The organism is Sphingosinicella sp. CPCC 101087 (genome assembly GCF_004151485.1).
Taxonomy (GTDB): Bacteria; Pseudomonadota; Alphaproteobacteria; order Sphingomonadales; family Sphingomonadaceae; genus Allosphingosinicella.
Map to the genome: position 1 here is coordinate 1 of NZ_SBFF01000015.1, position 57,671 is coordinate 57,671.

At 65.1% G+C, this 57,671-nt stretch carries 44 protein-coding genes and 1 pseudogene (1 of these 45 running past the window's edge); 28 read left to right on the forward strand and 17 right to left on the reverse strand.

The annotated features are described in order from the left end of the window. The 5 genes from groEL to EKM57_RS20315 form a co-directional block, all read right to left on the reverse strand. Positions 1-836: chaperonin GroEL (gene groEL / locus EKM57_RS20300; protein WP_129794365.1), on the reverse strand; the 836-nt coding region annotated here is incomplete at its 3' end. A gap of 86 nt (positions 837-922) precedes the next feature. Further along, positions 923-1,210, reverse strand: coding sequence for a co-chaperone GroES (locus EKM57_RS20305; protein ID WP_129794366.1), 288 nt, complete (start codon positions 1,208-1,210; stop codon positions 923-925). A gap of 425 nt (positions 1,211-1,635) precedes the next feature. Continuing rightward, positions 1,636-1,812: a hypothetical protein gene (locus EKM57_RS22045; protein ID WP_165357578.1), complete on the reverse strand. Its 177-nt coding sequence runs from the start codon at positions 1,810-1,812 to the stop codon at positions 1,636-1,638. A gap of 224 nt (positions 1,813-2,036) precedes the next feature. Beyond that, entirely contained in the window at positions 2,037-3,152 is a 1,116-nt protein-coding gene (locus EKM57_RS20310) for an AI-2E family transporter (protein WP_129794367.1), read from the reverse strand. A gap of 275 nt (positions 3,153-3,427) precedes the next feature. After that, a complete protein-coding gene (locus tag EKM57_RS20315; protein WP_129794368.1) occupies positions 3,428-3,688 on the reverse strand; it encodes a hypothetical protein in 261 nt (86 codons plus the stop codon). 238 nt (positions 3,689-3,926) lie between these two features. On the opposite strand from EKM57_RS20315, the gene EKM57_RS20320 reads away from it, so the two are divergent. After that, positions 3,927-4,214, forward strand: a complete 288-nt coding sequence (locus EKM57_RS20320) for a hypothetical protein (protein ID WP_165357579.1) — start codon at positions 3,927-3,929, stop codon at positions 4,212-4,214. Between the two features lie 164 nt (positions 4,215-4,378). Here EKM57_RS20320 and EKM57_RS22325 read toward each other — a convergent pair whose 3' ends face one another. Beyond that, positions 4,379-4,546 carry a hypothetical protein gene (locus tag EKM57_RS22325; protein WP_206185518.1) on the reverse strand — a complete coding sequence of 56 codons (168 nt, stop codon included), beginning with the start codon at positions 4,544-4,546 and terminating at the stop codon, positions 4,379-4,381. A gap of 522 nt (positions 4,547-5,068) precedes the next feature. Between EKM57_RS22325 and EKM57_RS20325 the strand changes: the two genes are divergently transcribed. The 6 genes from EKM57_RS20325 to EKM57_RS20350 all read left to right on the forward strand — a co-directional run bounded on the left by EKM57_RS20325 (position 5,069) and on the right by EKM57_RS20350 (position 15,710). Next, on the forward strand, positions 5,069-6,907 hold the full coding sequence (locus EKM57_RS20325; protein ID WP_129794370.1) for an assimilatory sulfite reductase (NADPH) flavoprotein subunit: 1,839 nt from the start codon (positions 5,069-5,071) through the stop codon (positions 6,905-6,907). Positions 6,908-6,915: 8 nt separating this feature from the next. Continuing rightward, on the forward strand, positions 6,916-8,619 hold the full coding sequence (cysI, locus tag EKM57_RS20330) for an assimilatory sulfite reductase (NADPH) hemoprotein subunit (RefSeq protein ID WP_129794371.1): 1,704 nt from the start codon (positions 6,916-6,918) through the stop codon (positions 8,617-8,619). A 343-nt stretch (positions 8,620-8,962) separates the two neighbouring features. Further along, the gene (gene treZ / locus EKM57_RS20335) at positions 8,963-10,729 is read left to right on the forward strand and encodes a malto-oligosyltrehalose trehalohydrolase (protein ID WP_129794372.1); all 1,767 of its coding nucleotides are present in this window, start codon (positions 8,963-8,965) and stop codon (positions 10,727-10,729) included. 301 nt (positions 10,730-11,030) lie between these two features. Next, complete coding sequence (locus EKM57_RS20340) at positions 11,031-12,809, forward strand: N-acetylglutaminylglutamine amidotransferase (RefSeq protein ID WP_129794373.1); 1,779 nt, start codon at positions 11,031-11,033, stop codon at positions 12,807-12,809. Then, the gene (gene ngg, locus EKM57_RS20345) at positions 12,809-14,578 is read left to right on the forward strand and encodes an N-acetylglutaminylglutamine synthetase (RefSeq protein ID WP_129794374.1); all 1,770 of its coding nucleotides are present in this window, start codon (positions 12,809-12,811) and stop codon (positions 14,576-14,578) included. Before EKM57_RS20340 ends, ngg begins: the two co-directional genes overlap by 1 nt. Beyond that, complete coding sequence (locus EKM57_RS20350) at positions 14,559-15,710, forward strand: osmoprotectant NAGGN system M42 family peptidase (protein ID WP_129794375.1); 1,152 nt, start codon at positions 14,559-14,561, stop codon at positions 15,708-15,710. Before ngg ends, EKM57_RS20350 begins: the two co-directional genes overlap by 20 nt. A gap of 12 nt (positions 15,711-15,722) precedes the next feature. On the opposite strand, the gene EKM57_RS20355 is transcribed toward EKM57_RS20350, so the two are convergent. The 3 genes from EKM57_RS20355 to EKM57_RS20365 all read right to left on the reverse strand — a co-directional run bounded on the left by EKM57_RS20355 (position 15,723) and on the right by EKM57_RS20365 (position 17,619). Next, entirely contained in the window at positions 15,723-16,184 is a 462-nt protein-coding gene (locus EKM57_RS20355; RefSeq protein ID WP_206185519.1) for a helix-turn-helix domain-containing protein, read from the reverse strand. 298 nt (positions 16,185-16,482) lie between these two features. Further along, positions 16,483-16,728 carry a hypothetical protein gene (locus tag EKM57_RS20360; protein ID WP_129794377.1) on the reverse strand — a complete coding sequence of 82 codons (246 nt, stop codon included), beginning with the start codon at positions 16,726-16,728 and terminating at the stop codon, positions 16,483-16,485. Positions 16,729-16,872: 144 nt separating this feature from the next. Beyond that, complete coding sequence (locus EKM57_RS20365; protein ID WP_129794378.1) at positions 16,873-17,619, reverse strand: Crp/Fnr family transcriptional regulator; 747 nt, start codon at positions 17,617-17,619, stop codon at positions 16,873-16,875. 688 nt (positions 17,620-18,307) lie between these two features. Between EKM57_RS20365 and EKM57_RS20370 the strand changes: the two genes are divergently transcribed. The 4 genes from EKM57_RS20370 (at position 18,308) to EKM57_RS20385 (ending at position 25,122) form a co-directional block, all read left to right on the forward strand. Beyond that, positions 18,308-21,172: a TonB-dependent receptor domain-containing protein gene (locus EKM57_RS20370; protein WP_243451168.1), complete on the forward strand. Its 2,865-nt coding sequence runs from the start codon at positions 18,308-18,310 to the stop codon at positions 21,170-21,172. Between the two features lie 171 nt (positions 21,173-21,343). Beyond that, the gene (locus tag EKM57_RS20375; RefSeq protein ID WP_129794379.1) at positions 21,344-22,333 is read left to right on the forward strand and encodes an amidohydrolase; all 990 of its coding nucleotides are present in this window, start codon (positions 21,344-21,346) and stop codon (positions 22,331-22,333) included. Further along, the gene (locus EKM57_RS20380) at positions 22,330-23,559 is read left to right on the forward strand and encodes an NAD(P)/FAD-dependent oxidoreductase (RefSeq protein ID WP_129794380.1); all 1,230 of its coding nucleotides are present in this window, start codon (positions 22,330-22,332) and stop codon (positions 23,557-23,559) included. Before EKM57_RS20375 ends, EKM57_RS20380 begins: the two co-directional genes overlap by 4 nt. 189 nt (positions 23,560-23,748) lie before the next feature. Continuing rightward, positions 23,749-25,122, forward strand: coding sequence for an MFS transporter (locus EKM57_RS20385; protein WP_165357580.1), 1,374 nt, complete (start codon positions 23,749-23,751; stop codon positions 25,120-25,122). Positions 25,123-25,398: 276 nt separating this feature from the next. On the opposite strand, the gene EKM57_RS20390 is transcribed toward EKM57_RS20385, so the two are convergent. The 3 genes from EKM57_RS20390 to EKM57_RS20400 form a co-directional block, all read right to left on the reverse strand. Further along, positions 25,399-26,130: an SDR family oxidoreductase gene (locus EKM57_RS20390; RefSeq protein ID WP_129794382.1), complete on the reverse strand. Its 732-nt coding sequence runs from the start codon at positions 26,128-26,130 to the stop codon at positions 25,399-25,401. Continuing rightward, positions 26,123-27,127: a Rieske 2Fe-2S domain-containing protein gene (locus tag EKM57_RS20395; RefSeq protein ID WP_165357581.1), complete on the reverse strand. Its 1,005-nt coding sequence runs from the start codon at positions 27,125-27,127 to the stop codon at positions 26,123-26,125. The genes EKM57_RS20390 and EKM57_RS20395 overlap by 8 nt, the downstream gene beginning before the upstream one ends. A gap of 129 nt (positions 27,128-27,256) precedes the next feature. Further along, entirely contained in the window at positions 27,257-28,006 is a 750-nt protein-coding gene (locus EKM57_RS20400; RefSeq protein WP_129794384.1) for a hypothetical protein, read from the reverse strand. A 175-nt stretch (positions 28,007-28,181) separates the two neighbouring features. Between EKM57_RS20400 and EKM57_RS20405 the strand changes: the two genes are divergently transcribed. The 8 genes and pseudogenes from EKM57_RS20405 (at position 28,182) to EKM57_RS20440 (ending at position 36,285) form a co-directional block, all read left to right on the forward strand. Next, complete coding sequence (locus EKM57_RS20405; protein WP_165357582.1) at positions 28,182-28,994, forward strand: amidohydrolase; 813 nt, start codon at positions 28,182-28,184, stop codon at positions 28,992-28,994. Positions 28,995-29,075: 81 nt separating this feature from the next. Then, entirely contained in the window at positions 29,076-30,743 is a 1,668-nt protein-coding gene (locus EKM57_RS20410; RefSeq protein WP_129794386.1) for a CocE/NonD family hydrolase, read from the forward strand. Continuing rightward, positions 30,733-31,419 (forward strand): annotated as a pseudogene (gene ribB, locus EKM57_RS20415) (3,4-dihydroxy-2-butanone-4-phosphate synthase); the annotation flags it as partial. The gene EKM57_RS20410 and the pseudogene ribB, both read left to right, overlap by 11 nt. A 5-nt stretch (positions 31,420-31,424) precedes the next feature. Then, positions 31,425-31,913, forward strand: a complete 489-nt coding sequence (locus EKM57_RS20420) for a flavin reductase family protein (protein ID WP_129794388.1) — start codon at positions 31,425-31,427, stop codon at positions 31,911-31,913. Between the two features lie 6 nt (positions 31,914-31,919). Then, entirely contained in the window at positions 31,920-33,413 is a 1,494-nt protein-coding gene (locus EKM57_RS20425; RefSeq protein ID WP_129794389.1) for an FAD-linked oxidase C-terminal domain-containing protein, read from the forward strand. A gap of 5 nt (positions 33,414-33,418) precedes the next feature. Further along, on the forward strand, positions 33,419-34,552 hold the full coding sequence (gene glcE, locus EKM57_RS20430) for a glycolate oxidase subunit GlcE (RefSeq protein WP_243451169.1): 1,134 nt from the start codon (positions 33,419-33,421) through the stop codon (positions 34,550-34,552). Next, on the forward strand, positions 34,542-35,855 hold the full coding sequence (gene glcF, locus EKM57_RS20435; protein WP_129794391.1) for a glycolate oxidase subunit GlcF: 1,314 nt from the start codon (positions 34,542-34,544) through the stop codon (positions 35,853-35,855). Before glcE ends, glcF begins: the two co-directional genes overlap by 11 nt. Before the next feature lies 1 nt (position 35,856). Continuing rightward, positions 35,857-36,285 (forward strand): heme-binding protein, encoded by a 429-nt coding sequence (locus tag EKM57_RS20440; protein ID WP_129794392.1) that lies wholly within the window; start codon positions 35,857-35,859, stop codon positions 36,283-36,285. 15 nt (positions 36,286-36,300) lie between these two features. Here the strand turns inward: EKM57_RS20440 and EKM57_RS20445 are convergent, their stop codons facing one another. Continuing rightward, positions 36,301-37,437, reverse strand: a complete 1,137-nt coding sequence (locus EKM57_RS20445) for an LLM class flavin-dependent oxidoreductase (protein WP_129794393.1) — start codon at positions 37,435-37,437, stop codon at positions 36,301-36,303. Between the two features lie 516 nt (positions 37,438-37,953). Beyond that, positions 37,954-38,949 (reverse strand): methyltransferase, encoded by a 996-nt coding sequence (locus tag EKM57_RS20450; protein ID WP_206185520.1) that lies wholly within the window; start codon positions 38,947-38,949, stop codon positions 37,954-37,956. A gap of 318 nt (positions 38,950-39,267) precedes the next feature. On the opposite strand from EKM57_RS20450, the gene EKM57_RS20455 reads away from it, so the two are divergent. From EKM57_RS20455 to EKM57_RS20465, 3 genes are all read left to right on the forward strand, one after another. After that, positions 39,268-40,281, forward strand: coding sequence for an ABC transporter substrate-binding protein (locus EKM57_RS20455; protein WP_129794395.1), 1,014 nt, complete (start codon positions 39,268-39,270; stop codon positions 40,279-40,281). Positions 40,282-40,301: 20 nt separating this feature from the next. Continuing rightward, a complete protein-coding gene (locus EKM57_RS20460) occupies positions 40,302-43,343 on the forward strand; it encodes a TonB-dependent receptor domain-containing protein (RefSeq protein WP_165357583.1) in 3,042 nt (1,013 codons plus the stop codon). A gap of 248 nt (positions 43,344-43,591) precedes the next feature. Then, entirely contained in the window at positions 43,592-44,383 is a 792-nt protein-coding gene (locus tag EKM57_RS20465; RefSeq protein WP_165357584.1) for an alpha/beta fold hydrolase, read from the forward strand. 78 nt (positions 44,384-44,461) lie between these two features. On the opposite strand, the gene EKM57_RS20470 is transcribed toward EKM57_RS20465, so the two are convergent. Then, entirely contained in the window at positions 44,462-46,588 is a 2,127-nt protein-coding gene (locus tag EKM57_RS20470; protein WP_129794398.1) for a malate synthase G, read from the reverse strand. A gap of 75 nt (positions 46,589-46,663) precedes the next feature. Between EKM57_RS20470 and EKM57_RS20475 the strand changes: the two genes are divergently transcribed. Continuing rightward, a complete protein-coding gene (locus tag EKM57_RS20475) occupies positions 46,664-47,569 on the forward strand; it encodes a LysR family transcriptional regulator (protein ID WP_129794399.1) in 906 nt (301 codons plus the stop codon). 146 nt (positions 47,570-47,715) lie between these two features. Here EKM57_RS20475 and EKM57_RS20480 read toward each other — a convergent pair whose 3' ends face one another. Together EKM57_RS20480 and EKM57_RS20485 are read right to left on the reverse strand one after the other, a co-directional pair. After that, complete coding sequence (locus tag EKM57_RS20480; protein ID WP_129794400.1) at positions 47,716-48,807, reverse strand: endonuclease/exonuclease/phosphatase family protein; 1,092 nt, start codon at positions 48,805-48,807, stop codon at positions 47,716-47,718. Positions 48,808-49,191: 384 nt separating this feature from the next. Further along, on the reverse strand, positions 49,192-50,574 hold the full coding sequence (locus EKM57_RS20485) for an MFS transporter (RefSeq protein WP_129794401.1): 1,383 nt from the start codon (positions 50,572-50,574) through the stop codon (positions 49,192-49,194). 434 nt (positions 50,575-51,008) lie between these two features. On the opposite strand from EKM57_RS20485, the gene EKM57_RS20490 reads away from it, so the two are divergent. From EKM57_RS20490 to EKM57_RS20510, 5 genes are all read left to right on the forward strand, one after another. Beyond that, positions 51,009-53,867: a TonB-dependent receptor domain-containing protein gene (locus EKM57_RS20490; RefSeq protein WP_206185521.1), complete on the forward strand. Its 2,859-nt coding sequence runs from the start codon at positions 51,009-51,011 to the stop codon at positions 53,865-53,867. 22 nt (positions 53,868-53,889) lie between these two features. Next, the gene (locus tag EKM57_RS20495; protein WP_129794403.1) at positions 53,890-54,894 is read left to right on the forward strand and encodes a TauD/TfdA family dioxygenase; all 1,005 of its coding nucleotides are present in this window, start codon (positions 53,890-53,892) and stop codon (positions 54,892-54,894) included. 81 nt (positions 54,895-54,975) lie between these two features. After that, positions 54,976-56,385, forward strand: coding sequence for an MFS transporter (locus EKM57_RS20500; RefSeq protein ID WP_206185522.1), 1,410 nt, complete (start codon positions 54,976-54,978; stop codon positions 56,383-56,385). After that, positions 56,382-56,948 (forward strand): MarR family winged helix-turn-helix transcriptional regulator, encoded by a 567-nt coding sequence (locus EKM57_RS20505; protein WP_129794405.1) that lies wholly within the window; start codon positions 56,382-56,384, stop codon positions 56,946-56,948. The genes EKM57_RS20500 and EKM57_RS20505 overlap by 4 nt, the downstream gene beginning before the upstream one ends. Before the next feature lie 7 nt (positions 56,949-56,955). Beyond that, on the forward strand, positions 56,956-57,671 hold the 5' portion of the coding sequence (locus tag EKM57_RS20510) for an NAD(P)-dependent oxidoreductase (RefSeq protein ID WP_129794406.1). 247 nt of this gene lie beyond the right edge of the window; 716 of the gene's 963 nt are visible here — the first part of the coding sequence; its start codon is at positions 56,956-56,958; the stop codon falls past the right edge of the window.

The following is a 57,671-nucleotide window of genomic DNA, read 5'->3' on the forward strand; positions in this document are numbered from 1 at the left end:
GGCGCCTTGACGGCCGCGACCTTGAGGCCGCCGCGCAGCTTGTTGACGACGAGCGTGGCGAGCGCCTCGCCCTCGATGTCCTCGGCGATGATGAGCAGCGGCCGGCCCGATTGCGCCACCGCCTCGAGAATCGGGAGCATCTCCTGCAAGTTGGAGAGCTTCTTCTCGTGCAGCAGGATGTACGGATCCGAAAGCTCGACCTGCATCTTCTCGGGGTTGGTGATGAAATAGGGGCTGAGGAAACCGCGATCGAACTGCATGCCCTCGACGACGTCGAGCTCGAACTCGAGGCCCTTGGCCTCTTCGACCGTGATCACGCCTTCCTTGCCGACCTTCTCCATCGCCTCGGCGATCTTCTCGCCGACGACGGTGTCGCCATTGGCCGAGATGATGCCGATCTGGGCGATCTCGTTGTTGCTCGACACGGCCTTCGACTGGCCCTTCAAGGCCTCGACCACCTTCAGGACGGCGAGATCGATGCCGCGCTTGAGGTCCATCGGGTTCGCGCCGGCCGCGACCGACTTCATCCCCTCGCGAACGATCGCCTGGGCGAGGACTGTCGCCGTTGTCGTGCCATCGCCGGCATGATCGTGGGTTCTCGATGCCACCGTGCGGAGCATCTGCGCGCCCATATTCTCGAACTTGTCGTTCAGCTCGATCTCCTTGGCGACGGTGACGCCGTCCTTGGTGATGCGAGGCGCGCCGTAGCTCTTGTCGAGGACGACGTTGCGGCCCTTCGGCCCAAGGGTCACCTTTACGGCATTGGCGAGAATATCGACACCGCGGGTGATGCTTTCACGAGCGTTGCGGGAGAATCTGACGTCTTTGGCGGCCATGGTCGTGAGTCCTTGATCTGGAGTGTTCCGGCGGACGTGCCGGCCGGGAGTGGAGCGTCGGGGGAACGGGTCGGGACCCGTGCGCCTCAGCCGACGACGCCGAGGATGTCGGCTTCCTTCATGATCAGGAGGTCCTCGCCGTCGAGCTTGACCTCCGTGCCCGACCATTTGCCGAACAGAATCTTGTCCCCTGCCTTGACGTCGAGCGGCGTCACTGTGCCGTCTTCGGCGCGGGAGCCCGAGCCGATGGAGACGACTTCGCCTTCCTGCGGCTTTTCCTGCGCCGTGTCCGGGATGATGATGCCGCCGGCGCTCTTCGCTGCAGCTTCGATGCGACGCACGAGGATGCGGTCGTGGAGGGGGCGGAATGTCATGGCGAGGTCCTCACGCTGGATTGCGACCGAGACGTCGCTTCACAAGCGGGAGCCAGCGCTGCCAAATTGCGATTGGCACTCTCACTCGAAGAGTGACAACACGCCTCATGTGGGCGCTCGCCGCTCGCGGGTCAAGCGGCTCACCAAGTCCTTGTTCGTGGCCCGCCCTCGGCTTCCTTCCAAGCGCCCGGGGAAAGCGAGACCCGTTCTGCTCCCGCCTGCGCACAGCAAATCGCCGTGGCGGGGATCGGCTTCACCGAGCGCCGCGAAGCCGAGGCGCGTTTCACGAACTGACGGCACATCACGGTGCGCCGAAGTGGCCTCGCGAAAAACGGGCCGGGCTGACGGAGGATGATCGTGAAGAAGGACGCCGGAGGGGCTCCGGCGTCCTTTCCACACGCGTGGGTAATCTGTAGATGATCCAATCAGTTGGGGAGGTCGAGCAGCCCCAGGATCAGGCCGGTCCTGCGATCGACCTGATAAATCCTACCATTGTCGAAGCCATGGTAGATCTGGTCGTTGTCCCGATATTCGATGACATGTTCCACGGGCAGATTGACCATTCGCGCGGAGCGGCGCTGACCTCCCGATGCTGCACTCATAATTTGATCATTGGCCATACCAAGACTTCATTATTGGTCAGGTTGCACATTATGCTGGGAGGGGAATGGCACATCGGCGAGTGGCCTCGGGGATTTTCCCTCCCAGCGGTCCCATCTGTCGAAACTCGGGAAACATCCTGCCGTGAACGAATAGAGCCGTCGTTCCATTCGCATAGCGGTGGGCCCGTACCTTCTGCGCTCGGCACGAGCTCAGCCTTATCAAGTCACGCCGACGGTGGGGGCGGGGGTGGCGCATTGCCGCTCGCAAGCACTTCGTGCTTGTCCTCCTCAAGATAGAGGCGGCGGACGAGTACCAGGACCACGATCGTCAGCGGCGTCGCAAGCAGCACACCGGCCACTCCAAACAGGATGCCGGCCGCGATGATGCCGAATATCGTCACAGCGGGCGGCAGGTCGACCATCCGATTCTGAAGAAGGGGCATGACGAGGTTGCCCTGGAGCTGTTGCACCGCGATCAGAACGGCTATCGTCCACAAGCCGGTATCGGTACCCTGGCCAAAGCCCAGCACCACGGCTGGTATGGCGGCCACGAAAATGCCCAGATAGGGCACGAACTCTGCCAGCCCTGCGACGAGGCCGATCGCCCAGGCCGCCGGAACGCCCACGAGCCAAAGGCCGAACCCGGTGCCGATGCCGACGAAGACCATGCCCAAGCCCTGGCCCTTCAGCCAGTTGCGAAGCGACACCGAGATGGCGTCGAGCGTCTCGGCCGCGGATGCCCGCGCCCCGGGAGGAATGAGACGGAGCAGACCAACTGCGTAGAGGGTCGGTTGGGCGGCCAGATAAAGGCCGCCGACGAGGACGAGGATGAGCCCCGACAATGCTCCGCCCAGTGCAGCCAGTGCGCCTGTCGCCACGTTCACGATCGTCTGACCGCTCGGAGCCACCGCCTGAGCCCGCTCGAGCACAGCCGCCCCGACGGGGGACGTGCTCATCCTTCCCCTGAGATCAGTCCAGGCGGCCGGAAGACGGGTGGCGAGCTCGGCGAATTCGGTCTGCATCGTGGCGCCGAAAAAGGCGACAGCGCCGCCGATCGCCGCAATCAACCCCAGCACGACGAGGGCAAGCGCTAGACCGAACGGCAGCTTCGTGCGCCTGCGGATCGCGTTGGTGAAGGTCAGGAGAATGAGCGAGACCAACGCGCACGCGAACAGCAGAAGGAGAAGGTCTACGAGCAGCCACAGCACATAAGCGGCGGCGAGCGTGGCGAGCACGACCACCGTCGCGCGGAAGACGCGTCGTTCGAGATTGTCACGCGCCTTCGTCCAAGGCGCTTCCTCCTGCGTGATCATGTCAGATTGTTCGGCGAAGTTCGACATCAGGCCAGCGCCCTCTCATCACGTGGGTTCCGCAACCGCGCTATTCGCGGCGACGGCGAGTCCCATTTCGAGCGACCGGCTATCGCAGATACAGCTCGATCTTGGGCATCGGGTCTCCCGCCCTTGGGCATATCAGCGCCCGGAGATTCGACAAATGGCGGATTTGAGCCGCGCCGACCCGCGGCTGCAGCGAATTGGCAGCGAGTGATGCGGTGCGCCCGACGTGTTTGCGAGGGTCAGGGAGCGCCTGGAACTGCCGCCTGCAGGCGCCGTTCTCAACCCTTATGGTCCTTTCGACCGCCAGTGACCGTGAACGCCTCCCGGAACGTCACCTTTAGGAGAGTTTCTCCGCGGTCATCGGCAATCTCGATATAGTGATCGAGGTTGACGTTGCCTTGCCGCTTGATCGCGTCGCACACCAGATCCCGGGCACCCTCCAGCGCCGCCTCGCGGGCGGCCTCCAGGCCTGGCAATTCCCGGCCTTCGTCATCGTCGGCATGGATATCGTCCCTGATGTGGAAACGGTAACGCGGCATGGCCGCTAGAGCGTCCGATAGGCTCGCGGGTTCCGAGCGCCCGCGAGCACGGCAGTGTCATTGAACGGCTCGACTCGTCATCGCGCTGCGTCGCTGATCACCCCACTGTCTTTCCGTGCCCTCGCTGCGCCGATGGGGCGATCCGCCGATCCTTCTCAATTTGTGGTGCACCGCCACTCAGGCGGAGGCACGGGCGGAGAATCTTGCAAATTTGCCGCCGATGACGGATCCCTCGGCCATGGTCGAGAAGCATCGACAGAAGGCACCGGCAACGCTGGGTGACGTGCTGTATGCGGCGCCGAGAGCCAGGGTGCGCGAGCAGGACTGGGCGACGCTGGTCGGATCGATAGCTGCAGGTGACCAGCTCGCGCTGCAGGCGCTCTTCGAAATGGCACACCGCATGGTTTTCACCTTGGCCATGCGGATCACATCAAGTCGGGAAACGGCTGAAGAGGTTACGATCGACGTCTTCCATGATGTCCGGCGCGGCGCCTCGCGCTACGATGCGGACAATGGATCGGCCTGATGCTGGCGCGGCACCGGATGAGCGCGTGAAGGGCTAACCGGATCAGCGCGCGCGAAATCAGGCGCTGCCGGGGAGTGACGGTGGCTTCAGCCATTTAAAGGCCGGAGGAAAGATTCTGATTCTCGACCGGCACGCCTCCGGACGCAACAGGGCGTGATCGCGGCTCAGGACTTGATCGAAGCGTCCAGCGGCGGCGCCGCAGCCCATTTGCTGCCGGCCGGCTTTATCATCGGCCTGCCGCAGCCTTCGCACAGCGCCGTCAGCCCATAGGGCTTCTTCGCCATCGAAGCGGCGGAGGGGCGGTGAAGTCCGAACAGGCAAGGCAGTGACATGGGACGAATATAGTCCGAACAGACCGTTGCGGCATCTCCCGGATGGGAGATCATGGCGGATTCGGTCCGGGCTGTTGCAGGCGCGCTACGATCGCTCCGACGGGGGACCAGCGCGATGCAGGCGAGCTGACCTGGCCCGAGACGCTGAATGCGAATATGCCGCAGCTGCACGGAAGATGTGTCAGCGCCCGACGCCGAACCAAGTCATGGCGGCCTCCTCGCACGCTGTGCCGGACACCGGATATACGACACAGATTTTGCGCCGACCGACTGGAGTTGGGTCACCGACGGATCAAAATGCATCCGCCGATGCGCATTGGTGGAAGAATATGCTCGCATCCGCGCCTCACCCAAATCGGATTCTGCTATTCGCGTCAGCGCCTTGAACCGCCCTCCGCCGCTGGATATCTGCCCAGCCATCGACCGTTCGAGACACCCTGAAGGGGAAACCGCGCGTGAGCAGGCTGGCGGTTGGGTCGGTGACGCTAGGCCGGTCGCCCGCATCTGGAATGTCGAAGAGCGATGACGATTAGAGAGACTTTTTCCGAGGGCGCGCTGTCGCTCGAACAGTGGCAGCATGTCGAGGACCTCAGCAGGGACCTGACGCCCGCACAGGCGCGCTGGCTTAGCGGCTATTTCGCCGGTCTTCAGGTCGGGATTTCGCGTGCCGGCGCAGTCGCGCTCCCTCCGCCCAGCGAAGCGGCTTCGAGCACTTCGGCGACCCGCACGCTCACCATCCTGTATGGCACGGAGACCGGGAACTGCGCCGAACTGGCCCGCACGCTCGGCGCAGCCGCGCGCGAGCATGGGCTATCGCCCGAGCTGTTCGACATGGCTGAGTACAAGCCGCGCCGGCTGAAGGACGAGCAGGACATCCTCTTCGTCGTCAGCACCTACGGTGAGGGAGACCCGCCCCAGCCGGCAGTCGGCTTCTTCGAATTCATCGAGGGACGCAAGGCGCCCCGGCTCGAGCAGGTTCGCTTTTCCGTTCTGTCGCTGGGAGACTCGACCTACGAGCTCTACTGCGAGGCCGGCAAGCGGCTCGACCGGCGTCTCGAGGCGCTCGGCGCAACCCGAATCCACCAGCGGGTCGACTGCGACATCGACTATGACGAGCCGGCGGCGCAATGGACTGGCGAAGTGGTGGCGCACCTGGCGGCGGAAGCGGCGGCCAGCGCCGCTCCGACGTCGATGTCGGCCATTGCCCCCTTCCCGACAGCGGCGGCGCACTCGCCGGTGCCGGTCCACGACAAGCGCAATCCGTTCCAGGCGACCATCATCGACAATATCCCGATCGTCGGGCGCGGCTCTTCCAAGGAAACGCGGCATATCGAGATCGACCTTGCCGGATCCGGGCTCAGCCACGAACCCGGGGATTCCCTGGGGATCGCTGCGGCCAACGACCCGCAGCTCGTCGAACGGATTCTCGAGGCGGTGGGACTCGCCGCCGACGCGCCGCTTTCAGTGAAGGGCAGGGCGACCACGCTCGGCGAGGCGCTCGAGAGGGATTTCGAGATCACGGCAGCGACGCCCCGCTTCCTGGACCATTGGGCGACGCTCAGCGGCGCTGCCGAGCTGGAGCAGCTCCGCGCGGAAGATCGCAAGGCCGAGCGCATGGCCTTCCTGGGCGGTCATCATGTGCTGGACCTGCTGCGCGCCTACCCGGTACCGGGTCTCGACGGAGAGACGTTCGTGGCCGGGTTGAGGCCGCTGCAGGCCCGGCTCTATTCGATCGCCTCCAGTTTTTCGGCGATTCCGGACGAGGCGCATCTGACGCTCTCTCCCGTCCGCTATACCCTGCACGACGAGCCGCGCGTCGGCGTCGCCTCCGCCCATCTCGCCGACCGGGGCGAGCCGGGATCGACGCTGCCCGTCTATGTCCAGAGCAATCCGCATTTCCGCCTGCCGGCGCCGGACCTGCCGATCATCATGATCGGCCCGGGGACTGGCGTCGCACCGTTTCGCGCCTTCCTGCAGGAGCGAGAGGCGAAGGCCGCGACCGGCCGTTCCTGGCTGTTCTTCGGCGAACGCAATTTCCGAAGCGACTTCCTTTATCAGACCGAATGGCAGGCCTTCCTCAAGGACGGAGTCCTCACCCGGATGGACGTCGCCTTTTCGCGCGACAAGGCCGACAAGGTCTATGTCCAGGATCGGATGCGGGAGCAGGCGGCGGACCTCTTCGCCTGGCTGGAAGAGGGCGCTCACGTGTATGTGTGCGGCGATGCGGCACGCATGGCGCCCGACGTACATGAGGCCCTCGTGGCGATCGTGGCGGAGCAGGGGCGGCTCGAACGGGAAACCGCCGAGGAATATGTCCGCGGTCTTCTGCGCGATCATCGCTACCAACGCGACGTCTATTGAGGATCGACATGGATATCCAGGACCAGAACCCAATCGACCGCAGCGCGGACATCTCGCAGCCGATCGACCGACTCAGCGCGGACGAGCGCCTGAAGGCGGGGAGCGATTACCTGCGGGGTACGATCGCCTCGGGCCTGCTCGACCGGATCAGCGGCGGTGTCACCTTCGAAGACAACAAGCTGATGAAGTTTCACGGCATCTATCAGCAGGACGATCGCGACATACGCGACGAGCGGCGTCGCCAGAAGCTCGAGCCCGCCTTCCGATTCATGATCCGCGTCCGCCTGCCCGGTGGGATCTGCACGACCGAACAGTGGCTCAGGATCGACGAACTGGCCCGAGCCCATGGCGGCGACACCGTGCGCCTCACGACCCGCCAGACCTTCCAGTTCCACTGGGTGGTGAAGGAGGATATCAGGCCAACCATCCAGGGCCTGCACGAGGCGCTACTCGATACGATCGCTGCTTGCGGCGACGATGCGCGGGGAGTCATGTGCACGGCCGATCCGCGGGATTCGGCCGTGCATGCGGAGCTGGCGGCTCTCGCCAAGCAGGTCAGTGACCATGTGATCCCGAAGACGCACGCCTATCACGAAATCTGGTACGGCGAGGAGCGGGTCGCGTCTTCGGAGCCTGAGGAGCCGTTTTACGGCCCCACCTATCTGCCCCGCAAGTTCAAGATCGGCTTCGTGCTGCCGCCATCCAACGACATCGACGTCTACACCCAGGATCTCGGCTTTATCGCGATCACCGGGGAGAATGGGGTCGAAGGTTTCAATGTCGCCATCGGCGGCGGAATGGGCCGGACGGATAACGCCCCCACCACCTATCCGCGACTGGCCGATGTGATCGGCTTCGTTCCGAAAGATCGGCTGTTCGCCGTAACGGACGCGGTGATGTCGGTGCAGCGCGATTTCGGAAACCGCGCCGATCGCTCGCGCGCGCGCTTCAAATATACGATCGACGATAAGGGGCTCAAATGGGTGGTTCGCGAAATCGAGCGGCGCATGGGAAGCAGCTTCGCTCCCGCACGGCCGTTCGAGTTCACCTCGAACGGCGACCGGTTCGGCTGGCACGAAAACGATAACGGGCGTTTCAGCTACACGCTGTTCATTCAGAATGGCCGCGTTTCCAACTTGCCGGATCAGTCGATCATGGACGGGCTGCGGGCGATCGCGAAGGTCCACCGCGGCGTCTTTCGCCTCACGCCCAACCAGAACGTCACCATAGCGGACGTTGCTCCGGAGGACCGGCCGGTCATCGATGCACTGCTCGCCGAGCACAAGCTGGCGGAGAATCACGTGAAGAGCGCGATGCGGCTGAACGCCATCGCCTGCGTTGCGCTGCCGACTTGCGGCCTCGCGATGGCGGAGGCGGAGCGCTATTTGCCTGACCTGCTCACCCGGATCGAAGGCCTCCTCGCGGAACATGGGCTGCTCGACGAGCCCATCACGATCCGGATGAGCGGCTGCCCCAACGGCTGTTCCAGACCCTATGTGGCCGAGATCGCGCTGACCGGTCGAGCGCCGGGCAAGTATAATCTCTATCTTGGAGGCGGCTTTCATGGGGAGCGTCTCAATCAGCTGACCCGCGAGAATATCGGGGAGGCCGCGATCCTGGAGATACTGGACGCGCAACTCGGACGCTATGCGCGCGAGCGGCAGCCGGGCGAGCGGTTCGGCGATTTTGTCGTGCGGACCACAGACCACTGAGCGGGACGGGCGTCGGTATCTTCGTACCGCACCAGCTTCTACTGGTCTCGACGAGCCCGGACGCGGCGACACGCCTCCCGGCCATTGCGGCCCAGCATCGGCACGGTTCCTTCTTCTCCTGGTGAAGCATCCGCTCGGAGCCACGGCCGCGCCCGGGCGTTGAGCTGGAACCTTCTGGAGGTGTCGATTCGCCCATGCGATGCACGAGCACATGGCCCGGCTGGCCACCCTTTCGCCCTGCGCGGACAAACGAGAGCAAGCAGGTCCGCGACCTCCCGCCGACACTGCCGCCTTGCCCGGCCGGGCCGGCGCGCCCGCGTGCGGAATTGCTTCGGGTGGTCGAATGTCGGACGTGACCGGGCCGGCGACTCCGGGCGGAAGGGATGGCGCCGCGTCTGTGGAGTTGAGTGCGGGCACGTGGTGGGGTCCGCAGCGGCTTGGCGACCAGCGCACGCGCTTCCGGCTGTGGGCTCCGGATGCGCCGAACGTCACCCTCGAAATCGAGCACGCCCCGCCCATGGCCATGGCCAGAGACGCCGACGGATGGCACGCCGTCGAGGCGCCAGTGGGAGCGGGATGCCACTATCGCTTCCGTCTTCCCGACGGCCTCGCCGTTCCAGACCCTGCGTCGCGTGCCCAGCCGGGCGGCGTCCATGGCTGGAGTATGGTGTGCGATTCCGACGATCATGTCTGGCGCACCGGCGGCTGGCGCGGCCGGCCGTGGCATGAATCGATCATTCAGGAGTTACACGTCGGGGTTCTCGGCGGGTTCAAGGGAGTTGCGGAGCGGTTGCCGGAACTCGCGGAACTCGGAATCACGTCGATAGAGTTGATGCCGGTGGCCGCCTTTGCGGGGCGGCACAACTGGGGGTATGACGGCGTGCTCCCGTACGCCCTGGCGCCGAGCTACGGTTCGCCCGCCGAACTGAAGGCGCTCGTCGATCGCGCGCATGAGCTGGGCCTCAGCATCCTGCTCGACGTCGTCTACAATCATTTCGGACCCGACGGTAACTATCTCGGCGCCTATGCGCCCGGTTTTTTCCGGACGGATGCGCAGACTCCCTGGGGCGGCGCAGTCGCCGTCGATCGGCCGGAGGTCTTCCGCTTCTTTCTCGAGAATGCGATGATGTGGCTCGAGGAGTATCGGTTCGACGGTCTGCGTTTCGATGCTGTCCATGCCATCGAGAACGACGCATTTCTCGACCGTCTCGCCCGGGAGATCAGGGCGCGCCTCCAGCCTGACCGGCACGTCCATCTGGTCCTCGAGAACGAGCGGAACGATGCCGATCGACTGGCGGACGGTCTCTACGATGCCCAATGGAATGACGATTTCCACAACGCCGTGCACGTCCTGCTCACGGAAGAGACGAGCGGCTATTATGCGAGCTTCGCCGAATCTCCGGCCAAGCATCTGGCGCGCTGCCTCGGCGAAGGCTTCGCCTATCAGGGCGAGACGCCCCCTGGCGACGACGCCGAGGCGCGCGGGACGCCCTCGGCGCACTTGCCGCCAACGGCGTTCGTCGCTTTCCTGCAAAATCACGACCAGGTGGGCAACCGCGCGTTCGGAGAGCGGCTGATACGGCTCACCGATCGGGCGCGGCTGCGCGCCGCAACGGCGCTGCTGCTGCTCGCGCCGCAGATCCCGTTGCTGTTCATGGGGGAGGAATCGGGGAGCGAGTCGCCGTTTCTCTTCTTCACCGACTTTGCGGACGAGCTGGCCGAGGCAGTCCGTGAGGGACGGCGGAACGAGTTCGCCGGCTTTCCCGAATTCGGTTCGGCCGAGGCGCGCAAACGGATTCCGGATCCGAATGCGAGCGTCACGTTCGAACGCTCCTATCCCAAGCCCGGAAGCGACGCCGAGATGTGGCGGGATCTGTACCGACAGCTCTTGGCCTTGAGGCATCAGGAGATCGTTCCCCGTCTTGCCGGCACACGGACGCTGGGCGCTCGGCAGCTGAGCGGTTCCGCCGTCCACGCCCGCTGGCGATTGGGTGACGGATCCACCCTTCACATCGCCGTCGACCTTGGCTCGGAAGCGGTTGGCCTGCCTGCCGGAGACGATCCGATCTACAGCGAACCGGACCGTTTCTGCGCATGGATCGAACGTTAGCGGCGTCGTCGGCGAGTTCAGCAGCGTCCGCGAGGCTCCGCGCCAGCGGACCGCGTATTTGCCAACACAAATCCCCGAGCCGAGCTGGAGCCGTCGTTCGCGCGCGCCCGTGGTCGTCGAGCCATGCTGACCATGCCGAAATGCCGGCGTTCCTCAGGAGATAATCGCGCCGAATGCGTGGGTCCCGAGCCATGCCGGGACAGCGAAGCGGAGCAAAACCGCCTGACGGCGGTTCTATCAACTCCCCCCCAAAAAACGCGTTCAGGGACATGTTCGGAATCATATTCTCAGCCGCGGCCTCATGTGCGGCATAGCAGGCGAGATTCGCTTCGGATCAGGGATCGCAGATGCGGCCGCAGTGTCGACGATGATGCGGAGCCAGGCGCGCCGCGGCCCGGACAGCTGCGGGCAGGTGATGCGCGGCCGCGTCGGCTTGGGGCACCAACGATTGCGGATCGTGGATCTCTCGAGCCGGTCCGAGCAGCCGATGGTGGACCCGGAGCTGGGCCTTGCGCTCGTGTTCAACGGCTGCATCTACAATTATCAGCAGCTGCGGGACGAGCTGAAGGCGCTCGGCTACCGTTTCTTCTCGGCAGGCGACACGGAAGTGATCCTGAAGGCCTATCATGCCTGGGGAACGAAATGCGTCGACCGCTTCAAAGGCATGTTCGCCTTCGCGATTCACGAGCGCGACAGCGGGCGAGTCGTCCTCGCCCGCGACCGCTTCGGGATCAAGCCGCTTTACTATTCGCAGACGCCGCACCGCCTGCGCTTTTCGTCCACCCTGCCCGGGATCGTCGCGGCCGGAGACGTGGACACTTCTGTCGACCGCGAAGCTCTCCATTTCTACATGAGCTGGCACGCCGTCGTCCCGGCACCCTGGACCATCCTGAAAGGCATTCGGAAGCTGCCGCCTGCGACCGTGCGGACTTATGAGGAGGATGGCAGGTTCACCGACCATCTCTATTGGGATCCGCCGTTCGGCGAGACGGCCGAAGATAAGAAGCGCTCCGAACAGGAGTGGCAGGAAATGCTCATGTCGGCCCTGCGAACGGCCGTCGAGCGCAGGATGGTGGCCGATGTGCCGGTAGGCGTTCTGCTATCCGGCGGCGTAGACTCGAGTCTCATCGTCGGGCTCCTTGCCCAGCTCGGCCAACACGGTCTTTCCACCTTCTCGATCGGATTCGAGGAAGCGAACGGCGAAAAAGGCGACGAGTTCGTCTATTCGGACCTGATCGCCCGCCATTATTCGACCGACCACCACAAGCTGTTCGTGCCGTCGGAAGACCTGCTGAGGGAACTGCCCGGCGCGATCGAGGCAATGGCCGAGCCGATGGTCAGCTACGACAATATCGGCTTCTACTTGCTCTCCAGGGAAGTGACGAAACATATCAAGGTCGTCCAGTCCGGCCAGGGTGCCGACGAGGTGTTCGGGGGTTATCACTGGTACCCGCCACTGGCGGGATCCAACGATCCGGTGACGAGCTATGCCCGGGCGTTCTTCGACCGCGACGCCGATAGACTCAACCGCCACCTGGGGCCAGATTGGCGCAATGGCGGGAGCTTGCCGCTCGACTTCGTCCGCGACCATTTCGCCCGCGCAGGTGCGTCCGACCCGGTGGACAAGGCGCTGCGTCTCGATTCCACCGTCATGCTGGTGGACGATCCGGTAAAACGAGTAGACAATATGACGATGGCCTGGGGTCTGGAGGCCCGGGTCCCCTTCCTGGATCACGACCTCGCGGAGCTCGCCGCCCGCATACCCTCCGTTTTCAAGCTGGCTCAAGGGGGCAAGGGAATACTGAAGGACGTGGCGAGAAAGGTGATCCCCGCCGAGGTGATCGATCGACCCAAGGGCTATTTCCCCGTGCCGGCGCTAAAATATATCGCCGAGCCATATCTGACGCTGGTCCGCGACGCGCTTTCGAGCCGCACGGCGCGCGAACGCGCCCTTTTTTCGGCCGACTATCTCGAGGGGCTTTATGCAGATCCCACCGGCCATATCACGCCGTTGCGCGGCTCCGAGCTCTGGCAGGTGGGACTGCTCGAGCTCTGGCTCCAGCAGCATGGGGTCGGCTGATGGTCATTCGAAAGGAATCCGAGCGCCTGGGCGGTAGCCAGCGCCTGGTTCCGCTGGTCCGCCGGCCGAGGAGCGCTCCGCTACGTCCCAACGCCGTCGCGGATTGCGGCTGGGGCCGCATCCTCTTCGCGCAGACGTTCCAGGACGTGGAAGACCTTGTCTCCGAGATCCGCGCCGAGGGCGCCGAGCAGCGGGACATCGCGATGTACGTCACGGACCCTCACGTCCTGCTTGCCGCGTCTCCCGCCGAACTCTTCCTCGATCCCTCCCATACGTTCCGGCTGAATCTCGCAACCTATCGTTCATCGGACCGCCGACCTTCGGGCTTCCTCGTTCGCCGGATGGTGCCGGACACCGATGCCGGCGCAGTGAACCGCCTCTATGCGCTGCACCGGATGGTGGAGGTTCGGCCGGATTTCTTCGAGCAGCAAGAGCGGGAAGCGCGGCTGCTAACCTACTTCGTCGCAGAGGATGAAGAGACCGGCGCTCTGATCGGCACCGTGACGGGGATCGACCACAAAGTCGCGTTCGGCGACCCGGAGAGCGGCTCCTCCCTCTGGACGCTGGCGGTGGACCCGCAGACGCCTCATCCCGGGGTCGGAGAGGCCCTGATCCGGTGGCTGGCGGAACATTATATCGCCCGTGGAGCGGGCTACATGGACCTCTCCGTGCTGCACGATAATCACGGGGCCATAGCGCTATACGAGAAGCTCGGTTTCCATCGGCTTCCGGTGTTCGCCGTGAAGCGCCGCAACGTCATCAATGAACGGCTGTTCGCCGGTCACGATCCAGCGAAGGCGATGAACCCCTATGCGCGCATCATCATCAACGAGGCCCGCCGCCGTGGCATCGGCGTTCGTGTGATCGACGCCGAAGGCGGATTGTTCGAGCTGACCTCCGGCGGACGCACCATCCGGTGTCGAGAATCCCTGTCGGATCTCACGACGGCCGTGTCGCTCTCAATCTGCGACGACAAGGCCATGACCCGCCGGATCGTCCAGGCGGCCGGCGTGAACGTCCCCGGCGAAATAGAGGCGGACGACATGGACGCGGTTCGAGCCATGCTGGACGAGCACGGGTCGCTGGTGGTGAAGCCCGCCCGGGGGGAGCAGGGCCGAGGCGTCGCCGTGGATCTGGACACGATGGAGGCCGTCGAACGGGCGATCGAACTGGCACGCCAGCAATCCGACAAGGTGCTCGTGGAGACCTTCCACACGGGCTACGACCTCCGCCTCGTCGTCATCGGCTTCAAGCTCGTCGCGGCCGCGATCCGCCGGCCCGCCGAGGTCGTCGGCAACGGCCGCGACACGGTTCGCCGGTTGATCGAACGTCAGTCGCGCCGCCGCGCCGCCGCCACGGGTGGAGAATCGAGGATACCGCTGGATGCCGAGACCGAGCGGTGCGTGGCCAAGGCGGGCTACGGGCTCGACGACGTCCCTCCGGAACAGGCCAGTTTCCCGGTGCGCAAGGCCGCAAACCTGCACACAGGAGGCACGATCCACGACGTGACCGAGATCGTCCATCCGAAACTGGTCGATGCGGCGATACGGGTCGCCCGCGCCATCGACATCCCGGTTGTCGGCGTCGATTTCATCGTCAAGGATCCGGCCGAGCCCGATTACGTCTTTATAGAAGCGAACGAGAGACCCGGCCTCGCCAACCACGAGCCGCAACCTACCGCCGAGCGATTCATGGACCTGCTCTTCCCCCTCAGTATGCCGGCCGCGGCACGCAATGTGAGGACCGTCGATGCCGCTGCCCAGCATTGACGTCGACTACCTCCGCGCGCAGCTCGCGCGTCTGCTTTCGATCCCCAGCCCGACCGGCTACACCGACACCGTCGTTCGGTACGTGTGCGAGGAGCTGGGGCGGCTCGGCGTTCCTTTCTCCGTCACCCGCCGCGGAGCGATCCTGGCCCTCTACCGCGGGAGGGACATGGAAGGCGCACGAGCCATCGTCTCCCATCTCGATACGCTTGGCGCGACCGTGAAGATGATCAAGGACAATGGCCGCCTCGAGCTGGTTCCCATCGGCAGCTGGTCGGCTCGCTCCGCCGAGACGACTCGCTGTACGATCCTTTCGGAGCAGGGTGCCTATCAAGGCACCATTCTGCCGCTGAAAGCCTCGGGTCATACGTTCAACGAGGAGATAGACACGCAACCCGTCGGCTGGCCGTACGTGGAAGTCAGGATCGATGCCGACTGCCATGATCGAGCCAGCACCGAGGCTCTCGGGATCCATATCGGAGACTTCGTGTCGATCGACCCGGGCACGGAGATTCTCGACAACGGCTACATCGTCTCGCGCCATCTCGACGACAAAGCGGGCTGCGCTGCTGCGCTCGCTGCGCTCAAGGCCATGGTCGAGGGCAAAGTCCAGGTGCCGGTCGATATCCACTTCATCTTCACGATCACCGAGGAGGTCGGCTCAGGGGCATCTGCAGTACTGCTCGACAACGTCGTCGCCATGGTGTCGATCGACAACGGCACCACGGCACCGGGCCAGAACAGCGCAGAATTCGGTGTCACGATAGGCATGGCAGACCAGGTCGGGCCCTTCGACTATCACCTCACTCGCAAATTGATCCGGCTGTGCGACGAGAACGGGATCAGATATCAGCGCGACGTCTTTCGCTACTATCGCTCCGACAGCGCTTCGGCCCTGGAGGGCGGGGCCGACGTTCGGACCGCCCTGATCACCTTCGGAATCGACGCCAGCCACAGCTACGAGCGCATTCACATCCACGCCCTGAAGTCGATCGCGGAGCTGGTCGTGTGCTATTCCGAAAGTCCGATCGAGATCGCGCGCGACGCGGAGGAGTTGGCCGGCCTCGAAGGCTTCACGGAGCAACCCACCGGAGCCGCCCCGCACGGGGCGGACGACCCTTCGGCACACGAGTGAACCCCTCTCGCGCTAGACGAAGCAGGCCGGGTCGCCCGCGGCCGTCAATGCCGTTTGCGGCTCCTCCTTCTCACGAACGGCCGCGCCATCATCCTCATCCACAAGGCTGACACCCAGCCGCTCCGGATGGTAGCCGGCAGCGGCGCTGAGGCGCCGCCAGTCAACAATCCGAATGGCTTCCTCGTCGAGCGTGATGACCTGGGAGAGCGAGAGAAGTGCCAGTATTCGCTTGATCCGGGCCAGACCCAGACCCATGGCCCGTGCCAGTTCGGCTCGACCGAGCGGAAGTGGAGCGGAATAGTCGCCGGTCCGCCTGCCAAATTGCGAGCCAAGTTCGCAAAGAAGAAAGCAAACGCGGCCAAGCGTGTTCCGCCGTTCGGGGTCCGCCTGCTCTGCGGCCGCTGCCGCGGCGAAGGCGGCAAGAAAATCCCATTCCCGGTCGATTGACGCAGGCGACATGAACAGAAACGGCAACGGGGCGACCGAGGGCGGTAGTGGTGGGAGCTCAACTCGGATCGTCATGACAAGGGGTCCAAATAATTCTTCCTAATCAACTGTTTGTGCCGAGATTCCGTTCCTGACGATCTCATTAACGAAGATCAGTCCGAGCGAGAGCAAGCGGATCGTTCCTCCGATCCGCGCCGGGGACGAGCATTCGATCTCACACCTTCCCCTGCCCATGGGCCTACACCCGCGCGCGTCTCGGTGCCGAAGCCATGAGCACGGGGCCAGGCTTGCTGGGGCCACGCACGCCTGAGCCTGGCCGAACGCGTCAGTCGGCAATGCAAAGAGGCTGCGTTTTGCGTCCTCCGCCGCGCATCTCGATCACCTTCTTCATGTGCAAGGAGGAAAGCTGGAGATGCGATCTGGCAACGGCCATCGAGGGCGAGGTGAGCCCCAGCCGGAGTTCGCACAGCGCTCGCTCGGAATGATAATCCAGATCCTCTTCGATGAACATTTTCTTATCCCCCCATAGGCTTAGCTCTTTCTTGCAGAGCGTGGGGGCTTCGACATTCATCCCTGTTAAGTTGCACCCGGGAATGTTGCTGATCTGGTTAAGCGAGCCTTGTTTCGGTGCCTGCGCGAGTGCCGGTCATGCGATCAGGATGAAGGCCTGCCTCGCAGCGTCAACGGGCGCCGCCTCTTGCCTCGCGCCGAGTTCTCAGTTTCGAATGTCGCCTTCGTGGAGATAGGTCGGGTCAAAGCCCGCGGCGTCGCGCAGGACGGCGCCGTTCAGGATGCGAAGCGTCTTCCCGCCCAGTTCGATCAGCCCCTCGCGCCGAAGGCGCATCAAGGTACGATTGATGTGCACGGCACTTAGGCCAAGCGTATCGGCGAGCTGCTCCTGCGTAAGCGGGAGATCGAAGGTTTCGTCCACGGCGAGGCCGATCATTCTCATTCGGGAATGAAGCTCGCAAAGCAGGTGCGCAAGCCGTTCATAGGCATCTCGCCTGCCGATACTGACGATCCATTCTCGGAGCACGCCCTCGTTTACGAGCGTCGCCCACCACAAGGCCCGCGTGAGGGCCGGGCGCTGCTCGGTCAATTCGCGAATGTGCTCACGGGAGATATAAGCCACCGTCGCAGGCGTCAGCGCGGTGATGCCATGATCCATTTTCCGAAGGATCGTGACGTGCAAGTCGCAGAAGTCGCCGGGAATAAGGTACGCCGTGATCTGCCGGGCGCCACCGGGCAGCATCTTGTAGCGTGCTGCCCAGCCGCGCAGCATGAGGTGTACGTTGTCGGGTTGATCCCCTTCCGAGATGATGTCGCGGTGGGCTCCGACGTCTCGGGTGGCGCGGCTGACGTCGATGATCGCGTTCCTGTCGTCCTCGGAAAGTTTCGTGATCCTCTCCAGCCTCCTGATGAGCGGGTTCCGGGCAGCGAGGTCGGGATCGGGAGCGGCCATTCGATGAAAACTAGGATAGCCGGCAAGGCTCGTCCAGCACCGACCCGCCCCTGCAAATCCGGCGGGTAATCGACGTGGTCGCCTCGGCCGCATCGTTCGACAGCCTTGAAAACCGTTGCCTTCGAACGGACGCCGCGCCGATCATGGCTGTGCCCGCCCCAAGCCCCATCCCGCGGTCTAAGCGGCGGACCGCGCCGGGGTCGCCCCAGAACATTCCACCTGCCGGTTCTGCCCCAAAAATTGTCGCGCACATCTTCGAATCGGCGGGGGAATGCGCTGAGGGTGGCGTGGCGCGGCGTCCGGCGCAGGCGATGGACAGGGCGCGGATACGGAGGACGGACGCGAGCTTCGCGCTGCTTCGGCGCGGCTCGCGAGCGCGGACATACGCTGCCATAATCGTCAGTCCAATATTTATACCACACTTGAATATGTCTGGAATTCTGCTCCAAAGCTGCTATCAGTGCGACCGGCTCCGGAGAAGGGGGCTGCATGTCCGGGTATTCCCCCTCGGCAGCCGCTGAGGAGATCGAATTCAATCAAGTGGTGAAATCCAGGACCTGCTGTATTGAAAGAGAAAGGCGGCTGACGGCGAGATGACGCGGTCACGCGGCTTCGAAAGCGCAGATAAGCGCCCGGGGGAGAGGTCAATTCAATGCCATATGCCAATCGCGGAACTGTGCGCGTTCACGTGAAAGCCCTGCGACTCGCGCTCATGCTGACGGCGGCTTCGTTCACGGGGGGACTGGCGGTCGCCTCGCCGGCGGCGGCGCAGGTCGCCCCGGGGGATCAGGGGCCGGAGAACGAAGCGGCGGAAATGGCGGTGCCGATCGGGGGTTCGTCCGACGCCGTGCAGGCGGGCCGGCAAATCGAAGGCGATATCATCATCACCGGCTCGCGCGCAGCGGTCAACGGCTTCTCGGCTCCGTCGCCCACGGTCGTCGTGGGCAGCGATCTGGTGGATCGCCAGTCGGCGGCCACGATCGCCCAGGTACTCTATCAGGTGCCCGCCTTCCGCGCGACCCGCTCGCCGGGAGCCAATGCCGTCAACTTCTCGAATCCGGGGCAGGCTGCGGCCGACCTGAGGGGTCTTGGCCCGCAACGCACGCTCGTCCTCGTCAATGGATCGCGCGTCGTTCCGTCGGCGCCGTCGGTCAATGCCAGCGCACCGGTCACGACCGACCTCAACGTCATTCCTACGCTGATGATCGATCGGGTGGAGATCGTCACCGGCGGCGCGTCGGCGCAATATGGCTCCGACGCCGTCTCGGGCGTCGTGAACGTGCTGCTGCGTCGGCGAATGGACGGCATTCGCCTGACGGCCCAGGCGGGGATTGCGGAGGCCGGCGACAATTTCAACTACCGGATCGGCGCGATCGGCGGCTTCAGCTTCGCCGGCGATCGCGCCCACTTCGTGGCCAGCCTCGAGTATAACGACTCCGACGGGGTCGACGACATTTACGCTCGCGACTGGGGTCGCGAAGAGTGGATGATCGTATCGAACGGTGCCTTCGCGACGAACGGACTGCCGGCGAACATCCTCGCTCCGAACGTTCACAACAATGTCGGCGCCGGCGGCGTGATCCTCGGGCCGGCGAACTTCTCATTGCGAGGATTCACCTTCAATGACGATGGCTCGGTACGGCCGTTCGACGCCGGGTCCCTCAACAATGGCACCTACCAGATCGGCGGCGAGGGGCGGACTTCGACCGTCGGCGTGAGCCTCGTGCCGCCGGTCCGGCGCTTCACCTCCTATGCGCGGCTCGAATATGAGGCCTCCGAAGCCCTGACCGCGATCGTCGAAGGCGGCTATGCGGAGACGCGGGGCGTTCTCAGCGGCGGCATCGCCCGCTTCAATTCGGTGGCCATCGCTCGCGACAACGCCTTTCTTCCGGCCGCGGCGGGGGCGGCGATGGACGCGCAGGGCCTGACCAGCTTCATGATGGCAAAAACCTTCTACGACATGGGCAACGCCCGATTCGAAGCCTCGAACAGCACACCCCATTTCATGCTGGGTGTCGAAGGCGCACTCGGCGGTTCATGGCATTATGACGGGCATTATTCGTGGGGCGAGAACCGTTTCCGCAATGAGGTCTCGAACAACCTGGTCGGTACCAACATCGCCTTCGCCGTGGACTCGGTCGTCGACCCGTCTACCGGGCAGATCGTCTGTCGGGCCACGCTGCCCGGACCGGCGTTCAACGCTAATGCCGCGGGATGCGTGCCGATCAATCCTTTCGGTCCGAATTCGGCCAGCCCCGACGCGCAGGCCTATGTCAACGGCTCCGGCTGGAGCACCTCGCTTTATACTCAGGACACGGCGGCGCTGAACGTCCGGGGGGAGCCGTTCGCCACCTGGGCGGGGCCGGTTTCGATCGCGTTCGGCGGCGAATATCGCCGTGAGACGCAGCGCGTCGTGGCCGATCCGATTTCTGCCAATGGCGGCTTCGCGCTGGTCGGCAATGTCGGCACGTTCCGCGGCGCCTTCGACGTGACCGAAGGCTATTTCGAAGCGATCGTCCCGCTGGCCCGGGACCTCCCTTTCGCCCACGCGCTCGATGTCAACGGTGCGATACGCTACGCCGAATACAGCACGGTCGGGGGTCAGACGAACTGGAAAGTCGGCGCCGTCTATGAGCCCGTCGAGGGACTTCGCCTGCGGGTCACCCGCTCGCGCGACATACGCGCACCCGCCATTTACGAGCTCTACGGTCCCGGATCCGTGCTAGTGAACCTCATAACTGTCAATGGAGTCTCGGCGCGGGTTCCGCAGAATGTCACGGTCGGCAATCCCGATCTCAATCCCGAGAAGGGCGACACCTTCACTGCCGGACTGGTCATCGAGCCGGTCGGCATCCCCAATCTGCGGGCGTCGATCGATTATTACGATATCGATCTCAGCGATGCGATCACCAGCATCTCGGCCGGCACCATCGGTTCCTTGTGCACGCTCGGCCAGACGCAGTTCTGCAACTATATCACGTTCAACGCGGCGGGCGCTCCGATACGTGTCACTGCGCCCCAGCTCAATATCGGCTCGCTCCGCACGGACGGCATCGACGCCGTCCTGAACTACACGCTTCGGCTCGACAGCGGCGCCTCGATCAACGCGGCGCTGAGCGGCACCTATGTGTTCCACTCCTACGTGAACAGCGGCGCACCGGGCAGCGTCGACATCGATCGGGCGGGCGAGAATGGCCAGGCCAATGCCGGCGCGATGCCGCGCTTCCGCGGTAATGCGTCGCTCACCTACATGAACGATCTTTTCTCGGTGACCGGTCAGGTCATTTTCATCAGCGCCGGCACGATCGACAATAGCTACAACACGGCGCCCGCCTTGACGATCAACGACAACGACGTGCCCGCGATCGCTTATGCGAACCTCTATTCCACCCTCAACATCACGCCGGACGTCCAGCTTACCTTCTCCGTGAACAATCTGTTCGATACCGACCCGCCTGTCGTGCCGTATCCGGTCTTCATCGCGCCGACGAATGGCGTCTACTATGACAAGATTGGGCGTGCCTTCCAGGTGGGCGTCAATCTGCAGTTCTAGGTCGGCGACCGTGTCGGGGCGCGAGCTTAGCCATCCGCCATCGCCCGGAGCTTCGTCGCCGAGGCTCCGGACCGCGCGCCTGCGCGGCAGCCATGGCGATCGCGCCACCGATCGGAGGCGCGTCGCTCGGCTCCCGAGCGGAAACCCGGTTAGCCAGATTGCAGGTGGAATATGAATCGTCGCCACTTCGTCGCCGCACTGACTGCAGGCGGACTGATTTCGCACGGCGCGGCTTTCGCAGCGCCGCTGCACCCGGCGCGCCGGGCACCTAATGACGCTCGTCCCAGGCTGTTCGACGCGCACATCCACTTCTTCACCAACGACCAAGCGCGCTATCCGATGGACATGCGGAATTCGCGGGAGCCGGAGGAGATCATGCGCCGCCGGGTCATGCGCGATCCCGGCACACCGGAGCGGGTATTTCCGCTATGGCGTGAGAACGGCGTGCAGGCCGGCGCCGGCGTCCAGTATAACGGCGCCTATAAGGCCGATAACCGATACGTGCTCGACCTCGCCGACAGCTACCCCGACCTGATCGCAGCGGAGATCATCGTCAATGCGCGCGATCCGGACGCGCCGGCCGTCGTCGAGGCCGCGGTGCGGGAGCGAAGGGTCAGCGCGTTGCGGCTGACCGGCTTCGCCGATGAAGCGGGAGCCTATCCGTGGCTGGACTCGGGCCATGCGCTTCGCATCTGGAGGCTGGCCGAACGGACCGGATTGCCCGTCGGGATCACCTATCTTCCGCCGCGTCCGGCGGCGGCCGCCTTCCGAAGCATTGCCGGGTTGGCCACCCGCTTTCCCGGCGCGACGATCATCTTCGAACATCTCGGCTGGACCGATCCCGATGGCCAGGACGGGCTTTCCTCGCTGCATGCCGCGCTTCGGCCGTTTGCGAACGTCCTGTTCAAGTGGACGTCGATCAATATCGGCCAGCTGGTGGAGACGGGGTTTTCGACCAGCGCCTTCCTGCGCCGAGCGGTCGACCTCTTCGGTGCGGATCGCCTGATGTGGGGCTCCGACTTCGGCAACACGCTGCGTCCTTACGAAGGGATGGTGGCGGATGCGATCGGGGCCACGGCCGGCCTCAGCGCGGCCGAGAGGAACCAGGTCCTCTACGAAACCGGCGCACTTGTCTTCTCACGCGCGCGAGTGGACGCATGAGGCGCGACGGGGTGGACATCGCGATCGTCGGCGCAGGACATGGCGGGGCGCAGGCGGCGATCATGCTGCGGCAACAGAAGTTCGAGGGATCGATCGCCCTGATCAGCGACGAGCGGGAATTCCCGTACGAGCGCCCGCCATTGTCCAAAGAATATCTCGCCGGCGAGAAGCCTTTCGAGCGCATCATGATGCGGCCGGAGACATTCTGGCCCGATCGCGCCATCGGGCTGATGCTCGGCCGGCGGGTAACGGCCGTGGATCCGGGAGCCCGCGCGGTTGCGTTCGAGGACGGCGCCACCCTCGGATACGGCAAGCTTCTCTGGGCCACGGGAGGGCGTCCGCGTCGCCTTGCCTGTCCCGGCCACGATCTCGAGGGCGTCCATTTCGTCCGCACGCGCAGAGACGTCGACGCGATGATGGCGAAGCTCGACTCGGTGGATCAGGTCGTGATCGTCGGCGGCGGCTATATCGGTCTGGAAGCGGCCGCCGTGCTGATCAAGCTCGGCAAGCGCGTCCTCCTCCTCGAGGCTCTCGACAGGGTACTCGCGCGGGTCGCCGGCGAGACACTGTCACGATTCTACGAAGCGGAGCACCGCGCGCACGGCGTAGACCTGAGGACCGGCGTCACCGTCGCCTGCATCGACGGCAGGGATGGCCGGGTGACGGGGGTGCGCACCGCCGACGGTGCGCAGCTGCCGGCGGACATGGTGATTGTCGGCATCGGCGTCATTCCGGCGGTCGAGCCTCTGGTCGAGGCGGGCGCCGCCAACGGAAACGGCGTCGCGGTCGACGAATATTGCCGTACGACTCTGTCCGACGTCTACGCGATCGGCGACTGTGCCGCTCATGTCAGCCGCTTCGCCGACGGCGCGACGGTTCGCCTCGAGTCGGTCCAGAATGCCAACGACATGGCGGCCACCGCTGCGCGACACATTGTCGGGCACGATTCCCCCTATCGGGCCGTGCCCTGGTTCTGGTCGAACCAGTACGACCTACGGCTACAGACGGTGGGCCTGTCGGCCGGCCACGACGGAACCGTCCTGCGCGGCGAGCCCGCTTCTCGCAGCTTCTCGATCGTCTACCTGAAGCAGAACCGAGTGATAGCGCTCGACTGCGTCAACGCGACCCGCGACTATGTCCAGGGACGGAAGCTCGTGGAGGTACGTGCTACGGTCGATCCGGCGAGGCTCGCCGACCCCGCCGTCGCTTTAAAGGCGATGGTGTGATCGAGAGTCCGATCGGCGCAGATCTGCTGCTTCGGCTCGAGGAAAGCGATCGCGAGCTCAATGCGAAGCGCGTCGCGGCGAACGGCTGGATCTAATTAAAGCGGCGTAGAATAATATTGTCGCGCGGTCAGGGCCATGCTAGCGGAAGGCAAGCCACCATCGAAGTGGACTGTCAGCAGGAGGGGCGATGTGAGCGCGGAGCAGCAGTCGATCGATCCGGTACTCGATCGGCCGGCCATGGGTGCCTATCGCTGGAGCCTCTACACGGTGTGCGGCTTGCTGATGGCGCTCGAAGGCTATGACGCCTACGTTGTCGCCAATCTGGCGCCGGTGATCGCGCGGGGCCTAGACATTCCGATCCCCTCCATGGCCTTCGTCTTTACCGCTCAGGCGGCCGGGATGGCGGTCGGCTTCTACACCATTCCCCTCGTCGCCGACCGCGTCGGCCGCCGGAACCTCATCATCGCCGGTTCGGCCATGTTCGGCATATTGACGCTGCTGTCGACGCTGGCCACGGACCTCAATTCCTTTGTGATCGTCCGATTCTTCGCCTTCATGTCGCTCGGCGGCACGATGCCGAACATCATCGCACTGGTCGCCGAGTTCATGCCGGAATCGCGGCGTGGGCGGCTCCTCACCTGGATGTTCATCGCGCATGGCCTAGGCGCGTCCGCAGCCGGCCTGTTCGGCCCGACCTTCGTCGCATGGCACAGCTGGCAACTGGCCTTCTGGGTAGGCGGCGTACTGCTTCTCGCGTTCATTCCCTTTCTCTGGCTGCATCTGCCGGAATCCTGCCGCTTCCTGCTGGTCCGCAATCCCGAGGATCCCAGGATCGGCGAGATCCTGCGCCGGGTCGATCCGAACTTCACCTTCGCGCCGGGGACGCGCTTCACGACGGCTGAGGTGAAGGGCGCAGGACTGCCGCTCCCGGGTCTGTTTCGCGACGGCCGCGCGCCCATGACGCTGCTGCTCTGGATGGCGATGGGCTCCGCCCTCTGCGCCGTCGCCACCTTGTCCGCGTGGAAGCCTACCTTCCTCCATGTGCTGGGCGGGATCGAAACCTCGACCGCAACCCGCATGTCCGCCGTCTCGGCCTTCGGCGCGATGGTGGGACCCGTGATGCTGACCTGGATGATGAAGCGGCTCGGGATGCCCTTCTCACTGATGCTCACCTTGTTGGCCGGCTTCGTCGCCATGACGATGCTGGCTCTGGTCGCGCAGTTCAACTGGCTCGGGTGGGTGCTCGGCTTCTCGTTCGGGCTGCTGGTGATCGGCGCACAGGCCGGGCTCAATTCGTTGGTCGCCTCTTCCTATCCGACGTCGATGCGCTCGACCGGAATCGGCTGGGCCGGCGGAATCGGCCGGGTCACGTCTATGATCGGGCCGGGCCTGGGTGGTGCGATGCTGGCGGCGGGCTGGGGCGCTTGGGAAATCTATACGGCAATCGCGGCTCCCCTGCTTCTGGCGGCGCTCGCGATGCTGATCTTCCATCGCTTGAAGGCGGGAGAGGCGGCCGTCGCGGCCCCGGTCTCGAGGCAACCGGCGCCCGCCGCGGCCGAATAGGGCATCGGGCCACGCCAATGGAGCTCGTCGTGCTGGGAGGACCCTTGAGCGTCTTCGCGATGGCGACGGAACGGCCGGTGTGCCGTATCGGCGCTCGACCCGATTCCCACAACGATACGGTGCACCCGACCCGATCGACCGTTTCGCGGAGGGATGGCATAGCGCCCCGTGCCCGGGCCGTCGACGCGCGCCGATGCCGGAGAGGATCTTCGAACTTGGGGGCGGGTGGGGGAGGGCTTGGGCGCCCTCCGATGGGCTAGTGCCGCCGCGACCGAGCTACCAAGGAACCTGCCCTGAATCTCCGTAGAGGCCTCCGGTCGGGCCGTCTTCGCCAAGGAGAGCCAGGCCGACGGCAACGGCCGCGCCCTCGCTGGGCGGCCGCCCCTTGCCGTTGGAAAGGTCGGTCGCGCACAGGCCAGGATTGGCGGCGTTGACCTTGATCGGCGTGTCGAGCAGTTCGTTGGCGAACTGGACGGTGACGGCGTTCACCGCCGTCTTCGACGAATTGTAGGCCAGCAGCCGGCTGAAGGCGAAAGGGGCGTCGCGCCCGCTGGTGAGCTTCAGCGAGGCGAGCCCCGTCGACATGTTGACGATCCGCCCCGCTGCTGCGGCGCGCAGCAATGGCAGCATCGCCTGGGTTGTCGCGACCAGGCCAAACACGTTGGTCTCGTACGTCAGACGCAGCAGGTCGGGATCGGCCGCGCTCGGGGGTACGCCATGCTCGGGCGAGACCGCCGCATTGTTGATCAGGATGTCGAGCCTACCCCAGTCCTCGGCGATCCGGTCGGCGGCGGCCTCGATGCTCTTGCGGTCGGTCACGTCGATCGGCAGGAAATGGACATCCAGTCCCGCGCTTGCGAGCTTCGCTGCCGCGGTCATGCCGGCTTGCGCATTGCGCGCGCCGAGCAGGACGGTGGCGCCTGCCCGGGCGAGGCTCTCGGCAGTCGCGTAGCCGATGCCCTTGTTGGCACCGGTGACGAGGGCGACCTTGCCCGCGGCCTCAGACATCGAATGGAGCCGATCGCGGGTAGCGCTCGATGTAACGCAGGAACTGGCCGAAATATTTGTCGGTGCGGATCAGCGCGCTCTTGCCGTAGCCGCGAAAGCGCAGCGAGAAGAGGATCGGCTCGTCCTCCGCATAGAGCTTGTGCACATAGTCGACGCGCTTCTGCAGCTCGGCCGCAGCCCCCTCCGGCCCGAGCTCCTCGGCCTGCGACCGGCGCATCGCGACCACGAAATAGGCATCCGACCAGCCTGGTGCGACCTGTGAGCTGCCCGCCATGAAGAATCGCTCCGTTCCGTCGGCCAGCTCGGTGCGGGCCGTCAGCCAGGTGCCGCCATAAAGCTGGGTATCGGCGATGCGGGCATCCGATTCCTGCCGGACGACGATGAGATAATCGCCGAAATCGACCTTCGTGGGGTGGGGGTCGGGAATGTTGTGCACCGTCTTGAGATGCTGGAAATCGACGAGGTTAGACGATCCGATCCAGCCTTCGATCGGACGAACTCCGCGATGGAACGTGCGGTAGTAGACGTCCTCCTCGGCAATGTTGGGGAATTCGGGCAGGCCGAAGAGCGGCTCCTCGCCGTTGAACGCCCAGATGAGGCCCCAGCGCTCGGCGGCGGGATAGGAATAGATGCGGACCGCGCGGGGAATGTGAGTTTCGCCCGGAATGTCGACGCATCGGCCGTCGGGCGCGAACCGCCAATGATGATAGGCGCAGCGCACTGCGCCGTCGACCAGGCAGCCCTCGGAAAGGTCGGCGCCGACATGGGGACAATAAGCGCTCTGCACGACCGGGCTGCCGTCGGCACCCCGGTAGACGATCACCCGCGTGCCGAGGAAATCCCGGCCGACGATCTTTCCTTCCGGAAGCTCCTCCGCCAGCATCAGCGGATTCCAGTTCTTCAGATAGGTACCGTCATGGTCCTTGCCATATTCGCGGCCGGCATAAGGCGGGCGTGGCAGCACCGCGCCAGTCACCCGAGTTTCAGCTTCAGACATGCGACTCTCCCGTTGCGCCGGCCTGCGTAGCATGATCCAAGCACTTCGGAAATAATTTTATATCCACCTATAATTCATGGGTGAGCGGATGTCGGCGGGCACTGCGGCTGCCGCGCTTCCGCTCAGGCCTCAGACGTTGACAACCCGTCTGGCCCTGCGGGCCGTGGCCTCGGGAGATGCACCGACGCCTTCGAGGATCATGTCGATGACGAACCCCTTGTAGCGGGCCGCCGCCTGCTCGGGCGTCTCGCCCGAAGGGGCCTGCCCCCTGTCGATCAGCTTCGACGCGTGCTGAAATTTCTCGCACAGGCCCATGATGGCGAGGAACGTGAAATAGGGGTCGACGGGCTTGAGCGACCCCTCTGCGACGCCTGCATCGATGATCGAGCGGTAGATATCGAGCGTCTTCGACATCCACACGCTGATCAGCTCGCTGGCGAGGGGATCGGTCTCGTCGCCAATGATCTCGACCATCAATCGGTGATAGAAGGGATTGATCAGGAAGAAATCGACCATCGCATCGATGCGGATTGCGAGACGTTCGGGCGCGGACTTCGTATCGCTCTCGATCGCGGCGACGCGTTCGCCAATCTCCTTCGAGAGGGTGCGCGCGACATCGACCAGAAGGCGCGTGCGATCCTGGAAATAATATTTGAACAAGGTGAGGTGCACGCGTGCGTGCCGCGCCGCCAGGGACAGGGACAGTTTCTCCGGCGGAACTGTGCGCAGAAGCTCGGCGGTCTTCTCGATCAGCAGCTCCTTGCCGATCCGCCGCTTTCCGGTCGGCCGGCCGATCGCGCGCGCCGCCTTTCCCGATCGCGTCGGCGGCTTGCGCGCCGCGGTCGCCTTCTGCTCGGTCGAATCCTTGTCCTGCGTCACCTGCTCTTCATCCCAGTTTCATGGCGGACTGAATTACTGCCGCCGTCCGGCCATGGACGCCCGGATGTGCGTCGCACACTAGCTTTTCGCCGGTAGCTCGGCAATGCGCGGTGGCCTTCGGCCGGGCCTATTATTCACCCTTGCTATAAATGTTGACCAGCGCGAAAGCATGGTCGTGGCTGACTCGGACATTCCTGTTCCGCGCATCGACACCCATGCGCATATCTTTCATGCGGGGATGCCCCTTGCAGCGGATGCCTGGCACCGTCCAACCCGCGAGGCGCCGCTGGAGGATTATCTCTCCTGCCTCGGCCGGGCCGGCATAGGCCGCGCCGTCCTCGCCGCTGCCAGCCTGTTCGGCGATTATAACGACTATGCGCTCGCGGCTACGGCCGCTCGGCCGAACTTGCGGACGACCGTGATCGTCGATCCGGCGACCGACGTTTCGCGCCTTCGCGAAATGGCCGCCGCCGGGGCTGTCGGCCTGCGCCTGCAGTGGCGCAGTACTCCGGCGCCGCCCGATCTCGACTCTCCCCCCTGGCGCAAGTTGCTCCGCACCGTCGCTGACCTGGGCTGGCACGTGCAGCTTCATGACAACGGAGCGCGCCTCCCGGCAGCGATCGAGAAGATCGAGCGGAGCGGCGCGTCGCTCGTCATCGATCATTTCGGCAGGCCCGACGCCGCGCTCGGAGTGAACTGCCCGGGCTTCCAGGCCGTGCTGCGCGCCGTGGAACGAGGCCGGACGTGGGTCAAGCTGTCAGCGGATTTCCGGGTCGGGCCGGACGCCTTGGTGCGCGATCTCACGGCCGCCCTGCTTCGCCATGCTGGTCCCGAGCGGCTGTTCTGGGGCAGCGATTGGCCGTTCGCCGCCTTCGAGGGCGAAGTCACCTATGAGCAGACGCTTGCACGCTTCGAGGCGCTGGTGCCCGACGCCGGCCTGCGCGGTCGCATTCATAAGGCCGCCGCACGATTTTATTTCATGCAGTAATAATTATAACAGCATTGAATTAAGGTGTGACCTCGGCTAGAAGATCGGGCAGATTGGCCGCACGGGCCGAAGGGACAGAGTATGGGCGAAGGGTTTCTAGAAAGGTTGCGGGCGCCGCTGAACACGCCGGAATTCCGCGGCGCGCGGGCGCGGCGCTACGAGCGGATCGTGGACGGCGACATGGTGATCGAGCGTGACCTGCGCGTTCCGACCCGCTTCGGCTTCGATATATGGATCGATCTCTTCCGGCCGGCCAATGACAGGCTCGAGACGCCGGTACTCGTCGCCTGGACGCCTTACGGCAAGCACGACCCGGCCCCGCTCGCCACGCTGTATCCCGCCTCGGGCGTCCAGCAAGGCTGGATGTCCGATCATACGATCTTCGAGGCGCCCGATCCGGTCTACTGGACGGCGCGCGGCTATTCGGTGATTACCGCCGACACCCCAGGCACCTGGCACGCGGAGACCGACGCCGGCTATTTCAGCCCGCGCGAAGCCGAGGCGCATTACGACCTGATCGAGTGGGCGGGCACGCAGCCGTGGAGTAACGGCAAGGTGGGCCTTTCCGGAGTCTCCTATTTGTCGAGCGCGCAATGGCGCGTGGCGGCGCTGAGGCCGCCGCACCTCGCCGCGATCAACATCTGGGAAGGCTGGTCCGACACCTATACCGAGATCGTGCGCCACGGCGGCATTCCTGAGACCTATTTCTGGCCCCACATCCAGGTGCGCTGGGGCGTCTCGGACAAACGGGTCGAGGATCTTTGGGCGCTGACCGCCGAGCATCCTCATTTCGATGAATATTGGCGCTCCAAGGTCGCCGACTTCGCGGCTATCGAGGTGCCTGCTTATGTGGTCGCGAGCTGGACCGATCACGGCGTCCACACCCGCGGCACGCTGGAGGGCTTCAAGGGGATTTCCTCGGCGCACAAGTGGCTGGAGATTCACGGCAGCAAGAAGTGGGCTTATTATTACGAGCCGCCCTCGGTCGAGCGGCAGGCGGCCTTCTTTGATCATTTCCTGAAGGGTGAGGACACGGACCTCGCCAACTGGCCGCCGGTGAGGCTGCACGTCCGCGACCGCTATGCCGTGGCGACCCAGAAGCCCGCCCGGCAGTGGCCGATCGAGGGAACACGGTACGAGCGTCTCTACCTCGACGCGCCGAGTGCCGGCCTCACTCGCGAGGCGCCGGTGGAGGCGGGTGAGGCCGCTTACGATCCGCTCGATCAGAACGGAGAGGCCGTTTTCGACCTGCCGATCGAAGCAGAAGTCGAACTGGTCGGCCATATGAAGCTGAAGCTCTGGGTCTCGACCGATCAGGGCGACGACCTCGACCTTCACGTGGCCGTCGAGAAGCTGAGGGCTGACGGCAGCAAGGAGGGCTTCGCGCATTGGGCCGTGTTCGAGGACGGACCCGTCGCACTCGGCTGGCTGCGCGTCTCCCGCAGAGCGCTCGATTCGGCTCGCTCCACCGAGCATCAGCCGGTGCTGGCCAACGATTGCGACGAGAAGCTCGCACCGGGCGAGGTGGTCGAAGTGGACGTCGAGATCCTTCCCTCCGGCACCCGCTTCCTGGCCGGCGAAACGCTCCGCCTGATCGTGAAAGGCCGGGACATCTACAACCATCCCAAGCCGCTTCTCTACATGCGGCACGAGGACACGGTGAACCTCGGGACGCACCGCCTCTATACCGGGGGCAACCGCGCGTCCTATCTCCTCATCCCGGTCGTGGAGCTGTCCGATGCTGTATGAGTCCTGTGCCGTCCCGGTTCCCGACACGCTGGAATATGGGTTGAGCGAAGCCTGGGCCGATCCGGGCGAGCGTCTCTCCTCGATCCGCGAAATCCTGGCCGAAGCGCGCGCCGGGCGGCCATTCATCCTGGTCGATTCGGAGGATCGGGAGAATGAGGGCGATCTCGTCATCCCCGCCCAGTTCGCCTCGGCCGATATGGTCAATTTCATGGCGCGCTACGCTCGCGGGCTTATCTGCCTCGCGATTACGCCCGCCTGCGCGGAGCGCCTCCGGCTGGCGCCGATGGTGCGCGACAATCGCTCCGCTCACGGCACCGCCTTCACCGTGTCTATCGAGGCGGCACGCGGCGTGACCACCGGCATTTCCGCGCACGATCGCGCCCGAACGATCGCGACCGCGATAGATTCCGCTGCCGGTCCTCAAGATTTGGTTTCGCCGGGCCATGTCTTCCCGCTCGTCGCGCGGACGAACGGCGTGCTGGAGCGGCCCGGCCACACCGAAGCCGCCGTCGACATCGCAGCACTGGCCGGACTCGCCCCGGCGGGTGTGATCTGCGAGATCATGAACGACGACGGCAGCATGGCGCGCTTGGGCGACCTGAAGCATTTCGCACGGCGCCACGGTCTCAAGATTGCGGCCATCGACGAACTGATCGCTTTCAGGCGGGCGGCGGATCCGCGATGAACGCCGACAATGAGCTCGGTGCGGCGCTGCGCGACGGCCTCAGGCGATTGGCCAAGGCCGTGGTCGTCATAACCAGCCGACATGAAGGCGCCCGCTTCGCCATGGCTGCGACGGCGGTAAGCGAGCTGAGCATGGACCCGCCCTCGCTGCTGATCTGCGTCAACCGGACCGCGAGCCTCAGCGCCCCGCTGTCGGCGGGCGCGGACTTCTGCGTGAACATTCTCCATAGCGATCAAGCCGATCTTGCCATTGCCTGCAGCGGGCAGGTGAAGGGCGAGGCACGTTTCGCAAGCGGACGCTGGATCGGAGCGGACGCCGAGCCGCCCTGGCTCGAAGATGCCCAGGCGAGCTTTGCTTGCCGGCAGGAGCAAGCGCTCGATTATGGCACTCACCGGATCGTGATCGGCCGCGTCGAGGCGGTGCGTCTGCATGGGGAGATCGACCCGCTCGTCTATGTCGACGGCCGCTACGCCCGGGTGGCATAAGGAGATATGCCGATCAGAATGCCGGAGCCCGACCGAACGATCATGGCGCGCAGCGTCGAGATCGCCAAGGCGCTTCGCCGGCTCGCGCCCGGCGCGCGGGTGATCGATCATCCGGATGAGCTTCGCCCCTACGAATGCGACGGCCTTACCGCCTATCGCCAGCCGCCCATGCTGGTGGTGCTTCCACAGACGGCCGAGGAAGTCTCCCGGATCCTTGCTTGGTGTCATGCCGAGAGCGTCAAGGTGGTCCCGCGCGGCTCGGGCACTTCGCTGTCCGGTGGCGCGCTGCCGCTTGCTGATTGCGTGCTGCTCTCGCTGGCTCGGTTCAACCGGATCCTGTCGATCGACTATGAGGACCGGCTCGCGGTGGTGCAGCCGGGAGTGACCAATCTCGCCGTCACCCAGGCGGTCGAGCATCGCGGCTTCTATTATGCGCCCGATCCCTCCAGCCAGATCGCCTGCTCGATCGGCGGCAACGTCGCGGAGAATTCCGGAGGCGTGCATTGCCTCAAATACGGGCTGACCACCAACAACGTGCTCGGGATCGAGCTGGTGCTGATGAGCGGCGAGATCGTTCGCCTTGGCGGCCCGGCGCTGGACTCGCCCGGGCTGGACCTGCTCGGGCTGCTGGTCGGCTCGGAAGGACTGCTCGGCGTCGTCACTGAAGTGACGGTGCGGATCCTGCGCAAGCCCGAGACGGCGCGCGCGCTGCTGATCGGCTTTGGGACCGTCGACGCGGCAGGTGCCTGCGTCGCCGCGATCATCAGCCGCGGGATCATCCCGGCCGGCATGGAGATGATGGACCGCATTGCCATTCATGCCGCGGAGGCGTTCGTCGGCGCCGGCTATCCGCTCGACGTCGAGGCGCTGCTGATCGTCGAGCTGGACGGCCCCGAGGCTGAGTGCTCGCATCTGCTCGGTGAGGTGGAGCGGATCGCGACCGCCAACGGCGCGACCGAAATACGCGTCTCCGTCGACGAGGCGCAGCGCTATCTCTTCTGGGCCGGACGCAAGGCGGCCTTTCCGGCGGTTGGACGGGTGTCCCCGGATTATTATTGCATGGACGGCACGATTCCGCGCCGCCGTCTGCCCGAGGTGCTGGCCCGCATCAGCGGACTTTCGGAACATTACGGGCTGGCCGTCGCCAACGTCTTCCACGCCGGCGACGGCAATCTCCATCCGCTCATTCTTTACGACGCAAGCATTCCGGGAGAGCTGGACAAGGCCGAGGCGTTCGGCGCGGACATATTGCGCCTTTGCGTCGAGGTCGGCGGCGTGTTGACTGGGGAGCATGGCGTCGGCGTCGAAAAGCGCGACCTGATGCCGGAAATGTTCAGCGAAACGGATCTCGACCAGCAGCGGCGCGTGAAGTTCGCCTTCGACCCGAAGCAGCTCCTCAATCCAGGCAAGGTCTTTCCGACTCTCCACCGCTGCGCTGAACTCGGCCGCATCCATATCCATCACGGCGCGGTCCCCTTTCCCGATCTACCCCGCTTCTGATGGAGATGGCGGCTCCCGAAACGGTGGAGGAGCTCGCCGAGGCCGTGCGCGCAGCCGGGGCGCGCGGCGCGAAGCTCGAAATCCGCGGCGGAGGCAGCAAGGCCGGCGTCGGCGCCGAGCGCGATGCGGCTATCCTCGACATGCGCGGCTTCCGCGGCATCGTCGACTACGACCCAGCCGAGCTGGTGCTGACCGTTCGGGCGGGAACGCCGCTGGCCGAGGTGCAGGCAGTGCTTGCCGAGCAAGGGCAAATGCTGGCTTTCGAGCCGTTCGATCATGGCCCTATTTTTGGAGCCGGTGAAGGCGATGCGACGATCGGAGGCGTCGTGGCGGCCGCCGTTGCGGGCTCGCGGCGGATCAGCGCCGGCGCGGCGCGCGACCATCTGCTCGGCTTCACCGCCGTATCCGGGCGCGGTGAGTCATTCGTCGCGGGCGGCAAGGTCGTGAAGAATGTCACCGGCTTCGACTTGCCGAAGCTGATGGCGGGAAGCTGGGGCCGCCTGGCGGCGCTGACGGAATTGTCGCTGAAGGTGCTCCCGGCGCCAGCGGAGACGGCGACGCGTTCGATCCCCGGGCTCGATCCAGCCCGGGCGGCGCGTGCCATGGCACAGGTGCTGGGTTCCGCCGTCGGGGCCGCCGCGGTGGCCTATCTCCCGGGCGCGCAGGCGCGCGTGTTGGTACGGATCGAGGGTTTCGCGCCGTCGGTGGAGGCGCGCTGTGGCTTGCTCGAGAGCATGTTCGAGGGAGTCGAGGCCGCTTCCTCCGAGTCGTGGGCGACATTGCTGACGCTCGGCGGATTGCCGTCCGGCAAGCCGCTCTGGCGGATCCTGATCCCGGCTTCTCAGTTCCCGACCGTGGCCGATCTGCTGGACCGCGTCGGTGCGCCATGGCTGGCCGATTGGGGCGGGGGCCTGATCTGGGCGGCGCTCGACGATGCGGGCCTGATCCGCAGCGCCGCTTCCCAGGCGGGCGGCCATGCGATGCTTGTCCGGGCGCCCGCGGAAATGCGGCGTTTCGTGCCAAGCTTTCATCCCCTGCCGTCGGCCAATGCTGCGCTGGAGGCGCGGGTCGTGCATGCCTTCGATCCGCTCGGCATTTTCGACAGCGGGCGCTTTGCAGGCCGCGGCGATGCGCACTGAGTTCACGCCGGCCCAACTCGCCGATCCCGAAACGGCAGCATCCGAAAAGGCGATCCGCAGCTGCGTCCATTGCGGTTTCTGCACCGCGACATGCCCGACCTACGTCCTCACCGGCGACGAGCTCGAGAGCCCGCGCGGCCGGATCTACCTCATCCAGCGGATGTTGGAGGAGGAACAGGTTCCGAGCGCCGAGACGGTGGCGCATATCGATAGCTGCCTTTCCTGCCTTTCCTGCAAGACGACCTGCCCGTCCGGCGTCGACTATATGCACTTGATCGACCATGCCCGTGCCTATGTCGGTCAGCACCACCGCCGGTCGTGGCGGGAGCGATTCCTGCGTGGCGCGCTGGCCGCGATCCTGCCCTATCCTCGCCGCATGCGCGCGGCGCTCGGCCTTGCCCGGCTGGCGAGGTCCTTGGCCGGGCCTCTGGCGCGCATCGAGGCGACGAAGTCCGTCGCGGCGATGCTGACGCTCGCCGGACGGCGGAAACGCACGGCTGCTTTTGTCGGACCTCCCCCTGTCACCGCGCCCAGGATGAAGGTGGCGCTGCTGCGGGGCTGCGCCGAACCGGTGCTGCGGCCGGAGATCCGTGCGGCGGCGGTACGGGTGCTGCACCGAGCAGGTTGCGAGGTCGTGGATGCGGAAGGGGAGGGCTGCTGCGGCGCGCTCGTCCACCATATGGGCCGGGCCGAGCCGGGGCTGGACGCCGCGCGGCGCAATGTCGATGCCTGGACAGCGGCGATCGACCGGTCCGGTATCGAAGCCGTGGCCGTCACTACCTCTGGCTGCGGGACGATGCTCAAGAATTATGGCTTCCTGCTGCGGAGCGACCCTGCCTATGCGGCGAAGGCGGCGCGAATCTCCGCCATGGCGCTCGACGTGTCGGAGCTGCTCGCGCGCCTGGCGCCGCCGCTCTCGGCGCCGGAGCCGCTCACCATAGCCTATCATGCGCCTTGCTCGCTGCAGCACGGCCAGGCGGTTCGGACGGAGCCGAAGGCGCTGCTCGAAGGCGCGGGCTTTCGCGTCGTGATTCCGGCCGAGGCCCATCTGTGCTGCGGATCGGCCGGCAGCTACAACATCCTCCAGCCGGACATTGCGGCGCAACTGGCGGCGCGCAAGATCGGCCATCTCAAGGCTCTGGCGGCCGACGCGGTGGTAACCGGCAATATCGGCTGCATGATCCAGCTCGATGAGGGAATTGGGGTCCCGATCCTCCACCTGGTCGAGCTGCTCGACTGGGCTGGCGGCGGGCCGAGGCCGGCCGCCCTCACCCTTCCGAATCCTGTCCACAACGGAGACTGACATGACGCGCATCACGCTCGACCAAGCCAACCGGATCATCGCGGCGACCTTCGCCAAGGGCGGCGAACTCGGGCTTAAGCCGCTCTCGGTCGCAGTGCTCGACCCTGGCGGCCACCTGATTGCTTTCCAGCGTCAGGATGCTAGCTCGATACTCCGGCCGCAGATCGCGATGGGCAAGGCCGGCGGCGCGCTGGCGCTCGGCGTATCGAGCCGGGCGATCGGCGAGATGGCGGCAGAAAGGCCGAGCTTCATCGCGGCACTCGGGCCGATCGCGCCGTTGGGCGTTGTGCCGGCGGCGGGCGGCGTCATCGTCCGTAACGCGACCGGCAACATACTGGGCGCGGTAGGGGTGACCGGCGATACTTCGGACAATGACGAGGCCTGCGCTCTGGCCGGTATTGCAGCGGCCGGGCTTTCCCCCACCGGCTGAGGGTGGCGGCGAGCCTTAGGTCCGCCCGCCCGCCGCTACCGCCTTGTTGATGGCGGCCTGATTGGCGCCGCTGAATTCCTCGCGATTCTCGAAGACCCAGTCGAACGAGCGCTCGCGCTGTCTGTTGGCGCGGTTGAAGCGAGGCATGACATAGCGCGCCATCAACTCGTACGACCGCTTGGTCGCTTCGAAATCCATCCAGTTCGTGCCGGTCATCAGCAGACAGCCGAAGTGACCCGTGCGCTCCCACAGCTCTTCGAGGAAGGCGAGGGCATCGTCCGGCGTGCCGACGAGCCCGCCGCGCGCCGCGATCAGCTTGGCGGCATCGCTTCCGCCCTTCTCGCGGGTCTCGGCATAGCTCTTGGGATTGAGCGCCTCGAGATAGCGCAGCCATGGCTCCAGGCCGAACTCGACGGCCTTGGCCGCTTCGGCGCGGGTTTCGGCAAGATGGAATGAGACGACGACGCGCAGATTCTCGCGATCGAGCTGGTTGCCATGCTCGCGCCCGGCTTCTTCCGCGACCGCCCAGCTCGACTTCACGTCGCCGCCGCCATGAGTAAGGATGCCGAGGCCGTACCGCCCGGCGAGGCGGGATCCGGTCGGCGTCTTGGACGTGGCGACCACCATGTGCGGGCGCGGATGGCTGTAGGGCGATAGCTGCAGGCTGGCGTCGCGCAGCGTGAACCAGTCGCTGTCATGGGTGACGACCTCGCCCTCGATGAGGCGGATGATGACGTCCACGCCTTCGACCAGCCGCGCCCGCTGCTGCTCGGGCGCGATTCCCAGCATCGCCGCGTCGGACACCAGCATACCCGGGCCGAACCCGAACATCCCGCGCCCGCGCGTCTGATGATCGAGCTGCACGATCCGGTCGGCCACCATATAGGGATGATGATAGGGGACGGAGATAACTCCGGCGCCGATTCTGATCCGCGACGTCCGCTCGGCGGCCGCCGCAATGAAAAGCTCCGGCGATCCATAGATCTGCATGCCGCCCGAATGGTGCTCGCCCATCCAGACTTCCGAAAAGCCCAGGTGTTCAAGCCACTCCACCAGCTCGAAGTCGCGCTGCATGCACAACGCGACATCCTCGTCATTGCCGTGATGGGGAGGCAGGAACACACCTGTCCGAACGTGACGCGCTTCAGCCAAGCAACTTCTCCCCCGTCATTGTCATCCTCGCCGCAACGGCGGCTGCCTTGCCGCCTTAAGCCGATCGTCCGGTCGTGACAACAGATTTATAGCACACTATAAAACAATAGCGATATACGTGCGATTATGGCGACGAGCCGACGCGCGGAGGAGAAGGGCGCTGTTGGCGTGCGTCTCAGCCGTCCCGGCGGCCCGTCACGCCGCATCTTCTCCTGAAGCAACGAAGAGTCGAATTGCGCGGGGCGCCGGGATGTTGTCTGCCGGGATCGTGGGCAGGGCGGCGCTGGCCAATGCTCGATTCGCGCGTATCCGAGGGCGGCACTTCAGTCGCATGCGAGAAATATTGTCCAGGTTGCTGAATTATCGTTTGCAGGTCGTCGCAGCAGGCGGCCATTCGGCGCATGGGAATCGCAAGGACGAAATCAGGTGGCGATCGCCTGTCGAGCGTGCCGTGGCGCGGCCGGAAGCAGAAGCGCCACCGGCTCGCGATCGTATTCGGCGGCGGCTGAATGCATTCTAGACGGCGCGGCTTTCGATCACCCAGCAACCATCCACCAGGGGCTTGGCTTCCCCCGCGACGAACCCGCTCGCCCGGAGCAGTCGTTGAAATTCCTCCAGCGTGCGCTCCTTGCCATTGATCGGCATCATGACGAGGTCGGTGCGCACCACCGGTTCGTCCGCGGCGCTGACTCGCTCCGGGAGGATTCTCTCCAGGAGGATCAGGGTTGCGCCGGGCTGGAGCGCGGCTCTGCAGCTCGCGAGGATTCGCTCGCTGTCCGCATCGGACCAATCATGCAGCACATATTTGAGCACGATGCAGTCCATCCCAGCCGGGACTTCGTGGAAGAAGTCCCCGCCGAGGAAATCGGCGCGATCGCCAACGCCCGCCTCCGCAAGATACCGCCTCGCACCCTCGGCGATGGGTTCGAGATCGTAGACCAGTCCCTTGAGGGCCGGATAGGCGCGCAGAATTTCGATGAGCACCGCGCCATAACCGCCGCCGACGTCCATGACGGAGCCGTAGCCCGAAAAGTCGCAGGACCAGGCCACCGCGCGTGCAATCGGGCCGGACTGCTCGGCCATTGCGCGATTGAAGACGTCCGATTCCGCCGGATCGGCATGAAGGGCGCCGAAATCGCCATTGCCCCAGCCGGGCATGCCGGTGCGCAGCGTCTCCCCCATCGTTTCCAGCGAATTCCAGATTCGGTCGCCCCATAGCATGGCCATTCCGCGGAGCGATCCGGGCGTGCCGGCGCGGAGCCGCGCTCCCAGCTCGGTGGCGACGAATGCGTCCGCGGAGACTTGTTCGCACAAGCCAAGGACGGCCAGCGCCCGCAGGACACGCCGGGAGGTGTCGGCGTCGAGCTCCGCTGATGCGGCGACCTCGGCGGCGCTGCGGGGGACGGAGCCGAGATTATCGATCAGGCCGGAGCGGACGCTCTCGTAGATCGCGCGGGTTCGCCATGCCCCGGTGATCGATTCGACGAGCTGTCTGGTGCTGGCATCGGCCATCATTTCCTCCTCGCTCCGGCTCGGCCATGGCAGGCCTCCGGACTCTCCATCATTAAATTTGCACAGGTGTTGAAATAATGGAAGAGCGAACCGCCGCGAGGGATATAGCAAATCACGGAATTTCAGGGCGGTTAATGCCACCTACGGATCCTGGCGCGCATATGACAAGGTTGGCTTCTGACCGCGCTCATATTCAATGTGGCTATAATAACTTGCGGCTACCGTGACGCCTCGCTATGCTCCGACAGGCGAACAGCCCGCTGATGGTCGAGCATCGACCGGAAAAAGAGGCTCGCGACATGGAGGGGAGAGCGGCGGATGAAATTGCCCGAATTCAGAATCGTTCGTCGATTCGCCGGTGGGTGGCGCGTCGCACTCGCGGCCATGGCGGTAGCCGGATGCGCTCATGCCTCCCAGCCAGAGCCCAAGCCCGACACGTTGAACGTCTTTGGCATGCACCAGACGATCGAGCTGGCGCCCGTTCACTTTGCTGCCGCCCGAATCTACCCGGGCGGCGCTGCCGTCCACAACGGCGGGATCCCGAACCTGTTCGCTCCTCCCGGTGAGATCCGGGCCGACGTCGCGACCCATGCGGAAACGCAGGCTCTCCGGAATTCGCTCGAACATCCGAACGTCCGAATCATCCTGACGATCGCGCGCGGCCATTATCGGATCGTCGCGCGTCGCTCCGCCGGCATATCCAGCCTCGCGGATCTCCGCGGCAAACGCATTGCGACGATGCTGGACACCTCGGCCGGATTCTATCTCCACAACGTGCTGGCTTCCGCCGGGCTCACCCAAGCCGACGTCCAGATCATGTCGCTGCCGCGGCCGCGCGACATTTCGCGCCACATCATCGAGCGCGAGGTCGACGCGCTGGCGATCTGGGAGCCGGAGATGCAGCGCGCGATCGACGCGCTCGGCGATGACGCCATCATCTTCGCGCCCGACGTCGATTATGACGAATTGTTCAATCTCAACACCACGGCCGAGAATCTCGCCGACCCTACACTCCGCGTGAAGATCGTCCGCTTCGTCGCCGGACTGATGCAGGCATCGCAGCAGGTGATGGCCGCTCCGGACGAGGCGATCGGAATGGTCGTGGCGACTACCGGCTACCCGGTCGAACTGGTTCGATCGGCTTGGCCGCATCACACCTTCCCCGGCACGGTCGCCGACGACCTGCTCGACGTTCTCGTACGCGAAGAGACGTGGCTGGCGGCGCGACAGGGCCGGCCGGCTCGAGACCGCGAGCAGCTCTCTCGTCTGATCGACAAGAGCGTTGCCGAGGAGGCGCGTGCGCTCCTCGCCAGCCAGCAAGCCAATCATTGAAGCCCGGGGGAGGCACGGAAGTGAACCAGGAATCGCAGATCCGACGCTCTTCTCGACGCCGCGGCCGCGGTGCGGCCGTCGCCGCAAGCCTGTTCGCCCTATCCGCGGCTGCACCTGTTTCCGCCCAGACCGAACCGGCTTCGCTTCCCGCGCCCGCAGACTCTGACATTCTAGCGAGCGGCGAGACGCCGATCATCGTCACCGGCTCTCGCATTAAGCGCAGCGGCTTCCAGGAGCAGACGCCAACCACGGTCATATCCGCGGAGCAGATCGGGAATCTCGGGCAAATCAGTGTGTCCGAGGTGCTGGGATCGATCCCGCAGAACCTGGCCGCCCAATCCGACACCAACACCGGCCCGAGCGTCGGTAGCCGGGCAAGCTCCAACATCGGCGCGTCCTACGCCAATCTGCGCGGTCTCAATCCGTTCTTCGGAACCCGCACCCTTACCCTTGTCGATTCGCGCCGGTTCGTTCCCACTTCGGACAGCGGTGCCGTCGACCTCAATCTGATCCCATCGACGCTCATCGCGCGCGTCGAGACGGTCACGGGCGGCGCGTCCGCGGCCTATGGGTCGGACGCGGTTGCCGGTGTGGTCAACATCATCCTCGACACCGAGTTCACCGGCGCCCGCGTTCAGCTCGACTATGGCGAGACCTTCCGCGGTGAAGGGCGCACCCTTCACGGGGCCGCGGCCTTCGGCACCGGCTTCGCCGGGGGAAGGGGCCACGTCGTCGTCAGCGGCGAATATCAGGATTCCCGCGGCGTCGGTCCCTGTTCGGAAGTGCGCGCCTGGTGCGCCGAAGGCTGGGACGTCTATACGAATGCCGGTATTCGCGTGAACGGCGTCCCTTCCGGCTATAACGTGCCCGGATCGCCCACGTACGGCCAGCCCAACTTCATTCTGGGTCCGGGTTCGCGTCACGCCTATAATGGCGCGACGGGCGTGATCCGCAACGTTGCCACGACCCCCGCTTCGCTGCGCAACATGCAGTTCACGCCGGACGGACGTTCGCTCGTGCCGTTCGATCCAGGTCTCTATGTCCAGAACTCGCAGATCGGGCCTCGCCAGGGCGGCGACGGCGAGTCGACGTTCGCCGAGTCGCGCCTGCGCACGCCCGTCGAACGCTACGCATTGTACGGCCATCTCAGCTACGAGCTGACGGATAGCCTCAACGCGACACTCGAAACCTCTTTCGGAGCGCGCGAGGCCTCGGCGATCGGGCCCAGCCTCGGTCCGGCCTCGACGCTGGTCTTCCGGCCGGACAACGTCTTCCTGCCCGAGGAGGTGCGCGCCGCTCTCGTCGGCAGCCCCGGTTTCACGCTGGGCAAGGATCTCGACAACGACTTCACCAACATCAATCGGGCCCGCGTCGAGACCTTCCGGGCGGTCGCTGGACTCGATGGCGAACTCGGCATCGGCAATCTGACTTGGGACGCCTATTTCCAGTTCGGCCGCAATACCCGTCACCAGTCGATCAGCCATTCGCGCGTGAACCATTTCTTCGCCTACGCGGTCGATGCGGTTGCCGATCCCGTGACTGGAGAGCCGGTGTGCCGAGCGGTGCTGCTCGGCAATCCCGAGGCGGAGGGCTGCGTCCCCATCAACCTGTTCGGCACAGGCAATCTCACGCCCGAGGGTATCGCTTATGCCTGGCGCGAGGCGATCGAGGATTTCGAATATACGCAGCATGTGATCGCTGGATCGGTGCAGGGCGATCTCTTCTCGGGGATCGGCGCCGGACCGATCGGATTTGCGGCAGGCATGGAATATCGCGCCGATTCGGGAGACGTCACTCATGGCGACGTTCCTTATTACAACCAGTTCGGGTTGAGCCTCGGCCTCGACTATAGCGGCGACATAAGCGTGTTCGAGACGTTCGGCGAGATCAACGTGCCGCTGCTCCGCGACGTTGCCGCGGCCAATCTGCTCGAGCTCAATGGCGCCGTCCGCTACACGCGTACGCAGAGCACCGACGGTGCGACCGATGAATCGCGGACCGTGGGCGCCTGGAGCTGGAAGGCCGGCGCGGTGTACGAGCCGGTCCCTTGGCTGCGCCTTCGCGGAACGCGTTCGCGGGATATTCGCGCGGCGGGCTTCCGCGAACTGTTCCAGCTTCAGCTGGCAAGCGAACCGGGGAGCGCGCAGGGACGGGTCAACAATCCGTTCAACGGCAATGCCAGCGATTCCACTCCAATCCGGGGCGGCGGCAATTTCGGATTGGCGCCGGAAAAGGCCGACACGACGACCCTTGGAGTGGTCCTGCGTCCGCTGGGCAACCGGTTGAGCTTTTCGGCCGACTGGTTCGAGATTCGGATCGACGATGCCGTGACCACGCCATCGGGCCAGCAGATCGTCGACAGTTGCTTCAATCTCGACGTGTTCTGCGAGCGGATCACCTTCAACCCGGCGGTGCCGGGAAATGGCGACGTCATCTTCGTCGACAGCCGGCAGCTCAACCTCGGGTCGTTCACCTCCCGAGGCATCGACCTCGAGGTGGACTATACGGTGCGGCTGCGCGAACTCGTTCCCGAATGGAACGGTCTCATCAACCTGCGGGTGGTCGGCACCCACCTTTACGACCTGCTGATCCAGGGCGCGCCCGGCGCGCCGATCATCAATTTTGCCGGCCAGAGCGGTCCGAATGCGCCGCTCGGCGATTTCAACTCCACGCCGAAGTGGATGTTGAACTCGACGCTGACGCTCGAGGTCGGTCGATTCACCGGGGTCGTTCAGGCGCGCTACGTCGGCAGCGGCGCCCTGAGCCGCACGCTGATCGGACCCGACGATCCAGATTACGATCCAACCCTGATCAATTCAATCAACCACAACAGGGTGCCGTCGCGCACTTATGTCACGCTGGCGCTGACCTATCGCCTGCCGGTCGGATCCGACGACGACCAGTTCGAGATATTCGGCGTCGTGGAGAATCTGTTCGACGTCGATCCCCCGATCGCTCCAGGCACGACGGGGAGCGTGGTCCAGTCGAGCTATCCTACCAACCCGGCGCTGTTCGACACGCTCGGCGCCCGTTTCCGCACCGGCGTGCGCGCGCGTTTCTAGGCGATGCGAGCGATTCTCGACATGGTCGGTGGCCTCGCTGCCCGGTCTGATCCGGGGCTTGCGGCGAGGCGAGAGGCGTGAGCGGTCTTACGCGGCGAGGCGCGTTGGCGGGGCTGGCCGGCTCCGTGGCGGCGGCCGCCTGTGCCTCCGGAGGCCGAGCCGTGAGGCCTCGCCCGTCCCGGGAGCGCTTTTTGCCGGCCCAGACGGCGTGGGCGGCGCCACCCCCGCTCCGCCCCGCACGGGAGGGCTTGGCGGCACTGCCCGACACCCGGCTCTGGTATCAGGACACCGGCGGCAGGGGTGACGCGGTCATCTTGCTGCACGCCTGGACCGGCAGCTATGCCTTCTGGGCCTATCAGCAGGCTCCGCTGGCGGCAGCGGGCTATCGCGTGATCAGCTACTCGATGCGTGGTCATTATCGGTCCGACCCGATCGATCCCGCGTCTCCGGGCACCGCGACCGGAGACCTTCGCGCGCTGATGGATCATCTGGACATATCGCGTGCCCATCTGGTGGGAACGGCGGGCGGCGCCTTGCCTGCCCTGGATTTCGGCCTTTCCTATCCCGGGCGGACGATCAGCCTCGTCCTCTCGTCGAGCATCATGGGGATCAGCGATCCGGAATTTCTGGAGGTCGGCCGCCGGATGTTCCCGCGGGGCGTCTACGCCATCTCGCACACGTTCAGCGAACTCGGCCCTTCTTATCGCGCCGGCAATCCGGAAGGCGTCGCGGCATGGGAAGCGGTCGAAGCGGTGGCCTGGCAGGGCGGTACCCTCCGTCAGGGTACGGCGCGGCCGATCACCTTCGAGCGCATGAACGGGGGCTCGGCGCCGATATTGCTTATCACCGGTGACGCCGATCTGATGATGCCACCATCGCGGCTCCGCGAGGTGGCTCGCAACGTTCCCCGATGCGAGCTGGCCATCGTCGCCGAAGCCGGTCATGCCCTGCATTGGGAGCAGCCGGAAGCGTTCAACGCGGCCATATTGGAGTTCATGGGACGACACGGGGATTCGTCGTCTCAGGTCTCCGCACCCTGAGTCCAAGCGCGGCGCCGATCGCATCGCGGCCTGCTCACCGCAGCCCGAAGCCAAGGTAGCGAAGCTGCCAGCGCGGTACTAAGCGACCCGTGCTCCAGCATCGGCAGCCTTCCTTTGCTTTCGGAAGCGGTGCAGTAGCGCCTCCGTATAGCCGTTAGGCTGCGCCAGCCCCTCAAAGACCAGCGCCCGGGCCGCCTGGTAGGCAAGGCTCGGTTCGCCGTCGCGTACCAGCGGTTGGTAGCCGGCCTCGTTCCGGTTCTGAGCGTCAACCTTCGCGGCCATGCGCGCGAATGCCGCATCCACAATCTCCGGCGTAACGATATTGTGGAGCAGCCAATTTGCGATGTGCTGCGAAGAGATTCTCAAAGTTGCGCGGTCTTCCATCAGCCCGATGTCGCGGATGTCCGGCACTTTCGAGCAGCCGAGGCCCTGGTCCACCCAGCGAACGACATAGCCCAATATACCCTGGGCGTTGTTCTCCAGCTCCTCGCCGAGCTCGCGCGGATCCCAGTTGCGGCCGTGTGCCAGCGGCACGGTGAGCAGCCGTTCGAGCGATTCGGCCGGTTCGGAAGCGCGCTCCCGCTGGCGAGCGAAGACATCGACGTCATGATAATGGATCGCGTGCAATGTCGCGGCAGTCGGTGAAGGTACCCATGCCGTGCTCGCGCCGGATCGTGGATGCACGACCTTCTGTTCGAGCATCTCCGCCATCAGATCCGGCGCGGCCCACATCCCTTTGCCGATCTGGCCCTTGCCCGAGAGCCCGCAGGCGAGCCCGATCTTGACGTTCCGGTCTTCATAGGCGCGGATCCAGTCCGCGCCCTTCATGTCGTCCTTGCGCATCATCGGGCCGGCATGCATCGATGTATGGATCTCGTCCCCCGTGCGGTCGAGGAAGCCGGTATTGATGAACACGATGCGGTTCCTGACTGCCTCGATGCAGGCCGCGAGGTTGGCCGAGGTGCGGCGCTCCTCGTCCATCACCCCCACCTTGATCGTGTGCCGGGGAAGCCCGAGAAGGTCTTCGACGCCATCGAACAGCCGATCCGTGAACGCGGCCTCGTGAGGGCCGTGGAGCTTCGGCTTGACGATGTAGATCGAGCCCGTGCGGCTGTTGCGGAAGCGGCCCAGCCCGTTCAGATCGTGCAAGCCGATCAGGCTCGTGACGATGGCGTCCAATATGCCCTCGGGCGCTTCCGAGCCGTCGGCAAGGCGAACCGCCGCCGTCTCCATGTGGAGCCCGACGTTGCGCACGAACAACAAGCTGCGCCCGTGCAGCACGATCGGGGCTCCGTCGGTCCCGACGAAATGGCGGTCGGCCATCAACGCACGCGTAACCGTCCTGCCATTCTTCTCGAAGGTCGCCGTAAGGTCGCCGCGCATCACCCCCAGCCAGTTAGCGTAAGCGGCGACCTTGTCGTCGGCGTCCACCGCGGCGACGGAATCCTCGAGATCGCAAATCGTCGTGGCGGCGGATTCCAGCACGACGTCGGCAATGCCGGCCGGGTCGTCGCGCCCGATCGGGTGCGAAGGGTCGATCACCACTTCGATGTGCAGGCCATGATTGCGAAACAGCAGGTTGTCGCCTGCCCGACCGACCAGTTGCGCGGGATCGAGGAGTGGCACATCGCCGCCGGTCCAGGTCGCCCAGCTCCCCTCCGACAGGGGCACGGCCCGATCGAGAAAGGCTTTCGCCCAGGCGATGACCCGGGCCCCGCGCTCGGGGTCGTAGCTCGCGCTCCTGGGGCCGGGAATCGCGTCGGTCCCGTAGAGCGCGTCGTACAGGCTTCCCCAACGCGCATTGACGGCGTTGAGGAGGAACCTGGCATTCAAGACGGGGACGACGAGCTGGGGCGCCGCGATTCCGGCCACCTCCTCGTCGACATTCTCTACCCCGATCTGGAATGGCGCAGGCTCGGGAAGAAGATAGCCGATGTCGCGCAGGTAAGCCTGATAGCCGTCCTGATCGAATGGCCGGCCGGCCCCGGCCTGGTGCCAGTCGTCCAGCCGAGCCTGAATCTTCCTACGGGTTTCCAGCAGCGCCCGGTTCTCCGGCGCGAAGGCGGCAAAGAGTTGCGCCATTCCCTCCCAAAAGCGGTTCGGATCGATTCCGGTATCGGGGAGGGCCCGTTCCTCGATGAAGCGCACCAGAGGGGCGGCAATGCCGATTCCTCCCTTGTCGATCAGTTGCTCGTTCTCAGCCATGCACTTCCATTAGATCGGCGTGGCTTAGTCCGGTAGATAATGAAAGTTGAACGCTCCTTTTCCGTCGAGGAAAGAATGGATCCTGACCTCTCGCTCTTCGACGAAGTCGTCCGCGCCGGCAGCCTCAGCGCTGCCGCCCGCCTCCGCGGTACATCGCCGGCGATGGTGTCCAAGCGCATCGCACGGCTCGAGGAACGGCTTGGCGTGCGCCTGATTCATCGCACGACGCGCCGCATGGTTCTCACCGCCCGCGGCGAGGCCTTTCACCGCGAGGTTCAGGCGATCCTGGCCGCGGTCCGGGCCGCGGAGGAGCGCGTCCGGGATGTGGGCGCGGAGCCCTCGGGATTTCTCAGGGTGAGTGCGCCGACGTCCTTCGGCCGGCTACACGTTGCGCCGCGGGTCCGCGAGTTCCTCGAAGCTCATCCCCGTGTCTCGCTCGAGCTCAACCTTTCCGACGCGTTCGAGGACCTGATCGGAGGCCGGATCGACGTCGCCATCAGAATAACGGCGTCGGCCGGAGCGAACGTTGCCGCGGAGCGGCTGGCCGACAGCCCCAGGGTCCTTTGCGCCGCGCCCGCTTATTTGTCCGATCATGGCACGCCCGCGAGCCTTGAAGAGCTCCGGGGCCATCGATTGCTTGCCGCTTCGGGCCAGCTTCCCTGGTTGCTTTCCGGACCAGGAGGAGAAATCCGGGTCGAGGGAGAGAGCCTGGTCCGCACCAACTCCAGCGAGGTCGTCCGCGAGCTGACGCTTTCCGGGCTCGGCATCGCGCTGCGTTCGCTCTGGGATGTGAGCGATGACTTGGCGGCCAAGCGCCTGATACGGGTGTTGCCGGCCATCGAAGGCTCCGCAAATGTGGGTGTCTACGCCGTTACGGACGCCGCGCCGCCGAGTTCGGCCGCCACCGCGTTCGTGGGATATCTGCGCCAGCTTTGGTCGCCTGTGCCCCCCTGGGGCTCCGACCGCCGTGTCGGGAGTTGAAGTCGAGGCATCGGGTTCAGGTGCTGGCACAAGGCTCCAGTCGTTCCAACCCTCCGAGCGATTTCGCCGAAACGCCGCGGCCCGTGGAGCCTCGCGGCGATCCGGACGACGGCACTGTTATGGCGACATCCTCGCCGACCCACGGCTCATATCCCAACGGCTCCAGGGCTCGTACTCTCCGTTCGCCCAACCTGCACGGACTCATCCCGGTCGCCCCGAACCGCTGCTCCGATCGGGCAGACCGGCGGCGGCGCATCGCGTGTCGCCCAGGTCAGCTCATAGGTGACCCGAAAACCAACGTGGTCGGAAAGAACGGGCCCGCCTGGACCACCGTCGAACATGCCTTGCGCCCGAATGGGACGTACGCTCACAAACTGCCCGGGCAGGAATAATTGGAGGTTCTGCTCTCGGCGCCACTGGTCGGCATGCTCCCAATCCTGCCGAACGTCGCATTCGTCAGGCCGCTCGGTGCAAAAGCGGTGCACGTTCTGGAGCGGGAATCTCCGCTCGAAGGCATAATATCGGACATCGGAGTTCCGCAGGTTGAAATCACCCGCCATGATTGTCGGATAGGATAGATTGCCGGTGCTTTTGGCGAAGTCGGAAAGCTCCTGCGCCTGCCGGCGATGCGCTTCACTGTGGCGTTCGACCGGTACCCTCGAGGAGCCCTGCGATTGCATGTGTGTGGTGTACAGGTCGATCGCTCCCGGAACGCCCGGAATGGCAATTTCGGCAAAGAGAGCGCCCTTGTTCGAAAGGCAATCGAAGCCGGCACAACTCCCGCGTGCGTAAGCCACGGAGTCGCTGCTTACCACCGGGTAGCTGGTGGCGATGACCAGGCCGCTGTTCGTGAGGTTCGGCCGGATCTCGCCCTTGAGGATTCGGCGACGGCCCGGCAGCGACCCCTGCTGGTTCGGCGACTGGCGGGTACGGATGCCCGGCCCGGACACCAGTGAGGGATAGCCCATGGCCTCGACTGCCGACGAGGCCGCGGGACTGAACACCTCCTGCAAGACGATGATGTCCGGCGCGTGGCCCTGCTCGCGGAGCGCCTCGAGGCGGCGCCCTATCTCGCGGAGGTAGGGCGGTCGATTGTTCCGTGCCGGAAAGGGCAGTCCTTCGATGTTGTAGGTGAGCACGTCGATCTGCGTGCTCGCGGAGGCCCCATCGGCCGAATAGGTGATGGTCGGGCCGGCCGCGTCGGCACAGTCGATCGTGCGATTGGCCGGGAGGCTCATGCAGCCTCCGGTCAATGCCAGTCCGCACAAGGCGAGCAGGGGTCCGGTTAGGCGTCCCCTCGAATCCTCCCGATCAGGAGTGGCGGGACCGTCGCGCCGTGGACCCGATGCCGCGGGCCGGCTCGCCTCATGCGATCCGCTCTTTCGAGTCCGGCCTCGGCCGCCGGCAGGATCCTGATCGGCTAAAGAGTCGGCAGGCGATCCGATCGACGTCGCAGCGAGGATGTGGGGACGCATTGGGCGCTCCATGAAGCAGATGCTTCGAGCGCGTTTGCCGGAGACTGCGCTCTTTGCAGATAGCTTGTCCTGCGAGGCTCACAATGACGAAGATCCCGGTTTTCCGGGTGATCTGCAAGGGCACATCGACACCCCGTCCCGCAGGCTTCAGCCGTCGTTTCTCCAGCCGGCGCGCGCCGCGAGGATTGCACGGGCATAAGGCCGCATGGCCAGCCACATCAGAAAGGCGCCGCCCGGCGCGAGGATGCCCGCGACGACGGCCATGGAATAGCGGAGCATCGATTCGTCGCCGAAGCCGAAGTCGGTCGTCAGGGCGATCATGAGCGGGCCGAGTCCGGTGCCGATGACGCTGATCGTAAACAAGTAGAGGGCGCTGATCTGGGCGCGCATCTCGTTGGGCGTGACCATCTGGATGGCCGAATTCTGGGCCGGAGCGCCCATCAGGCCGAACATTGAACCGAACACGCCGCAACCGAAGGCCAGCCAGGGATTGGGCATCAGCGGTCCGGCGATCGCAAATGGGGCTGACAGCGCCTGAGTGAGGAAGCAGACGCGCACCATCGCATCGACATGGCCACGCTTGTTCATGAATTCGGCGAGCCAGGTGCCGCCGATCAGCGCCACGGGAACCGAGATGACCAGCGAAAGTGCCAGCAACGGACCTATGTGCTGCGGTTCCCAGCCGTAGGTCCGCTCGTAGAAAGCGGGGCGCCAGGCCATCAGGCCGAACGTCTCGATCGCGCCGATTCCGAGACTGAGGAACAGCAGGAGGAACAAGGTCCGGTTCGACAGCAGGAAGCGCCCGACTTCGCGCAGCGGCACCGAACCGGAGGCGCGCCGGTTGCGGCGGGTCGGTTCGGGTACCGTGAACAGGAAGAGCAGCGCCGTCACGAGCCCCGGCAAGGCGCTGACGAGCAGGACGAGCTGCCATTCGCGGGCAAGGCCGATGATCGGGATGTGGATCGGTCCGATGCTCGTGAAGAAAGCGACTAGCAGCCCCCCGACGAACAGCGCACTGGCGGCGCCGGCGCTGATGCCGAGCTGATAGATGGCGAAAGCTCGCGGCAGCTTCTCCGGTGGGACGAGATCGGAGATCATCGACATGGAGGAGGGCCCGGCGACCGACTCCGCCCCTCCGACGATGCCGCGCGCGACGAACAACTGGGCGAAGCTGCGAGCCGCGCCGCACAAGGCGGTGGCAAGACTCCAGATGGCGAGGCCGCTCACCAGGATGAGCTTGCGGCTGCGCGAATCCGCGACCCGCGCCATCGGAAGGCCGCACAGTGCATAGAAGCCCGAAAAAGCGAAGCCGATGATGAGGCTAATCTGCGTGTCGGACAGCAGAAGGTCGCGCTTTATCGGCTCGACGAGCAGGTTGATGATGCTGCGGTCCAGCATCGAAAGCATGTGGATGACGGCGATCAGCCAGACCGCATACCAGGCCGTGCGGGACGGCGGCCAGGGACCTGGGGCATTCTGCGGATTGGCAGGCGGGGCGAGTTCGTCCTTTGCAAACACGTCCACCTTCATGCTTCTCCTCCCGCACCGACGGGTCCCGAAAAGAGTCGCGAATCGCGGACGTCTCGGTCCTTTCGATGCGCCGGCAGGTCGCCAGAACCCTGCCCCCGGAAACCATTAGCAAGCTATCGATACACGTTGACGAGTCAACCGGCGCGTCGAAGCGATCCGCTCCTCCCTTCAACTGCCGATCCAAGCCGGTCCGCAAGGCGATGAATGACCGGCTTCCTAGTCATACGTGACTCAAGCGATCCGTTGAAACCCTTGCACGTGCAATCGATGCACCACTAATCGTTAGCTTGACAAGTAAATTTGCGGGACTAGGTTTTCCGTTGAGGGCTCAAAGAAGCCGCATATGGGAGGATGGGATGAAGGATATTGATCGCCGGTCACGATCGGCTGTTGGCCGGTTCCAACGTGGGCGGCTCTTCTACCTTTCTCTCCTGTTGAGCGCCGCTCCCGCCCACGCTCTCGCTCAGGCGGATGCGACGTCCGGTCCGGGCTCCCGCAGCGCCGCGCCACCGACCGATCCCGCGTCTCCGGCGGAAGATCTTCCTGCTGCCGATTCCTCCGCTTCGGCGGAACTCGGTTCGGGTGACACCGGCGGCGAAATCATCGTCACCGGCTCCCGGCTGGCCCGGGGCGGTTTCGACGCCCCCTCGCCGCTGACCGTCGTCGGGCGCGACCGGCTCGACAATCTCGCCCAGTCAAACGTCGGCGACGCGCTCAACCAGCTGCCCGCCTTCAGGGCGACCGGCTCGCCCAACAACCAGCAGGTTCAGATTTCAAATATCGGCGCGCGCGTTCTCGACCTGCGCGGCCTCGGCGCTGCGCGCACCCTGGTGCTGGTCGACGGGCGCCGCTTCGTGCCCAGCACCAATCAGGGCACCGTCGATCTCAACCTCATACCCTCTATCCTTCTCAGCCGTGTGGAAGTGGTGACCGGAGGCGCCTCGGCGGCCTACGGATCGGACGCGGTCGCGGGAGTCGTCAATCTGCTGATCGACGATCGGCTTGAGTCGATTCGAGGAGAAGTGCAGGGCGGAATCTCCCAGCGCGGCGACAATCAGAACTTCCTTGCGTCGCTGGCGGGCGGAACATCGCTGCTGGACGGAACCGCGCGGGTGGTCGCCGCCGTCGAATATGAGAAATCCGACGGCATGGGCGATTGCTTCTCGCGCGATTGGTGCGCTGTGGAGACCTCGCTCGTCGGGCGACCCGCCGGGCGATTCGACGTGCCTTCGCTCAGCATCTTTCAGAATGTCCGAACCGCTTCGATGGCGCCCGGCGGCGTCATCAACGCCGGCCCTTTGCGCGGCATCCAGTTCGCACCGGATGGGACGCCGATTCCCTTCGAATATGGCCTTTGGCCGGTCCTGTTCATGCAGGGCGGGGGCGCGGGCCCGGGCACCAATCCCTTCCTGTTCGGCTTTCCGTTGCGTCCGGCGGTCGAGCGCGTCAGCGTCTATGCGCATGGCGAGGCGGAACTCGGCTCCTCCATCAACGCTTTTGCCGACCTTTCCTACGGCAGGGTCGTGGGCCGGACGCGCGGCGCAATGCTTCGCGACACCGGCACCGTCATGGGACCGATCCGGCGCGAGAACCCCTTCATTCCCGGCACAATCGCCGACCAGATGGATGCGCTCGGCCTGACGCAGTTCAACTTCGGACGTTCCGGCTTCGACATCGGGCCGACCGAGGGGCGCACCCGCAGCGAGACCTGGCGTGCGGTCGCCGGTCTCGACGGGCGTCTCGGCGGAAGCTGGCAGTGGGACGCATATTATCAGTATGGCCGGACCGATTACGCGCAGCGCGCCAACAACAATATCAGCACGGCGCGGCTGCGCTATGCCGTGGATGCCGTGCGCGACGAGAGCGGCGAAATCGTCTGCCGAGCCACCCGCGACGGATCTGACGATCCGCTCGCGGCGGGCTGCAGCCCGCTGAATTTGTTCGGGCAGAGCCAGTTCACGCCCGAAGCGCTCGATTATGTGACCGGCACGTCGAGACAATGGCATCGGGTGGAGCAGCATGTCGTTGCCGCCAACGTGCGCGGCGACCTGTTCTCGACCTGGGCCGGGCCCGTGCCCGTCGCCATCGGCGCCGAGTATCGCAACGATCGTATCGCCGGCAGCGCCGACGACCTTTCGCTGCTGGGCGGCTGGTATACGGCGAACGGGCAACGCGTGCGCGGCCGCATCGAGGTGAAGGAGGCCTATGCGGAAGCCGCCGTCCCGCTGCTCGCCGACCTGCCCTTCGCCCGCAAGCTGGAAGTGAATGGAGCGATCCGGCTCACCGACTACAGCACCAGCGGACAGGTGACGACCTGGAAGGGCGGCGCGATCTACGAGCCGTTCGAGGTGCTTCGCCTGCGCGCCACGATCTCGCGCGACATACGCGCGCCGAACCTCACCGAATTGTTCGGGTCGGGCACGTCCACCTTCACGGGCGTCGCCGATCCACTGAACGGCGGGGCCCAGGTGTTCGTTCGCTTGCTTTCCGGCTCGAACCGGGAGTTGCGACCGGAGCGCGCGGACACATGGACGGTTGGGGCGGTCATCCAGCCGGAGGCGCTCGTCCCCGGCCTGCGCGCATCGATCGACTATTACTCGATTGAGATCGACAATGCGATCGGCATACTCGGCCAGCAGACCATCGTCGATCGTTGCGCCGAGGGTGCCACCGAATTGTGCCAACTCGTCACCCGCAATTCGGGCGGCGTCATCACCGAAGTCCGCAACATCCTGCTGAACGTGGATTCGCTGCGCACCCGCGGCTTCGACGTGGAGATCGACTATCGGACCCGGGTCGGCAACGACATGACCCTGTCGGTGCGCGGACTCGGCACTTATGTGAGCGAACTGATCACGACCGACGTCGTGGGCTCGATCGACCGCGCCGGCCAGACCGGGTACCGGGCCGGCACCGTTCCCGGACTGCCGCGCTACACCGTTGACGGCATGGTCACGCTCGAAGGCCGGACGGCCGGCCTGACCCTGCACGGCCGCTATATTCCAAAGGGGAAATTCAGTGTGCTGCACGTCGGTCCGGAGGATCCTGGCTATGACGTCTCGCTTCCCAACAGCATCAACACGAACCGCGTCCCCGCGCGCTTCTATCTGAACTTGGCCGGGCGGATCCGGGTGCCGGTGAACGACGACCGCAAGGTCGAGTTCTTCGCGGCCGTCAACAATCTCTTCGACCGGGATCCGCCCCGCATTCCGGGGCCCAGCGGTGGGACGAACCAGATCCTGTTCGATCCCGTCGGCCGGGAGTTCCGGGTGGGTCTTCGCTTCGAATATTGAGGGACTTCATCGGGAGAGAGCGATGAACACACTACATGACGGCTGGATCGATCATCCGAGCGCCTGGCGAAGCGAGGAGATCGGCGGCAGGGAGGGGCTGACGAAGCGTCTCGGCCGCGAGCATGTCGAAGCCCTGGAAGAGCTTCTGGGCAGGTTCGCCAACGTCCCGCCGACGGCCATTAGCCGTGCGGACTTCGCGCACCCGCTCATCGACGACCTCATGGCCCATGTGCGCCACGAGTTGATGCACGGGCGCGGTGCCCTGATCCTCTCGGGCCTCGATCTTCGCCGGTTCACGCTCGACGAATTCGAGAAGATCTATTGGGGACTCGGCACGCATCTCGGCAATGCCGTCGCCCAGAGCTATCGGCGCGATCGGATCGGCCACGTCCAGAAAGAGGAAGATAATCCCACCGGCCGGGGCTACCTCATGGACGTGGAGTTACGCTCCCATACCGATTTTCACGAGCTCCTGTCGCTCGCTTCGGTTCGCAAGGCCGAGGAAGGCGGGCTCAGCGGCGTCGTCAGCAGCCTGGCCCTGCACAACCATCTCTACGAGAATGCCTATGAGCTGCTTCGGCCCCTCTACGAGGGCTTTTACCATGAATCGGCCAATGGCGAGGTATCGAAGAGCAAGGTGCCCATCTTCGGCTGCGTCCAGGGAAAGGTGAGCTGCTATTACCACCTGCCCTTCATCTTCAATGCCGCCAAGATCATGGGCGTGGACCTGCCCGAGGATCTGGTGAAGGCCACCCGCGCGCTGAACGAAGCCGCTGCATTGCCGAGCATTCGGGCGGATTTCATGCTCGAGCCAGGCGAGATGCTGTTCTGGCACAATTTCACCGCGCTCCATTCGCGCACAGCTTTCAAGGACTCTTTGACCCATAAGCGCTTGCTCCTGCGCCTATGGCTCAACGTGCCCGACGGGCGTCCGCTGCCACCCCAATTCCATGAGCGGGCCCGCTACATGGACCGAGCCCATGAGGGGGGCGAGGCGGCGATCAACTATGTCAAGGAAGATAGTTGAGCGTGCCCGCGGAGTCTGACGCGATCGGCGATGCCGCGTCGGACCGCGCTCCGCGACATGCTCTCACCCGGAACATGGTCCATGGAGGGTAGCCGGACGGAACGCGTGACGGGCTCGGCGCGCACGGTCGACGTCTCCGAGCTGATCGAGCGCCAGAAGATGCGCTGGTTCACGATCAGGTTGATCGCCGTATCGTGGATCATCACCTTCTTCGACGGCTTCGACATGAACGTGATATCCTATGTCGCGCCCTATCTCATTTCGGAATTCGAGATGAGTCGCGTCAGCATGGGCAGCCTGTTCAGTGTCGGCATGCTCGGCACCATGGCGGGCGGTTTCCTGTTCGGCTATCTGGGCGACCGCTTCGGCCGAAGGCCGGCCATCCTTCTCGCATCCTTCGGCTTCGGCATTCTCACCCTAGCATTCGGTCTCGCCCGCTCGTTCGAGGAGTTGATGCTGCTGCGCTTCGTCAACGGGATCATGATTGGCGGCCTGCTGCCGGTCTGCTGGGCGCTCAACATCGAATATGTACCGAAATATTATCGGGCGACCGTCGTCACCGTCGTGATGCTCGGCTATTCGTTCGGAAGCTCGATCGGCGGACCCGTCACGATCTGGCTCGCCCCGCAATTCGGATGGCAGTCGGTCTATTTCTTTGCCGGAGCCGGTACTCTGGCGGCCGCGGCCCTGCTCTATTTCACGCTGCCGGAATCCGCCCGCTTCCTCGCCAGCAAGGGGCGCCGTCCGGACCTGCTGGCGCGCTACGTCCGCGGCATCGCTCCTGAGGTGAGCGTCGCGCCCGGTATGGTCTTCACCGTGTCCGACGAGCAGCGCAGCAAGTCCACCAGTTTCAAGGTGTCGGTCCTGTTCGAGCGGAACCTCGCCTGGATCACGCCTTTGCTCTGGGCCGCCTATATCGCCAGCTCGATGGCGATCTTCTTCAAATCCGCCTGGACGCCGATGGTACTCGAACTGATCGGCTATACCCGCAGCCAGGCGGCAGGCTTCTCGGCGATCAGCGCGCTGGGCGCGGCGATCGGCGGGCTGGCGCTGATGCGGTTCACCGATCGAAAGGGCCCTGTCGCGATCGCGATCATGTCGCTGCTGTCGATTCCGCCCCTGCTCTACATCGGTCTCGTGGAGACCGGTTTCTGGAGCTTCCTCATCATAAACTTCATCGTGAACATCGCGATGGGCGGTGCGCATTTCGGCATGCACAGCATCGCCGGCATCTTCTATCCGAGCGCCTTCCGAGCGAACGGCGCAGGCTGGGCGACGTCGGTGGCGAAGGTTGGGTCGGTGATCGGACCGGCGCTCGGCGGAATCATTCTCGCCACCGCCTTTCCGGTGAAGAACATCTTCGCCCTGCTCGCCGTGTGTCCGGCACTGGTTGCGCTCGCCTTGATCCTCATCAGCCGGATTCACTTGCGGGAAAAAGGCAATGAATCCGCAGCGGCGCTTCAGCTCGCAGGCGCACAGGGAGCGGGATGAGTCGATCCATCATGCCAGGAGGCCCGAAGGACCCGCTCGATTCATCCCCCCTGGTGGACTCCTCGGACTGGCTGAGGAGCCCGTTCGACAAGGTTCGGCGTGACTCGGTAGCCAACAATCGCTTTCTTTTCGCGCGCCGGATCTTTCAGGTCAGCCGACGCTGGCGCAAGTTCCTCAGCCTGGAGCTTCGGGAACGATCGGCGAACCAGTCGGGATGGCAGGCTCTGTTCTGGATGTCGCTGAGCGGCGGCGCCGCGAACCAGCGCGAGCTTGCGAGGCGGGTCGACGCCCAGGAATCGACGATCGCTCGGGCGCTCGACGCGCTGGAGCAGCAGGGCCTGGTGGTTCGCAAGACTGCGAAGGACGATCGCCGCGTCAAGTCGGTCGAGCTCACCGAAGCGGCCGATCCCGTGATCAGGGAGATCAACGAGAAAGCCGGAATGTTGCGGGACCGGATTCTCTCACACATCGATGCCGCCGACCTCGCAATCACCGTACGGGTCCTCGGCCAGATCGTGGAACGCATGAATGAGCTCGAGCAAGATGCCGAACGCCGGAACTGAAGACGACATGAGCGCTGGAAAAGGCGAATCTTCGCTGATCGTGTTCCTCGATCGGGCGACGCTCGGCGAACGGGTGCGCATGGGCCGTCCAGATCACCCTCATCGCTGGCGAGATTATCCCGCGACCCGGCCGGAGGAGGTCGTGGACCGGCTGCGGGGTGCGCGCGTCGCCGTCACGAACAAGGTGCGAATCGACGCCGCCACGCTCGAGTCGCTGCCGGACTTGCGCTTCATCGCGATCGCCGCGACGGGCACCGACATTATCGACGTCGCCGCCGCGGCCTCGCGGGGCGTCCAGGTGCGGAGCGTGCCAGGCTACGGGTCGGTTTCGGTCGCCGAGCACGTGATGATGCTGATGCTCGCCCTCGCGCGGGCGCTGGCGCCGCACCGGCAGGCCGTGCTCGACGGAAGCTGGACCAGATCGGGCGGCTTCTGCTTTCGCGCCGCCCAGGTAATGGACCTGCGCGGCCTGCGTCTCGGCCTCGTCGGCAGCGGGAGCATCGCTCTCGAAGTGGCCCGGCGCGCGCACGCCTTCGAGATGGACGTGGTGTTCGCCGGCCGGCGGGGCGCGATCGGGGGCAACGGAAAGCTGCCTTTCGACGAAGTGCTGGCGACCAGTGACGTGCTGAGCCTGCATTGCCCGCTCGTGAAGGATACGCACCAGCTCATCGATGCACGGGCGATCGGGTTGATGAAGCCGGGCGCGATCCTCATCAATACGGC

Bases quoted from the DNA above. Each gene is read 5' to 3' on its own strand.
- EKM57_RS20485 (WP_129794401.1), bottom strand. From the start codon at position 50,574: ATGAAGGTGGACGTGTTTGCAAAGGACGAACTCGCCCCGCCTGCCAAT.
- glcE (WP_243451169.1), top strand. From the start codon at position 33,419: ATGGCGGCTCCCGAAACGGTGGAGGAGCTCGCCGAGGCCGTGCGCGCA.
- EKM57_RS20455 (WP_129794395.1), top strand. From the start codon at position 39,268: ATGAAATTGCCCGAATTCAGAATCGTTCGTCGATTCGCCGGTGGGTGG.
- EKM57_RS22325 (WP_206185518.1), bottom strand. From the start codon at position 4,546: ATGTCACTGCCTTGCCTGTTCGGACTTCACCGCCCCTCCGCCGCTTCG.
- EKM57_RS22045 (WP_165357578.1), bottom strand. From the start codon at position 1,812: ATGAGTGCAGCATCGGGAGGTCAGCGCCGCTCCGCGCGAATGGTCAAT.
- EKM57_RS20395 (WP_165357581.1), bottom strand. From the start codon at position 27,127: ATGTCTGAAGCTGAAACTCGGGTGACTGGCGCGGTGCTGCCACGCCCG.
- EKM57_RS20305 (WP_129794366.1), bottom strand. From the start codon at position 1,210: ATGACATTCCGCCCCCTCCACGACCGCATCCTCGTGCGTCGCATCGAA.
- EKM57_RS20375 (WP_129794379.1), top strand. From the start codon at position 21,344: ATGAATCGTCGCCACTTCGTCGCCGCACTGACTGCAGGCGGACTGATT.
- treZ (WP_129794372.1), top strand. From the start codon at position 8,963: ATGTCGGACGTGACCGGGCCGGCGACTCCGGGCGGAAGGGATGGCGCC.
- EKM57_RS20505 (WP_129794405.1), top strand. From the start codon at position 56,382: ATGAGTCGATCCATCATGCCAGGAGGCCCGAAGGACCCGCTCGATTCA.
- EKM57_RS20480 (WP_129794400.1), bottom strand. From the start codon at position 48,807: ATGAGCCTCCCGGCCAATCGCACGATCGACTGTGCCGACGCGGCCGGC.
- EKM57_RS20350 (WP_129794375.1), top strand. From the start codon at position 14,559: ATGCCGCTGCCCAGCATTGACGTCGACTACCTCCGCGCGCAGCTCGCG.
- EKM57_RS20320 (WP_165357579.1), top strand. From the start codon at position 3,927: ATGGTCGAGAAGCATCGACAGAAGGCACCGGCAACGCTGGGTGACGTG.
- EKM57_RS20420 (WP_129794388.1), top strand. From the start codon at position 31,425: ATGAACGCCGACAATGAGCTCGGTGCGGCGCTGCGCGACGGCCTCAGG.
- EKM57_RS20325 (WP_129794370.1), top strand. From the start codon at position 5,069: ATGACGATTAGAGAGACTTTTTCCGAGGGCGCGCTGTCGCTCGAACAG.
- EKM57_RS20450 (WP_206185520.1), bottom strand. From the start codon at position 38,949: ATGGCCGATGCCAGCACCAGACAGCTCGTCGAATCGATCACCGGGGCA.
- EKM57_RS20340 (WP_129794373.1), top strand. From the start codon at position 11,031: ATGTGCGGCATAGCAGGCGAGATTCGCTTCGGATCAGGGATCGCAGAT.
- glcF (WP_129794391.1), top strand. From the start codon at position 34,542: ATGCGCACTGAGTTCACGCCGGCCCAACTCGCCGATCCCGAAACGGCA.
- EKM57_RS20310 (WP_129794367.1), bottom strand. From the start codon at position 3,152: ATGTCGAACTTCGCCGAACAATCTGACATGATCACGCAGGAGGAAGCG.
- EKM57_RS20365 (WP_129794378.1), bottom strand. From the start codon at position 17,619: ATGGCCGCTCCCGATCCCGACCTCGCTGCCCGGAACCCGCTCATCAGG.
- EKM57_RS20380 (WP_129794380.1), top strand. From the start codon at position 22,330: ATGAGGCGCGACGGGGTGGACATCGCGATCGTCGGCGCAGGACATGGC.
- EKM57_RS20360 (WP_129794377.1), bottom strand. From the start codon at position 16,728: ATGAATGTCGAAGCCCCCACGCTCTGCAAGAAAGAGCTAAGCCTATGG.
- ngg (WP_129794374.1), top strand. From the start codon at position 12,809: ATGGTCATTCGAAAGGAATCCGAGCGCCTGGGCGGTAGCCAGCGCCTG.
- EKM57_RS20440 (WP_129794392.1), top strand. From the start codon at position 35,857: ATGACGCGCATCACGCTCGACCAAGCCAACCGGATCATCGCGGCGACC.
- EKM57_RS20470 (WP_129794398.1), bottom strand. From the start codon at position 46,588: ATGGCTGAGAACGAGCAACTGATCGACAAGGGAGGAATCGGCATTGCC.
- EKM57_RS20475 (WP_129794399.1), top strand. From the start codon at position 46,664: ATGGATCCTGACCTCTCGCTCTTCGACGAAGTCGTCCGCGCCGGCAGC.
- EKM57_RS20390 (WP_129794382.1), bottom strand. From the start codon at position 26,130: ATGTCTGAGGCCGCGGGCAAGGTCGCCCTCGTCACCGGTGCCAACAAG.
- cysI (WP_129794371.1), top strand. From the start codon at position 6,916: ATGGATATCCAGGACCAGAACCCAATCGACCGCAGCGCGGACATCTCG.
- EKM57_RS20495 (WP_129794403.1), top strand. From the start codon at position 53,890: ATGAACACACTACATGACGGCTGGATCGATCATCCGAGCGCCTGGCGA.
- EKM57_RS20425 (WP_129794389.1), top strand. From the start codon at position 31,920: ATGCCGATCAGAATGCCGGAGCCCGACCGAACGATCATGGCGCGCAGC.
- EKM57_RS20500 (WP_206185522.1), top strand. From the start codon at position 54,976: ATGGAGGGTAGCCGGACGGAACGCGTGACGGGCTCGGCGCGCACGGTC.
- EKM57_RS20410 (WP_129794386.1), top strand. From the start codon at position 29,076: ATGGGCGAAGGGTTTCTAGAAAGGTTGCGGGCGCCGCTGAACACGCCG.
- EKM57_RS20315 (WP_129794368.1), bottom strand. From the start codon at position 3,688: ATGCCGCGTTACCGTTTCCACATCAGGGACGATATCCATGCCGACGAT.